Here is a 56,124-nt window from a genome sequence, read left to right as displayed (position 1 = left end):
TCGGGAGGTGAATCTGGGGGCCGTCTCCTGTACTTTTGGACAAATGCCTGCCTCCCCCACCCCGGAGCTTCCCGACGCCGCCCTCCTGGCGCTGCCGGGCGTCGCCGCGCTGCTGGCCGCCCTGCGGGGGGCAGTGGCGGGCGCCCAGCCCGAGCGCGAGCTGGCGGCGCTGCTCGCCCGGCTGACAGGCGGCTCCGCGGAGATTCGCGCGAGCTGGGGGGACGTGGTTGCCTCGGCGGGGCGGGCGGCGGGACCTCCCGTCACCCTGCGGCTCTCGTACGGGGACGCGAGCGGGGAGCGGCATGTGGGCACGCTGACGCTGGCGGTGCCGGAGGCTTGGGCGGCCCTCGCGCCCGTCGCGGCGGAATACGCCCTGCTCGCCCGGCTCCAGTCGGCGGCGGCGGGGGCGGCGCGGCGGCGGGTGGGGGAGCGGACGCTCGACGCGCTGCTCTCGGGCACGGCGGAGGGGCTGGAGGGCTCCGAGCCCATCGCGCTCGCGCTCGCCGCTTTCGTCCACCCGCCCGCACCCGGGGCGCTTGCCCGCCAGGCCCACGCCCACGCGCTCGACGTGCTCGCCGCGGTGGGGGAGGGCTACTTTCTGGAGCGCGGCCTCGCGGCCCACTCGACCGTGCGCGGGGAGCGGGCAGTGTGGCTGTGGCACCCCGCCGACCTGGAGCGCGAGGCGCGCGATCTGCACGCGGCCCTGACCGCCAGCACCGCCCAGGACGTGCGGCTGGGGGTCAGCGGCACCCATCCCGGCACCCGCCACGCCCGCGCCGCCGAGCGGGAGGCCCGCCACGCCCTCGCCGCAACCCGGCAGAAGCGGGCCTTCACGACCTACCACGCGATGGATCCGCTGTACGCGCTGCTCGCCGGGGGCGGGCTCTCGACCCTGCGCGATCAGGTCCGCGCCCGCCTCACCGGGTTGGGCGACGGGGGCCGGGTGGAGGCGACCCTGCGGGCCTACCTGGGCTTCTCAGGACCCTTGCCCGACCTCGCCCGGCGGCTGAACATCCACGTCAACACGCTGCGCTACCGCCTGCGCCGCGCCGAGGAGGCCCTGGGTGGGAGCCTGCACGACCCGGCGCTGCTGGCCCGGCTGTACCTCGCCTTCGAGGCGGAGGGGGAAGCCCCCGCCCCGGCACCGGAGCGGTGAGCAGGCCCACGGGGGGCTCGTCATCCCCGGATCATCCCCACCCGGGCATCCTCGTCCTATGGTCCCTTCGTCCCAGCGCCCGCGTTTGTCCGGCACGCGCACCTCTGCCTATCCTGTCCCCATGCGCGTGCTTGTCACCGGGGCGACCGGCTTTCTCGGGGGAGTGGTCGCGCGGGAGCTGGCGCAGGCCGGGCACGAGGTCACGGGCGTGGGGCGCGACCCCGCGAGCGGCGCGGCCCTGGAGGAGGCGGGGGTGCGCTTTCTCCCCCTCGACCTGCGCTCGCCCGGGCCGTGGGAGAAGGAGCTGGACGGGGTGGACGGGGTGCTGCACGCCGCCGCCCGCTCCAGCCTGTGGGGCCGCTGGGAGGACTTCGTGGCCGACAACATCACCGTCAGCGCCCGGCTGGCCCGTGCCTGCGCCGAGAGGGGGGTGCGGCTCGTGTTCGTCGGCACGCCCAGCGTGTACAACGCCACCGGACAGCATGTACAGGTGCCCGAGAGCACCCCGGTCGGCCCCCGCTTCGACAGCCTGTACGCCCGCAGCAAGTTCCTCGCAGAGGAGGCCGTGCGCCTCGCCCACCCGGAGGCCACGGTCCTGCGCCCGCGCGGCATCTACGGTCCGGGCGACACCGCCATCCTGCCCCGCCTCACCCGGGCGCTGCGCTCGGGGCGCCTGCCCCGCCTCACCCGCACCGAAGTCCACACCGAACTCACCCACGTCCGCAATGCCGCCCACGCGGCGAAGCTCGCCCTGGAGCGGCCCGCGCCGGGGGTCTTCAACGTGACAGACGGGGAGACGGTCCCGATCTGGGCGCTGCTGGACCGCTTGGCCGACCGGCTGGGGGTGCCGTGCCCCCACCCCTATGTCCCCGCGCCGATGGTGGAGGGGGCCGCCGCCCTGCTCGAAGGCATAGCGCGGCTGCATCCGGCGAAGCTCGAGCCGGTGCTCACCGCGAGCGGGGTGCGGCTGCTCACCCGGGCCATGACGCTCGACCTGACCCGGGCCCGCGAGCGGCTGGGCTATGCCCCTGTCGTTCACCCCGTCGAGGGTCTGGACGAAGTGCTGCGGGCGCTGCCGTGACGGGGGCGGGCGTGGCGGTCCAGGTCGTGCCGCTCATCGCAGGCGAGTGCCTGAACATCGCGGCGTTGACCGAGCGGGGGGCCTCCTGGCGTGTCCGGGCCTACCCGGCGGGGTTCGCCCTGCTGCGGCATCCCGTGCATGGCCCCGTGCTGTTCGACACCGGCTACGGCCCCCGGGTGCTGCGGGCGATGCGGCGCTGGCCCGGCGTGCTGTACGGCCTGGTCACGCCGGTGAGGCTGCTCGCCGAGGAGACGGTGCCCGCCCACCTTGCCCGGTATGGCCTCACGCCGGGGGACATCCGGAACGTGATCGTGTCGCACCTGCACGCCGATCACGTCGGGGCGCTGCGCGACCTGCCCCAGGCCCGCTTCCACCTCGACCCGGGCGCCTATGCGCCGTTGAGGAGCCTGCAAGGAGTCCGGGCCGTGCGGCGGGCCTTCCTGCCGGACCTCCTTCCGCCCGACTTCGGAGCCAGAATTCAGGCGCTGGAGTTTCGACCGGCGCCCCCCGGCCTCGCCCCCTTCGAGCGGGCCGCCGACGTGTTCGGGGACGGCAGCGCATATGCCCTCCCGGTGCCCGGCCACGCCCCCGGCATGGTGGCGCTGGTCGTTCGCACGGGGGTGGGCGCCCCGCTGGAGGGAGACGGCACCGGCCTCACCCTGCTCGCGGGCGACGTGGCCTACAGCGTCCGGGGGCTGCGGGGGGGGCGGGAGGTCCACCCCCTGACGCGCCTCGTCTTCTTCGACCCCGCGCAGGAACGCCTGAGCCGCAGGAGGTTGGGCGAGTGGTTGCGGAACCACCCGCGGGCGCGGGTCATCGTGAGCCACGACGCGCCGGAGCCCCAGCATGGATAGCCTCACCGTCCTGCGGCACGCGCTGGGGGAGGGGCGGCTGATGTTTCGTGACCGCGCGGCGCTGCAAGCCCATGCGGAGCGGCTGGCGGCCCGGCACCTGCGCTGGGTCGTCGCCCACAGCCCCTGCACGGCGGAACGGTTCCGTCAGGCGGGGCTTTCCCTGAACGAGTGGCGGCACCTCCCCGTCACGACCAAGGCCGACATGATGGCCCACTTCGACACGCTGAACACGGCGGGGGTGCGGCTGGAGGACGTGCTGCGCGTGGCCCGCCACGCCGAGGACAGCCGCGACTTCACGCCGACGCTGCCCGGCAGGCGCGGGGAAGTGACGGTCGGCCTCTCCACCGGCACGAGCGGGCACCAGGGAGCCTTCATCGTGAGCCGGGCCGAGCGGGTGCACTGGGCGGGGGTGGTGCTGCGCCACCTCCTGCCGAGCTGGCCGCGCGGGCTGCTCGCCCGGCACCGGGTCGCCTTCCTGCTGCGGGCCGAGGGTCACCTGTACCGCAGCGTGGGCGGGCGGCGGCTGGACTTCCACTTCCTCGACCTGCTGCGTCCCCTCGGCGAACTGGCCGCCGATCTCACCGCCTACCAGCCGACGGTGCTGGTCGGGCCACCCAGCGTCCTCCGGGCACTGCTGGATGCCGGGGCCACCGCCCAGCCCGAGCGCGTCGTGAGCGTGGCCGAGGTGCTGGAGGACGACGACCGCGAGGCGCTGGCCCGCGGCTTCGGGCCGGTCGTCCAGGTGTACCAGGCGACCGAGGGCCTGCTCGGGCTGCCCTGCCCGCACGGCGAGCTGCACCTGAACGAGGCGCACGTCCATTTCGACCTCGAACCGCTGGGGAACGGCCATCTGCGGCCGGTGGTGACCGACCTGCGCCGCCGGGTGCAGCCCATCATCCGCCACCGCCTGGACGACCTGCTCGTGCTGGGGGAGGGTTGCCCGTGCGGCCTGGCCTCGCGCCGGGTGCTGCGGGTGGCGGGGCGGCAGGACGACGCCCTCGACCTGCCCGGGGGAACGGGGCGGGTAACCCTTTGGCCCGACTTCCTGCGGGGCGCCCTGACCCGGGTGCCGGGACTGCGCGAGTACCGGGTGGAACAGGTGGGGCCGGGGGAGCTTCACCTGAGGCTGGACCCGTTGAGCGTGGAGATTCAGGCCGGAGCCGGGCGGGAGGTCCGGCTGGCCCTGGAACGCGGCGGCGTGGACCCGGAGGCCGTGCGGCTGACCTGCCTGCCCCTGGCGCCCCCCCCGGCGGGGGTTAAACGAAGGCGGGTGACCCGGCTGTGGAAGAGCGCATCATAGGGGGAACGCCCATGACTGGCACCCTGAACATCCGCATCCTGGCGACCGCCCAGGCCCTTCCCCGGCGCGTGGTGAGCACGGCCGAGGCTGCCGACTGGTGCGGGGTAAACCCCCACATTGCCGAGCGCCGGACGGGCGTGCGGGAACGGCGCTGGCTGTCCGGCGGGGAAACGGCCCTGACCCTGGGGGCGCAGGCGGCGCGGGAGGCGATTCGGGCCGCCGGACTCGCCCCGAACGATGTGGACGTGCTCCTGAACGCGAGCGGCAGCCAGCTTCAGCCCATCCCCGACGGGGCGGCGCTGCTCGCCTGCGAACTCGGCCTGCGCGGGGCGGCGACCTACAGCCTGCACGGCACCTGCCTGAGTTTCCTGCTCGCCCTGCATCACGCGGCGCTGCTCGTCCACACGGGTCAGGCCCGGCGCGTCCTGATCGTGAGCAGCGAGGCCGGGAGCGTGGGCCTCAACCCGGCCCAGGCGGAGAGTGCCCTCCTGATCGGGGACGGGGCGGCAGCCGTCCTGGTGGGCGAGCCCGAGCGGCCTGACCAGGGCGTGGAGGCCATGCGGCTCGAAACGTACCCCGAGGGAGCGGATTACACCCGGATTCGCGGCGGCGGCAGCCTGCTTCCCCCCGGTCACCCCGACGTGACACCGCTGGACTTCACCTTCGACATGCAGGGCCTGCGCGTCCTGAAACTCGCCTCGCAGGTCGTGCCGGGCTTTCTGGAACGGCTGCGGCCCGGGCTGAGTGGGGGCCTCCCCGGCATCGACCGCGTCATTCCCCACCAGGCGAGCCAGGCGGGCCTCGACCTGATGCGCCGTTACGGCTGGCCGGAGGAGCGGGTGGAGGTGACCCTCCCCACCCTGGGCAACGTGATCGCCGCCAGCCTGCCGCTGACGCTGCACCAGGCGATGACGGAAGGAAGAGCGCGAGCGGGCGACACGTTGCTCCTCATCGGCACGGGGGCGGGGCTGAGCGTGGGCGGGTTGATCCTGAGGTTATGAGGAACAAGCGGGGCCGCAGCTCCTCTCTGTCTGGTCTGTCTGGCGTGTACCTGGGCGCTGCCCTGGGCTTCCTGGCCCTCAAGGGCGCCACGCTGCTGCTCAACGCCGCCGTCTTCCCCCGCCTGCGGCCCCAACCTGTTCCTCCCGGCTCCCCCCGCGTCTCGATCCTGATTCCCGCCCGCGACGAGGCGCACAACCTCCCCCTCACCCTCCCCGGCGTGCTGGCGCAGGGGGCCGATGAGGTCCTGGTCCTGGACGACGGCAGCGGGGACAGGACGGCACAGATTGCGCGGGGACTGGGCGCGCGGGTGATCCCCGGTCAGCCCCTCCCGCCCGGCTGGTTCGGCAAACCCTGGGCCTGCCAGCAACTCGGTGAGGCGGCGAGAGGGGAGGTGCTGATCTTTACCGATGCGGATGTGCGCTGGCATCCCGGTGCGTTGGGGGCGGTCCTCCAAGAGCTGGCGACACGGAAGGCCGACCTGCTCACTGTTCTCCCCAGGCCCGAGGAGTTGACGCCAGGCGCCCGCATTCTGACCCCGCTGGTAGACGCCGTGGTGCTCTGTCTCCTGCCCTACCCGCTCCTCCAGACCCGGTGGCCCCTCGCCACGACCGCGAACGGGCAACTGATGGCGTTCAGGCGTGAAGCCTACGAGGCGCTGGGCGGTCATGCCTGTGTCCGCGCCGAGATGCTGGAGGACACCGTGTTCGCCCGCCGCCTCAAGGCCCGGGGAGGCCGGGTGAGGCAGGCGTTGGGGCAGGAATGCGTTGGGGTGCGGATGTACGGCGGCTACCGCGAGTCGGTCGCGGGCTTCGGCAAGAACGCGGTCGGGGTGCATCTGAATTCCCGCGTGCTGATGGTCACCCTGGGCCTGTGGCACGGGGCGGTGTACGCCCTGCCGTGGCTCGTCCCGGCCCGCTCGTCCGCCTGGTGGACCCTCCGGCTCGCCGGGCTGCTCGAACGCGCCCTCGTCAACGTCGTAACGGGGCGCCGCACTCCGGCCGATCTTGCCGAGGGGCTGCTCGGCCCCCTCACCCCCCTGTTCGCCCTACCCGCCTACCGGCTCGCCCTGCGCCGCCGCGTGACCTGGAAGGGCCGCGAGTACGCGCAGTGAGGGTGAGGCCCGGGCGCCAAACGACCGTTTGCCCCCGGCCTTTCTGCTACCATCCCCGCAAGCACAAGTTAAAGTCCCTGGCCGTCCGGGCCTTCCCGGGGCGGCTCCCCCTGTGGAGGTTCACCCATGATGAGGCCCGCCCGACTGCTCCTGACCGCTCTGCTCGCCTCCTCCTCGCTCGCCCTGGCCGACGTGCGGGTGGGCGTGGTCGTCTCCTCGACTGGCCCGGCGGCCAGTCTGGGCATTCCCGAGAAGAACACCGTGGCGCTGTTGCCCCAGACCATCGGTGGGCAGAAGGTCGTGTACACCATCCTCGACGACGCCTCCGACACGACCGCCGCCGTCACCGCCGCGCGCAAGCTGATTCAGGACAACAAGGTGGACCTGATCATCGGCACGACGACCACGCCCGCCTCGCTGGCGATGATCGACGTGGTATCGGAGGCGAAGGTGCCCATGATCAGCCTTGCGGCGTCGGAGGCGATCATCAAGCCGGTGGACGCCCGCCGCGCCTGGGTGTTCAAGACGCCGCAGACGGACGCGATCATGGCCGCCGCCATCGCGCAGAACATGCAGCAGAACAAGATCAAGACCGTGGGCTACATCGGCTTCAACGACGCCTACGGCGAGGGCTGGCTCAGCGAACTCCAGAAGAACGCGGCGGCGCGCGGCATCAAGGTCGTCGCCACCGAGCGCTACGGGCGCAGCGACACCAGCGTGACCGGGCAGATTCTGAAGATCCTCGCCGCCCGGCCCGACGCCGTGCTGATCGGCGCGTCGGGGGTGCCCGCCGTGCTGCCGCAGAAGACGCTGAAGGACCGGGGCTATACGGGCAAGATTTACCAGACCCATGGGGTCGCCAACGCCGACTTCCTGCGGGTGGGCGGCAAGGACGTGGAGGGCGCCATCCTGCCCGCCGGGCCGGTGCTGGTGGCCGATCAGCTCCCCGCCACCAACCCCATGCGCGCGATGGGGCTGAGGTACACCCAGGCGTACGAGGCCAAGTACGGCCAGAACTCAGTCAGCACCTTCGGCGCCCACATGTGGGACGCGGGCCTGCTGATGCAAAAGGCCATTCCGGTCGCCCTGAAAAAGGCCAAGCCCGGCACCGCCGAGTTCCGCTCCGCTCTGCGCGACGCGCTGGAGGGCACCAAGAACGTGATCGGCGCCCACGGCATCTTCAACCTGAGCGCGCAGGACCACCTGGGACTCGACGCCCGCAGCCGCGTGATGGTGCAGGTCGAGAACGGCACCTGGCAACTGCTGAAGTAGGGCAGGGGAGGGGAGAGGGGCCGGGTGAGGTGACCCGGCCTTCTCCCATGAGAGGAGGGATGGGCGTTGATGGAAGTGGAGAGCGGGTGGCTGGACCGCCTTCGTGAACGGCTGGGCGAGCAGGTCAGCGTGTCCCTGGGCGACCTGAACGCGCACGCGCACGACGAGGGCACGCCGTACACCTTCATGCCCGGGGCAGTCGTCTTCGCCGGGTCGGAGGCGGACGTGCTGGCGACGTTGGCCGTCGCGCGGGAGGAGCAGGTGTCCGTCACGCCCTGGGGCGCGGGGACCAGCCTGGAAGGAGCGGCGCTTCCCATGCCGGGGGGCCTCTCACTCGACCTGAGTGGCCTGGACACGGTCGGCGAGGTGGACGCGGTGGGCCTCACCGTCACGGTCGGGCCGGGGGTGCGGCGCCTGGCCCTCAACCGCCGCCTTCGCCCGCACGGCCTTTTCTTCCCGGTGGACCCCGGGGCGGATGCCAGTCTGGGCGGGATGGCCGCCACGAACGCGAGCGGCACGACCACCGTGCGCTACGGCGGGATGCGGGAGAACGTCGCGGTGTTGCGCGTGGCCCTGATGGACGGCCGCGTCCTCACCCTGGGGAGCGAGGCCCGCAAGAGCAGCAGCGGGTACGCGCTCAAACAACTCTTCATCGGGTCGGAGGGCACCCTGGGCGTGATCACCTCGCTCACCCTGCGGCTGCACCCCCTGCCGCCCGCCACGGCCAGCGTGCAGCTCGCCTTCCCGGACGTGGCCTCTGCCGTTCTGGCGAGCGTGACTGCGCGGGGGCTGGGCGTCACGCCCGAGCGGCTGGAGTTCGTGGACGCGGCAACCGTGCGGGCGGTGAACCGGCACCGGAGCCGCCATGACCCCGAGGCGCCGACCCTCTGGGCCGAGGTCGCGGGGCGCGATGCGGCAGATGTGGGCGCGGGCCTGGCGGGGCTAAGCGAGGCGGCGGAACTCCACGGCGGCGTGGTCGTGGGCGAGGCCCACACGCCCGAGGCGCAGGGGGACCTGTGGGCCGCCCGTCACGGGGTCTTCGACGCCCTTCGCGCGGCCTGGCCCGGTCACGCCACCCGCATTGGGGACGTGTGCGTGCCGCTCTCGGCCCTGGCGGGCACGGCGGCCCTCGTGCTGCGGCTGCTGGACGAACAGGACCTGACCGCCCCGCTCGTCGGCCATATCGGGGACGGGAACCTGCACCTGCTGATGCACGCCCCACCCGGGGATACGGAGGCCTGGTCCCGTATCGACCACGTGTTGCACGAGCTCGCCGCGCACGCCATCGCCGTGGGGGGCACCTGCACGGGCGAACACGGCGTCGGTCTCCGCAAGCGCGCGTACCTGCGAGCCGAACATGGGGACGCGCTGGACGTGATGCGGGACCTCAAGGCCCTCTTCGACCCGCACGGCCTCCTCAACCCCGGCAAGGTGGTCGGCGATCCCGGCTGGCTTCCAGGGGACGGGAGGCTGTCGTGAGGCCCGTTTCCTGGCATAGTTGGAAGGCATGAACCTCCCCTCCGCCGCCCGCCCCCTCGCCCTGACGGCGGGGCTGCTCGGCTCCTGCGCCCTGGCGCACGGGGAAAGCCCGGTGGTCAACCTGAAGGGGGCGGTGCTGTGCCTCGACTCGACCTCCGTGCAGCTGAGTTTCGAGGACACGCCCGCCGCGCGGCTTGGTCCCATCCGGGGCATCGGGCAGACCGTCAACCGGGTGATGGTGAGTACCCTCAAGGCTGCGGGAGTGCCGTATCAGGTCCAGCCCTCGTGCCGCAAGAGCCCGGCCTTCACGCTCATCCTGCTCAACGTGCGCTACCTGAACCCCAGGAATTACGTGGGCTTCGGTGACCCCGCCTACTCGTACACCCTCAGCCTCCAGGTTGGCCCGGCCGAGGGAAGTCCGGCGGCGGCGACGGCGAAAAATACCGCCATCCAGTTCGCGTCCTCGTGGAGCGACATCCACTCCGAGGCGCGTACGGGAAAGCCGGTGGCGAAGATGCTCGCGGCGCTGGGGCAGACCCAGGCGCAGGACCTCGTGCGCGCGTGGAAAAAGGACAACCCCAAAGCCCGCAGCGGCTCGTGAGGGTGGCGCCGGACGGCGCGTCTCCCGCCCTCGTCCTGGTGATCGGCGCCCCCGCCACCGGGAAAACGACCCTGGCGACCCGGCTCTCCGGGGAACTCGGCTGGCCCCTGCTGTCGCGCGACCGCGTGAAGGAACCCCTGCGGGACGCCCGGCTGGAAGGGGAGAGGAACGCTGACCTCGTCCTGAAGGCCCAGTGGCCGCTCTTCTACCACCTCGTCGCCGAGCTGCTGGGGGCTTAGGGCAAGGCTCAACAAGGTCGTCACCCTGAGCAACGCGAAGGGTCTGGCGTGAGGATGCTTCGCCTTCGCCCAGCATGACAAGGTGTCCGCGCCTCGCCTTAAACCCCGATTTTGGAGGCGTCCTGGCCTTCGTGCGCGTCCAGGCTCGAAAGGTCCCGGTCTTTCAGCGCAGGCGGTACGGTTTCTCGTTGGCGCCAAAGGCGTAGCGCGTCCGCATCACGAGGTCCTGGGGGTGGTTGCCGCAGTGGCGCCCGAACAGGTTGAGGCCGCCGACCTGCCAGGCATTCTCCTTCACGCCCAGCCGCACCGCGATGTGATTGTTGTCCTCCAGCCGCAGGTCGGCCAGGGTCACGTCCGACAGGCGCTCGCTGTCGATAAAGGAGCCCTCCGGCGTCACCCGCCAGTGCTTGAGCAGCCCGTACATGCTCTGGTCGTCCGACCACCACGCGGGCGTGAGGCGGCCCCGCTCGCCCCCGAAGTCGCCCGGCGAGGTCCAGGTGCCCACCTCGACGTCGTTGACCCACAGGGTGATGTCCGAAGGCCAGTCGAGGTTGTACTGCGGGGCCTCCGAACACAGCTCCACCGAGAGTTCGAGCTCGGTCGCGTGGGAACCAAAGGGAAGGTTGTTGGGAAAGGCGTAGTCCACGAAGCCGCAGCGAAACCACAGTACCTGCGCGAACACGTGGTCGGGCTCGAAAAAGGAGCGGGGATCGTCCACCCGGCCGATGATGCGGGTGTCGGACATCAGGCCGCAGTTGGGCCGGGCGTCCACCTGCCGGTACGCGCCGACCGGCATGCTGACCTCCACCATGTCCTCGCCCGCCTCGACCTTGACGCCGGGCAGCTTGAAAAGCAGCTCGTCGTAGCGCTTGGACACCAGCTTCTGCGCGCCGCGCGTGCCGGGGGTGTACTCCACATGGAGCAGCCCGGCGCTCTCCAGCTTCTTGAGGTGGAAAAACACCGTCGCGTAGGGCAGGCCCAGGGTGTTCGTGAGTTCGGAGACGTTCATCACGTTGTGCGAGAGCAGGCTCAGGATCAGCAGCCGCGTGTCGTGGGCGAGCGCGAGCAGGACGGGCAGAGCCGCCTCGCTGTCGATGGTCAGGGTGCGTGTGCCGGAAATAGGCATGGAATCTCCTTTCTCTCAACTTCAATACAAATATTGATAGATAGGCAAAACAGCCACTACATCGACCTTTCCTGGGGCAGACTCCCGAACGTTTCGGACCTGGGGGGTGGAACTCCCTCCATTCTATCGACTGAACTTGACAAAAAGAAAGAGTGGAGCGTACCATCCCTCCAACAAAACAACCTGTCAGACGCCGATGCTGGAACCCCGCCCCGCGTGCCGCCCCGATTCCAGCCCTTCCGGGTTCATCTCGCCGTTGTGCTGCCCTCTGCCGGGCGTTGTCCGGGAACCACCGCTTCCTTTCCTGATGCCACCCCTTCGCCTTCAGAGAGGAGCCCCCGCAGCCCGCCTGCTCGCCGTTCGGAGCCTCCCGACCTCTTCCCAAGGAGCCCCATGACCCGGATCACCCGACTTCTGACCCTCGGCGCCCTGCTCGGCGGCGCAGCCCTCGCCCAGCAGCCCACCAAGATCACCTTCTGGAACTTCCTGGGCGGCGGCGACGGCGCACGCATGAAGACGCTGATCGACGGCTACAACGCCAGCCAGAAGAAGTACCAGATTCAGCAGACGGTCCTCCAGTGGGGCGTGCCCTTCTACACCAAGGTCCGTACCTCCACCTCGGTCGGGCAGGCGCCGGACCTGATCTCCTTCCACCTCTCGCGCATCAGCGGCTGGGCGCCCGCGAACCTGCTGCGGCCCATCACCACCCAGGAACTGAGCAGCGCCGGGCTGAAGCAGGCCGACTTCTTCCCGCGCCTCTGGAACGCTGCGACCTACCAGGGCAAGCTGTACGCGGTGCCGCTCGACACCCACCCCCTGGTGCTGTACTACAACAAGGACGTCGCCCGCAAGGCGGGGCTGCTCGACGCCAGCGGCAACCTCAAGCCCATGAACTCCGTCGATCAGTTCACCGCCGCCCTCAAGGCCGTCAAGGACAAGACGGGCCTGGCGGGCCTGGACATGGAGAACCACTCGACCGCCTACATGCCCTGGCGGCTGTGGCTCACGATGGTCGAGCAGCAGGGCGGCAGCATCGTGACGAACAACAAGATCAGCGCGGGTGAGGCGGGCAAGAAGGCGCTGAGCATCATGGCCGATTGGATGAAGAACGGGTACATGCCCAAGAACTCCGACTATCCCAGCTCGGTCGCGCAGTTCACCACGGGCAAGACGGCCTTCATGATCAACGGCGTGTGGGAAGTGCCCACGATGGTCGACGGCCGCAAGACCGGGAAGTTGCCCTTCGACTACGGGGTGGCGCCCCTCCCCAAGTTCTTCGGCAACCAGGACACCTGGGGGGACTCGCACGGCTTCGCCATCCCCAACAACGCCCGCAAGCCCATTCCCGCGGACCGCCTTGCGGGCGTGATGGACTTCATCGCCTACGTGCAGAAGAACTCCCTGACCTGGGCGCAGGGCGGCCACATCCCGGCGTACCTCCCAGTGGTGAACTCGGCCAAGTACACGGCCCTCAAACCCAACTCGGGCTACGCCAAGACCTCGGCCGCCAACGTCACCTATGACCCGCCCGGCTGGTACAGCGGCGCGGCGGGCCCGCTGGAGGCCGTGTCCATCAAGTACTTCCCGGCGGCGATGGCGGGGCAACTCAGTGTGGACAAGGCCATGAGCCTGTTCGAGAGCGAGGCCAACAGGCTGATGGCCGGTCGGCCCAAGCCCTGAGCCCGGGGCGGCCCCGCGCGCCAGACGTGCGCGGGGCCGCTTCCCTTGTTTCCCCGCCAGGAGGGCCCTCCCGTGCGAGACACCATTCCGCCCCAGGCCCGCGTCCAGACCGGCGTTCCGCAGGCCACCCGGAGGCGCACCCCAGGGGGCCCCATCGCCCTCCTGATGCTGGCGCCCTTTCTGATCGCCTACCTGCTGTTCTTCGTCTTTCCCATTGGGCGGGCGGTGCAGCTCAGTCTCACCCAGTCCAGCCTGACCGAGACGGGCCCCTTCGTGGGGCTCACCAACTACGTGCAGCTCGCGGGGGACCCCGACTTCTGGGCGTCGGTGCTGCACACCGGCCAGTTCGCCCTGTACACGGTCATCCCCGTCACGCTGCTCGGGATGCTGATGGCGCTGGCGGTCAACCGCCTGGTGCGGGCGCGGAACTTCGCGCAGGCGCTGTTCTTCCTGCCCTTCGTGCTGCCCGTCAGCGTCGTGACGCTGCTGTGGCAGTGGATTCTCAACTCGTCGTTCGGGCTGGTCCACAACCTGTTCGGCACGGACATCGCGTGGTTCGGGGAACCGACGACCGCCATGCCGATGGTCGCCCTGGTGACGGTGTGGTGGACGGTGGGCTTCAACATGCTGCTGTTCCTCGCCGGTCTGCAGAACATCTCGCGCGAGGTGTACGAGGCGGCCCAGCTCGACGGGGCCCAGGGGTGGACCGCGTTCCGGACGATCACCTGGCCGCTGCTGTGGCCGGTCACGACGCTGGTGCTCACCCTGCAACTGATCTCGTCCCTGAAGATCTTCGCGCAGGTGTACATCCTGACGGGCGGGGGGCCCTTCAACTCGACGCAGGTGGTGCTGCAGTACATGTACAACACGGCCTTCCAGAACCTCGACGCGGGCTACGCCTCGGCCATCGCGGTGGCGTTCTTCCTGATCATCCTGCTGGTGTCGCTGATGCAGGCCGCGCTGCTGCGGGGGCGCTCATGACCGGGCACGGCAACCGCACGTGGGCCGCCGTCGCCACCGGCTCCACCCTGCTGCTCGGCGCGCTGTGGGCGTTCCCGCTGCTGTGGGCCGTCCTCACCGCGCTCAAGACCGAGGAGCAGGCCGTCGCCCAGCCCGTTCAATGGCTCCCCACCACGCCCACCTTCACCGCCTTCCGGGACGTGCTCACCCTCGGGGACCTGCCGCGCTGGTTTCTCAACTCCGCGCTGACCTCGCTGGTGATCACCCTCGCCACGGTGGTGCTCGCCGCGCTCGCGGCGTACGCCTTCTCGCAGCTCCAGTTCCGGGGCAAGAACATCCTCTTCTGGGTGTTCCTGGCGGGCATCATGGTGCCCTTCGAGGCGCTGCTCATCCCCCTGTTCCGCCTGATGAACGACCTGGGCAGCGTGAACACCTACGCGGGCATCATCCTGCCGCAGATCGTCTCGCCGGTCGCGGTGTATGTGTTCAAGGGCTTTTTCGACCAGGTGCCGAAGGAAATCCGCGAGGCCGCCGTGGTGGACGGCGCGAGCGAGTGGCGCATCCTCTGGAACGTGTTCGTGCCCCTGAGCGGCACCGTGCTGTGGGCCATCGGCATCGTGACCTTTATCGCGGCGTGGAACAACTTCCTGTGGCCCTTCATCATCACGACCTCGCCGGAGATGATGACGATTCCCCTGGGCCTCACGCAGGTGCAGGACGCCTACGGCCTGCGCTTCGCCCGGACGATGGCGACCGCCGTGCTGGGCGGGTTGCCGGTCGTGCTCGCCTACCTGATCTTCCAGCGCCGCGTCACCGAGGGCTTCCTGACCGTGACGGGCGTGAAGGGTTGACCGATCCGAAGCCCCTCCGCCCTGTACAGGTCTCCCGGGCTGATCCTCCGAATAGGGGAGGATAGACCTGCCGTGCCGCAACCTTTCAAGGAGTGCGAATGAGTGAACCCACTTCCCAGATGACCCTCTCCGGCACCCCTCTGCACCCCCGCCCGCAACTCACCCGCGAGCGCTGGGACGACCTGTGCGGCGTGTGGGCCTTCGCCCACGACGACGGGGACCGCGGCCTGGAGGAACGCTGGTTCGAGCGCGAGGACGTGTTCGACCAGAGCATCACCGTGCCGTTTCCGCCCGAAAGCCAGGCGAGTGGTCTGCGCGCGACCGGCTATCACCCCGTCGTGTGGTACCGCCGCACGGTGGAGGTTTCCCCCCAGGACCGCACCGGGCGCGTTCTGCTGCATTTTGGCGCCGTGGACTACCGCGCCCAGGTGTGGGTGAATGGCCGCCTCGTCGCCGAGCACGAGGGGGGCCATACGCCCTTCACGGCCGATCTCACCCCTGTCCTGGTGGAGGGCGAGACGCAGGTGATCGTGGTGCGCGCCGAGGACGACCCTCACGACCTCGCCCAGCCGCGCGGCAAGCAGGACTGGGAGGAGGTGCCGCACGCGATCTGGTACCACCGCACGACCGGCATCTGGCAGCCCGTGTGGCTGGAGATCGTGCCGCGCACCTTCATCCAGACCCTGCGCTGGACGCCGGACGTGGACCGGGGACGGCTGGGCCTGGTGCTGCGCCTGAACAAAGCGTCCGGGCAGGCCCTGCGCGTCCGCGTGCGGCTCAGCATTCGCGGCACGCGACTTGCGGACGACACCTACGCCCTGGAGGGTCAGGAGATCCGCCGCGAGGTCGAACTCGACCCGGTGCGCTACCGCGCGGGGCGCAAGGACCTGCTGTGGGGGCCGAGACGCCCCAACCTGATCGACGCCCGCATCACCCTCCTCGACGACGACGACAACGTGCTCGACGAGGTGGGGAGTTATGCGGCCCTGCGAAGCGTCGGGGTGCGCGACGGGCGGTTCCAGCTCAACGGCTCGCCCTACTACCTGCGCCTGGTGCTTGCGCAGAACTACTGGCCCGAGTCGCACCTCGCCGCCCCTTCGGAGGAGGCCCTGCGGCGGGAGGTCGAACTCGTCAAGTCGCTGGGCTTCAACGGGGTGCGGATTCACCAGAAGGTCGAGGACCCGCGCTTCCTGTACTGGTGCGACCGGCTCGGCCTGCTGGTGTGGGGCGAGATGGCGAACGCCTACGTCTTTACCCCCGAGACGCAGCGGCGCCTGACGCGCGAGTGGCTGGAGGTGCTGGAGCGTGACTACAACCACCCCTGCATCGTGACCTGGGTGCCCGTCAACGAGAGCTGGGGCGTGCCCGACCTGGAGGGGGACCCGGCGCAGCGGGCCTTCGTGCGCGGCCTCTACGAGCTGACCAAAGCCCTGGATCCCACCCGCCCGGCCATCGGCAACGACGGGTGGGAGGTCGTCGAGGGGGACATCCTCGGCGTCCACGACTATGCCCTGGACGGCGAGACCCTGCGCGAGCGCTACGGCTCCCCCGAGGCGCTGGAGCACACCCTGAAGACCGTGCAGCCCTCGCGCCGCAACTTTTACCTGGCCGGGCACCACCGCAAGGGCGAACCCGTGATGCTGACCGAATTCGGCGGGCTCAGCCACGCCCCCGGTGAGGCGGAGCGCTGGTGGGGCTACGGCACCCTGCCCGACACCGACGCGCTGCTGGCCCGCTATGAGGACCTGCTCTCCGCCGTGCTCGACAGCCCCGTGATCGCGGGCTTCTGCTACACCCAGCTCACCGACACCGAGCAGGAGACGAACGGCCTGCTGCGCGAGGACCGCACCCCCAAGCTCGACCCGGAGCGGGTGCGCAAGGTCACCTCCCGCGTGTCCCGGGCCGTGCAGCACGACGTCCTTCAGGAAATCCACGCCCTCGCCGACGAGCGCCGCCTCGCCCAGCTCAGGGCCCAGGATCAGGAAGAGGCTGTTGCGGAGGATTGACCCCATCAATGGGCGCCGGAGCTTTCCGTGACGGACAGCAGGCAGGCAGCGGTGAGGAGTCCCCGACGCGGGCGGAGGGCTCATGCACCTGGGACTTGATCTGGGCACCGGGAGCGCCAAGGTCGCCCTGTACGGGGAGGGGGGCGAGCGCGTCCGCGAGGCAAGCGCGTCCTACGCGGTCAGGGCCCCCCACCCCGGCTGGGCCGAGAGCGACCCCGGGGAGTGGTGGGCAGCCCTCGGCCGCGTCACCCGAGAGGTGGTCGGGGAGGACGGCGGGCGGGTCCGCGCCCTGGGCCTTTCCGGCCAGATGCACGGAGTGGTGCTGTCTGACGCGGAGGGAAGGCCCCTGCGCCCGGCGGTGCTGTGGGCGGACGCGCGGGCCGCGTCGGTTCTGGACATCTACCGCGCGCTGCCGCAGGACTTGCGCCTCACGCTGCGCAATCCGATTACGGCGGGCATGGCTGGTCCCACCCTGCTGTGGCTGCGCGAGCACGAGGTGGAGGTGTACGCCGGGGCACGCTGGGCGCTGCAACCCAAGGACTGGCTGCGCCTGCGCCTCACGGGGGAAGCGCGGGCCGAGCCCTCCGACGCCTCGGGGACCCTGTTGTACGACCTGGGACGGGACGGGTGGAACGCTCCTGTCGCGGACGCACTTGGTCTGCGTTCCGATCTTCTCGCCCCGCTCACCGGGTCGCGGTCGGTCGCGGGGACGCTCACACCCGCGGCGGCGGCGCACCTGGGCCTCCCCGCCGGGCTGCCCGTCGCGGCGGGGGCGGCGGATACAGCAGCGGCACTTCTGGGCACGGCACTCCCAGAAAACCAGATACAGCTCACGGTGGGGACGGGGGCGCAGCTCGTGGTGCGAAGTATGGCCCTGCCGCAGGCCCGGGAAGGACTTCACGTCTTCCGCACGGCCCAGGACCAGGGCGGCTACACCCTGGGTGCCGTCCAGAACGCCGGACTCGCCCTGGAGTGGGCCAGGCGGACCCTGCGCTGCGACTGGGAGGAGTTCTACACGCTCGCGCGGGGGGCGGAACCCGGTTCACGCGGCCTGCTCTTCCTGCCCTACCTGACGGGTGACCGCACCCCCCACCTTGACCCGCATGCCCGGGGAGGATGGCTGGGCGCGGGGCTGGAGCACGATCCCTCTCACCTCGCCCGCGCCGCCTTCGAGGGGGTGGCGCTCTCCATCCGGGAGGCGCTGCTGCTGCTGCCAGGGACTGACCGGCCCACCATCCGGCTCGCGGGGGGCGGTTCGGTTCATCCCTGGTGGCGACAACTGCTCGCCGACATCCTGGGGCGCCCGCTGGATGTCCTGGAGGTGCCGGGAGCCTCGGTGTACGGGGCGGCGCTGCTGGCGCAATCGGCGGTGACCGGGCGGCCTCCCGAAGTGGGCCCTCCCCATACCGAGGCGATCATCGAGCCCCACGCGGATGTGGATTGGTCGGACGTGGCGGGGCGCTTCTCGGCGGCCTACGGGGCTCTCCGGGGGTGGTTTGACCGCAAGCAATGATGCGTTTCCGTCTCCACCCCTGGGTGCCCACTTTCGCAGGAGGTCTATGAGACGGGTTTGGGGCGGGCGCGGAAGGGTGGCCGAGGGGGAGGGGGTAACCGCATCGCCTGAACCCGCCCTGAACATCGAGAGGGGAACTGGCCGGGCGCCTCACGTGTGCGTGGTTGATCGCGGCGGACCAGGGCCTTGAGCCTGGCCACTCCACGGATCAGGGAGGAGAGGGGGAACGCGGGTGACGTTCCGGACGGCAGATTTTCAACGGCCCTCCCCGCCAGCTTGAAACCCGTGTGCACCTTCGTTTCCGCGGGAGGTCCGGGAACGAAGCGGAACCCGGAGGCGTCCCCTCCCGTGACGGGGGGCCCCGCTTCCGGTCACCTGACCTCACGCGCGCGTCACGCTCCATTTCGCACCCTGCACTCGGGAGGAGGGGGACTGACCATCGGGAGATTCCGGCCCGGCCCACACTGTCAGGGAGGAGCAGATGCAGACGAACCGGCCGCACCGCCAGCCGTTCTCGGTGGACTCGTGGAGACCGTCCGCCGTCCTCCGCTCCCAGCAGGGAGGACGGGAACATGACTCCCAGTGACCCTGATACGCCTCCCGCCGCGGCCGAACGGGGGAAGAGATGGAGATGACCGCGAGAACGAACTTTCCCACCCCGCCGTGGTCTCTGGCGCTGGTCACACTGGCGTTGGGTGCTGGGTTCCCGGCGATAGCCCAGACGGCCGGACCACCCGCCACCGAGCTGCGGCTGTACACGCCCTTCACGCCGGGAGGTGGCCTGCTCGTCGGCGTGGCGGTCACCGGGCAGGTCGGCGGCTCCTGTTTCGCCGCCTCGGTCGCCTCGCCCACCCGGCCCGACGCCTACCGCTGCTCGGCGGGCAACCGCATCCTCGACCCCTGCTTCGCCCCCCTGAATGACCGCGCCCCCCTGGCCTGCTCCACCGACCCGTGGGGTGCGAACGCCGTTCTGCTCACCCGCAGCGGGGCCCTGCCCGGCAGGACGCGGGCGGCGGAGCCGAACTACCCGGCGGGCACTCCCTGGGCGTTGGAGCTGGCGAACGGGCAACGGTGCGTGGCCCTCACTGGGGCAACGGCGCCGGTCGCCGGGCTGCGGGTGAACTACGGCTGCCCGGACGGCGGGGTGGTGGCGGGGTCCATCGACCGGTCGTCGCCGCTGTGGCGGGTGTTCTACCAGACCGCGAACCGCAGCCTCTCGCTGACGCAAGTGGGCGTGCGGGCCGCCTGGTTCTGAGCCGGGACCCTTCCCGGTTCGTGAGGAGGTCGGAATGAAACAGGTTTTGCTGCTGGTTCCGGTGCTGGCGGCGGTGCTGGTGGGGTTGCCGGGGTGTGCGCCCGCCGCCAGTGGCCCCGTCACCCCCGCCGCGCCGGTCATGCCCGTCCCGCCCCTGCCCCAGACCGTGCGCCTGGACCAGGACGACGACGGCAGCGTGGTCAACCTGAACGTGGGCGACACGCTGGAGATCACCCTGCCGGGCAACCCCAGCACCGGCTACGCCTGGCAGCCGGAGATCGACCCCTGGCCGACGCTGGGGTCGCTGGGCGACCCGGAGTTCCAGGCGCAGGGCACGGGGCTGGGCGCGGGCGGACTGATCACCCTGGTCTACCAGGCCAGCCAGCCCGGCCAGGTGGAGCTGACCCTGCTCTACCAGAGGCCCTCCTCGCCGCCCGACCCGGAGGCGCAGGAGTTCGACGTGACGGTGGTTGTGCAGTGACGCGGGGGGCACGCCCGGCTGCCCCCCTTCCTGAGCGCCCCCCGACTCGTGTCCCTCCACCCGTGCCCGGGAGGCTGAAAGGCCGCCGAGTTCAGGAGGCCCGCCGATGTTGTCGCGTTCGCAACTGACCGCCCTCTTCCTGCTCCTCGTGTCGCCGGGGCCGGTTTCCGCCGGGGGCGCGGCCCCCCCACTCATCCTGGACCGGACCTACACGGGCGCGGGCTTCACGCTCGGCTATCCACGGGCCTACACCGTGCGGTCCTTTGTGGGTGGCCTGGCCCTGACCGCGCCGGGACGCGGCGACGTACTCACCGCGAGCGTGCTGCCGCGCCCCGCGAACGCCCGCACCCTGAGTGCTGAGGCCTACGCCCGGCAGTTCGCGCCGCTCAACGTCCAGGGGGCCGGAGAACTGCTGAGGTTTTCCCGCCTCACGCTTCCTGGCGGGCGTCCGGCCTGGGTGGGCACCTGGCGGGGGGCGAGGGGCACGCCCGTGGGCCCGCTCGCCCTCGTGCCGCTGGACCCGGGCGCCCAAAACTGGCTAATGATGAGCGCGGCTGGTCCGTCGGACCTCCCCCTGCTGGACGCCGTGACCCGCAGCGTGCGGACCGGGCGTTGAGGGAAGGGTGGGGGTGACCGGGAGTGTCGCCGGTTCCCGTGTCGCGGGGATTCCAGAAGACTTAAATTCCAGAAGACTTAAGGGGACGAGCGGGCAGACCGTGCGGCTCCCGGAGGGTATAGATGAACAGACGTCTGGCCGTTCTCCTCACCGCCGTGTCGCTGGGGCTCTCAGGCTGTGTTGTCCTGCTGGATAACCCCGGTTCCTGGGCCTACCGGGTCGCCAATCCCAGCTTCACCCCCCTCCCCGGCGCCCACGCCCTGTACGGGACCCGTCACGGCTACGGCTACCAGATCGAGGTGCCCCAGAACTGGAATGGACAACTCGTGATGTATGCCCACGGCTTCGAGGGCTTCGGCCTCCGGCTCGAAGAGGTCTTGCCCCCCCTGCGCGCCCACCTGATCAATCGGGGCTACGCCTGGGCGGCCTCCAGCTACAGCGTCAACGGCTGGGCCGTCCGCCAGGGGGCGGACGACCTCAACGACCTGCGGCAGTTCTTCGGGCAGACGGTCGGGACACCAAAGCGCACCTTGCTCTATGGCCGCTCGATGGGCGGTAACATCGTCAGCGACTCGCTGGAGACGTACCCGAACGTCTATCAGGGCGCCCTGGCGGAGTGCGGGGCGCTGGTGGGGCTGGAGCTGTTCGACTACTTCCTGTCCTACCGCCTGGTCGGGGAGTACCTGACGGGGCGGAACTTCGGGCCGATGCTGCTTCCGGTCCTCGACCCCCGCTTCCTGCTCACCACCTACCGCGAGGTGGTGCGCCCGAGGCTGGGCGAACCGGGGAACTACACTGTGCTGGGGCGCCAGTTCGACTCGGTGCAGAAGTCCCTGACGGGTGGCCCGCGCCCCTTCCGGCAAGAGGGCCTGGCGCTCGACTTCGACCTGGGCACCCCGTATTACGCGGCAGGCTTCAGCACCAAATACACCGGGGTCGCCAACCTGGTGCCGGAGACCCAGGTGGCGACCAACGTGGGGACGGTGTACCGCATCGACCCCGGGCTGGGCTTGGACGAGGCGACCTTGAACCGGGGCATCCAGAGGATCGCCGCCGCCCCTGGCGCCCGTGACCTGCCCAGACCCGCGATCTACGGCATTCCCACCGGCAACATCAACGTGCCGGTCCTGACCCTGCATACGACCGGGGACCCCTTCGTGCCGATCTTCATGGAGGGAAACTACCGCCGCAAGGTGGAGGCGGCGGGGAAGGGAGACTTGTTGGTGCAGCGGGCGATCCGGCGTCCCGGGCACTGCCAGTTCAGCCCGGCAGAGCAGGAGCGGGCCTTCGATAACTTGACCGCCTGGGTGGAGGGCGGGCCGAAGCCGGAGGGAGAGGACCTGACGGGCGACCTGTCGGACGTAGGGCGCGCCTTCACCCAACCCCTGCTGCCCGGCGACCCGGGCGGCCTGTGAGGCGGTGCCTGTTGCGGTGGCCCCCTCGGTCCCGAGTTCGCGGGGCCTTGCGGAGCGGCCCAGACACCCAGCAGATGGAGTGAACATGTCCGAGAAAACATCGAGGAAGTGGCCCGGCAATCGTGCGGCCCTGGGGAGGGTCCGCGCGCTGGCCCTCGTGCTGGTGCTGCCCGCCGCGGCGCAACCTGACCGCGCGGCCCTCGAACCCGTGCCGCTGGTCCGGCCCCCCACACCCCTGCCCGGCGAGGTTCAGCCCATCGCGCCCGGCGTGCGGCCCGCACCGACCCTCCCCCGGCTCCAGCTCAGCCCGCCCGTCCCCGAACTTCAGCGGCTGGAGTACCGGGGCAACGGCTTTATCGAGGTCGCCCACGGCCTCCTGCTGCTCGACCCGGGGCAGCAAAGCCTCGCCCGCCAGCGCGCGCTGGCCGCCCAGGTGGTGCGGGGCGCCTTTGCCGCGCGCCCCTCGCTTGCGGAGGTGGATGTCAGCCTCTACGACCGGGCCAGCTACGGCGGCTTCGGCGGCCCCCTCCCCCTCTTCACCGCCTCGGTGCCCCGCGACCGCCTGGGCAACTTCACGGCCTACACCGCTGGACGGGGTCCCTACGAGCGGGTGTACGAGGGTGGCGGGACGCAGGAGACCTCGCCCACCAGCGTGTTCGGGGGCCTGGAGGAGGGCATCACCTTCCTGGGCACCGAGGCCGAGCTGCTGGCGCAGCGCGTCGAGCAGAGCCTGTCGCAGTTTCGCGGCGGCGTGCGGGGCGGGCTGCTGTTCCGCGGCAGCCTCGCCCGTCCGCTGGCCGCCCTGACCTTCGACGACGCGCCCCACCCGCTGTACGAGCCGCTGCTGCTCGACCTGCTGCGCCGGGCGGGCGTGAAGGCAACCTTTTTCGTGATCGGCCGCAACGCCGTCGCCTACCCGTACTTCGTGCGCGACATGGTGGAGGGGGGGCACGAGGCGGGCAACCACACCTACCACCATGTCCGGCTGCCGGGGCTGAGTGAGGCGCAGGTGCGGTTCGAGTTGGCGCAGGCCAACCGGGTGATCTCGGCCATCACGGGCCGCCCGGTCCGGTACTTCCGCCCGCCCGGCGGGGACTACTCGCCGCTCACGCTGCGGATCGCCGGGGAGGAGGGCCTGGTGACGACCTTCTGGACGGACGACCCGGGTGACTTCGCCAACCCCGGAGACGCGGTGGTTGAGTCGCGGCTGGTCCGGCACCTGCGCCGGGGCGGGATCGTGCTGCTGCACGACAACGCGCCCGAGGGGATCGATGTCCTCTCGGCCTTCCTGCGGGTGGCCCGCTCACGCGGCGTCGACCTGACGACCGTCAGCGACCTGGCGGGGAAGTGAGCTGGGCAGGGCCCACTCCGGGTCGGAACGTCAAGCCGTCGGGAGGCCGGGCCGCGGAGAGGGCCGGGGGGTGAAGGATGACGGACGTGACGCTCCCCGGGTGGCTGGGCGCGCTGGACCCGGAGTGGCTGAACGCCGCCACGCTGGGGCTGATGTTCCTGGAGGGCATGGGGTTGCCGGGCATTCCGGGCGTGGTGCCTATGCTGGCGCAGGCAGGAATGATCGAATCGGGCCGCACCACCTTCCCGGAGGCGGCCCTGTGGGGCATTCTGGGCAACTGGTCCGGCAGCCTCGCCGGATACGCCTTCGGCCTGCAGGGGGTCAGGCACCTGCCCGCCTCCTGGCAATCGGGGCTGGAGGGCGAGCGGGTGCGGGACCTGCTTGCCCGCTGGGGGGGGGCGCTGGTGATCGTGAGCCGCACGGTGGGCTCGCTGCGCACGCCGGTCACGTGGTCGGCGGGGCCGCTGGGGTACCCCTTCGGGCGTTTCGCGGGCTTCAGCTTCCTGGGCGCGCTACTGCATGTCCTGGTGTGGCAGTACGGCCTCTGGAAGTTCGGGGCGCTGCTGCTGAGCGCCGCCCGGCGGGTCGAGACGGATCTACTGGGCCTCGCGCTGCTGGCGGGCCTCGTCTGGGGTCTGGGCTGGGGCTGGCGCCGCTGGCGCAGGGCTCAGCCCTCAGCGCGTTGAGGGTGTGGTCTGCGGCACGACCTGACGGGTCAGCAGCTCGTTCTCGCGCACAAAGGCGAGCAGGAAGCGGTCCATCACGTTCATCTGCGAGCGGTGCTCGCGCAGGGCGCGCAGCTTGCCGTCCTCCTGCGCCCCGCTGAGGTCCACGCGCTCCCACGCCAGGCCCTCGCCGCGCGGCGGGACCATCAGCGGCAGCCCCCGGTGCAGGCCCTTGGGGAGGGGATACTCCAGGCCGCCGTGGACGATCCAGAAGCGCAAGCGGCCCGTCTCCCCCCGGCGCGCGAGCAGGCGCGTCACGAAGTAGCTCGTCGCCCGGTGGTCCGGGTGGCGGTCCTCCGGGCTGGGCGCCAACACGAGGTCGGGCCGCACCCGGTCGAGGACCCGGCCCAGGTCGCGGTTCACGCTCTCGCCCGTGTAGGGGGCGCCGGGCGAGAGGGCCTGCGGGTAGGGGACGCGGGTGGCGCGGGTGTAGCGCGAGGCGTAGGGCTGCGCGTAGTTCTCCAGAAAGAGGTGCAGCAGCCCACCGTCCGGGTACCCCAGAAAGGTCAGGTGGGCACGCGGCACGCCCAGCGCCCCCGCCGCGCGGGTAGCCTCCCCGATGCGCCGCGTGCCCAGCCCCGCGAGCTGGGGGCCACTGGGCCGTGGCGCGCGGTCGAGCAGCACGGCGTCGAGTTCGAAGCCGTCGCCGCTGGTCAGCCAGACCACCCACACCCGCGCGCCCGCCGCGAGCGCCCGCTGAATGCTCCCCGCGCAGCACAGCGTCTCGTCGTCCGGGTGGGGTGAGACGACCAGGATGCGCTGCCCCGCGCGGTAGGGCGTGGCTTCCGGCAGCGCGGCGACGGCGGCCGCGGCGCGGGGAAAGAAGACGCGCAGGGCGCTGGTGCTGTTGATGACGTAGGCGGTGACGAGCAGCGCGGCCCCGATCAGGACGGCGAGCAGGTGGCGGTTCATGGGGCGTTCACCCGCACCCCCCCCGGGAGAAGGCCGACTCCGTACATCCGTCCGTCCCCCCGCCCGCTGCGGCTCAGGAGCAGTTGTCCACGACGGGAACGGCGTTGCTGGTGAGCACGCGGGTCACGCCGCCGCCGCTGAACGCCTGCATCTCCAGCTCGGAGTACCCGATCACGTTCGGCGACACCACGATGCTCTGCGCGGCCAGCGTCCCCTTTCCCCCCGCCACGCTCAGCGGAGCAGTGCCCGCGGGCAGGTTGAAGGTCACCTTCCCCACGCCCCCCGAGATGTTCCTACCGGTCACGTTGATGCCCTGGCGCTCCCCGGTCGTGACGCCCACCAGCGACACCTGGACGCTTTGCAGGTCGCCGCCGTACAGGAAGCCGAACTCCATCGGCGTGTTCAGGTTGTCGCAGATCAGCGGCCTGCCCAGGTTGTCGGTGTATCCGCTGCGGAGGACCGGGTCGGTGACGTACAGGTCGCCCCCCGGCGTGCCCCCCCCGCACGAGGCGAGGGCGCCGAGGAGGGGAAGGACCAGGAGCGGGCGGGCCGACTTCGGGGAAAAGTGCATGGTGTCTCCTCCTACTGCCCGAGGGCGACGCAGTTGTTCGCCACGGTGATCTGGGGCTGGTTGAGCCCCTTCTGCTGCAAGAAGCCCTGGTTGCCCTGGGTCACCCAGGTGTAAAAGCCGTTGGTGTACCGCACCCCTGAGCCCGACTCGGTCTGGTAGAGGGTGTCGGTGCCCCCCTGCCAGAAGAGCTGGGCCGTGCTGGACCCGAGGTAGGCCACCGCGACCCGCCGCCCGCCGTCACAGGTGTAGTTCACGGTGTTGACGGCCGGGGGCGAGGGCGGGGGCGTGGGGCCAAAGGGACCGAAGCCCGGCACCGACGGGAAGGACGGCGCGAAGCCCGGCCCCGGGATGATGGTCGACGTCCCGTCGCCGGGACCCACGGGGATGATCGTCGAGGACCCGCCGCTGCCGTCGGTGGGCTGGCAGCCCGAGGCGAGGGTCTGGCCGTTCTGGTTGAGAAAGGCCCCGCCGCTGCCGATGTTCCAACTGGTCACGGGGTCGGAGTAGCGGATGACGCCGCCGTACTGAGGGGGTCCGAAGTTGCGCCGGGCGAGGGTGTACGTGACGCCGCCGAAGGTGAGCTGGGCGATGGAGCGGCTGCGGTAGGAGACGTCGAGGGCCACCCCGCCGCCACAGAGGTAGGAGACGTCGGTGCCGGGCACGGGCACGCTGGGGAGGCCCTGGGCGCGGGCGGGGGTTCCCACGGGCAGGAGGGCGAGGACGGTCAGACCGGCGGTCAAGCGGAGAGCCTTCATCTGGACCCCTGTTCTGGAGGCGAGGGGGTGAGGCCGGGCAGGCGAGCCCCGGCCCCAGCCACGCCTACTGGAGGAGGCGGTTGACCTGCCCGCGGATCTCACCGTTCGGGTGGGTCTCGGAGTGGACGTTGACGTAGAGCTGGCGGTTGTTCAGCCACTCGACCTGCTGGTCCGTCAGCGTGAAGATCCCGCTGATCCGCCCACTCCTCGCCCCGTTCGTCACCTGGTCGATGGTGAGTGGCAGCAGCACCGGGGCGTTGGTGTTCTCGTCCGCAGGGCCGTGGATGTGGGCCATCGTGGCGGCGGAACTCAGGTCCTGGAAGGTGCCCACAACGGTGAGGGTGCGGCCCTGGAGGGTGAGGCTGGTCTGCCCGGTCGCGGGGGTGGTGACGGCGGGCCGCTCGTTCGCGCCGGACAGGTTTGCGGAATAGGCGGTGGTGTTCTCGAACTGGCCGCAGGCGGTGAGGGTGAGGGCGAGGCCAGCGAGCGCGCTGAGGGGCAGTCGGTTCATAGTCGGTCTCCTGGGGGGCGAGAGGCGAAGGGGCGGGGGCCGGGGCATCCGGGGCGGGCGCTCCTCGCGGGGTGGGGGAGGGGGGGCGCGGGCCGCCCCGCTCAGCGCACGAACAGGAAGACCTGGAAGGTCGGCGGATTGGGCGGCAGCGGCTCGAAGGACCGGCCATAGGTCAGCGACAGCAGGAACTGCCCGGCCTGGACGGCGCGGTATCTCAGAATCACCTCCCCGGCGGCCCCCAGCCCCGTCCCGGATGGCCGGAACCCCGGACCGCCGAGCGGCTGCACCACCGTCCCGAGCGTCAGGTTGGGCGACCAGGCGTACCCGGTGCTGGGGTTGCCGGGCAGGCTCAGCTCCAGCGTGTCCCCCACCCGCAGGTCCACAATGCTGCCATTGGCCGCCTGATCCAGCCGGATGGTCTTGGGCACGGGGCGGGTGGGAACCGCCGGGGCCGGGGGCGCCGTGCCCCCCGGGCCCGCCACGGGCGCGCAGGCGCCGAGCAGGAGGGCCAGGCCCAGAACGCCGGGGGCCGCCCACCGGGCCGGGAGGCGCGCCCCGGGTGGGGGCTCGGCACCTGGGCCGAAGGAACCCGCGAACCGGCCTGGGATGTCCGTCATCGTGTCCTCCCGGGGGGAAAGGGCTCAGGCGTGCATGACCTCGGTGGGCTCCGGCGCGGGGGAGGCCGGTCCCCCGGCCGGGGCGGGGCCCGCGCGGCAGCTCAGCAGGAGTTTGCGCCTCCGAACGTGACACGAGCGTGATGTGAGGGGCGAGACCACCCCGCGCCGCATCACGTCCGGGCGTCACCCGGCCCCGGGGTCCGGCGCCCCCGCCCCGCCCCCGGCCTCCAACTCCATCCGGCCGGTGATGTCGCGCAGGCGGGCGAGTTGCTGCACCAGGAAGGGGATGCCCGCCAGGCTGTCCATGAAGTTCCACAGGTAGGCGATCACCGCGTAGATGGTCCCCGGCTGGGCGTTGGGCAGCCCCGCCGCCCGCACGAACACGAACCCCGCCAGGACGATCAGGAACAGTTCCAGCACCCCCCAGTGGGCCGCCTCCGTGTCCGACAGGCGCACGCGCCAGCGGGCCAGCCGCCGGTAGTGGTCCCGCACCGCCGCGCCGCGCGGCCGGGACAGGACGTCCACCTCGCGCTCCAGCTCGTCGTTGAGCTTGCGGTTGAGCGTCAGGGCCCGCCGGGCGGCGGGACGGCTGAACAGGGCGACCGGCACCAGCAGGGCCAGACAGGCCAGCCCGGTGAGCCGGTCATAGACAAAGAGCATCCCCAGCGCCCCGGCGAAGCCCACCAGCGAGCCCAGCACGCCGGGGACGTCGCGCTCGAAGAAGTCCACCACCTCGCGGGCCAGCGCGCTGCGCGCCACGACCTGCGAGGTGGGCAGGCCCCGGCGCACCTGCTCCGCCACCATCCGCGCGGCGAGCTCCCCGTAGATGTGCGTGAAGGTGCGGGTGTCGAAGCGCTGCCGGACCACCCCCGTGACAGTGTGCGCCAGCCACACGCCTGCGAAGAGCGCGAGCCCCGCGAACCGCCCCGCCAGCAGCCCGTCGATGGCGAGCCCGGTGGCAAGGGGGTAGAGCAGGTCGAAGACGTTCTCCAGCAGGCTCAGGGCGTAGGTCAGGAGCATCCGGGGGCGGTGGGCGCGGTACAGCGCCCCCAGGGTCCGGGTCACGGTGGCCGTCATGGGGCCTCCTCGGCGCTTGCGGGCAGGGCCGCGGGTTCAGGCAGCGGGTCCAGGAGGAGTCTGCGCCAGCCAACGTGACGCGGGCGTGATGCTGTCCAGGTCCGACGCACGTCAGGCTTTTTACTCCTCTCCTCAACGCCTGATCTGAGAGATGGAAAGCGCCGTATCGTACGAAGTTTTTTTCTCCCTCTCCCCTTGCGGGAGACTCGCGGAGCTGCTCGCAGAGGGGTGGCGAGTGCTCCTCTCCCGCGTGTCAGACGACGAAAACACGCCTTCCCCCACCTTCTCATTTCGCCTCAGGCGTCCTCAGGGGGGAGGGAGCAAAACTCGACCAGGAGCACGTTTTCCTCTTGTTCACCGCGACAACGGTATCGACCTGAGTCGGCCCTGTGAGGCGGCCCCGCCCGGTGGCCCGCGGGCAAGCTCATCGGGTACGCTGAACGTGCAGACCGCGCCGGGCACCGTCGCCCGGCCGAGGGTGGTGACGGTTTCGGAGTCGTCGGCGAACTCGCCGGGTCACCCTGAGGGGGCCGGGACATCCAGGACGTGGGGAGGGGACGTGGCACATCCCGGGGCGCGCCGTTCGGGAAGGCGGCCGGATCAGACGACCTCAGCGCGGCGCCGCGTGGGGACGTTCTTCCCGCCCGGGGGCGCGGCATGACGACCTCGGTTCGGCTGCTGGGCAGGGTGCAGGCCGAGCACGAGGCCCACGTCACGTCTTTTTTGCCCGACAAACGCTACCAGCTCCTGGCCTACCTCGCCTATCAGGGCGGCTGGGTGGACCGCGGGGAGCTGGCCGCCCTGTTCTGGCCGGAGAGCGCCCCAGACCTGGCCCGCATCAACCTCCGCCAGCTCCTGGTCCGGGTGCGGGCGCTGGACGTGGCCCCCGAGCTGGAGGTCGAGCGCCACCGGCTGCGCTGGGCGGTGCGGACGGACGTGACGGGCTTTACCGGGGCGGCGGGCGGGCAGGGCTGGCGGGAGGCTGTGGCCCGCTACGGCGGGACCCTGATGGACCGGCTGGAGGGCGACGAGCCGGGCGAGTTCGCGGACTGGCTCACGCATGAGCGCGGGCGGCTGCGCGAGCTGTGGCGCGTCGCCCTGCTGCGGCGGGCCGAGGAGCTGTCGGGGCAGGGCGCCCACCTGGAGGCGGCCGAGCTGCTGGGCCGCCTGCTGGAGGAGGGCGAACCCGACGAGGTGGCGCTCCAGGCCCAGGTCGGCGCCCTGCGGCGGGCCGGGGACCAAGGGCGGGCGCAGCGGGTCTACCACGTGTTCGTCGAGCGGCTGCGCGCCGAGTTCGGCCTCGCCCCCACCGCCGAACTCGAGAGGCTGGGCCGGGAGCTGCGGGACCGGCCCGGCACCCCGCCCGCGCCGCCGGATCAGGCCCCCCCCGCCGGGGTCCCCGCGCTTCTTCCCCGCGTGCCGACCTCCTTCGTCGGGCGCGACCTCGAACTCGCTGCCATCACGCGGCTGCTGTCCGCGCCGGACCGCCGTCTGCTCACCCTAACCGGCCCTGGGGGCATCGGCAAGACCCGGCTGGCGCTGGAGGCCGCGCGGCGCCTGGCGGGCCGCTACCCGGGCGGCGTGGTCTTCGTGCCGCTCGCCGCGCTGCCCCCCGGCGCCCCGGTCGTCCCGCGCGTCGCCGAGAGCCTGGGCCTGGCACCCCGGGGCCAGCCCGACCCCCTGCCGGAAGTCCTGCGCGCCATCGGCGACCGGCGGCTGCTGCTGGTGCTCGACAACTTCGAGCACGTTCTGGATGGTGTGGCCGCTCTCCTCGACCTGCTGGGGCAGTGTCCCGGCCTCGACCTGCTCGTGACCTCGCGCGAGCGGCTGGGCGCCGAGGCCGAGTGGCTGCTGCCGGTCGGCGGGCTGGGGTATCCCTGGGACGGGGACGTGGGCCTGGTCGAGGGCCAGCAGTTCGACGCCGTGCAGCTCTTTCTGGAGCGCGCCCGGCGGGTGCGGCCCGACCTCCCGCTGGAGCCGCGGACCCTGCCGCACCTGCTGCGGATCTGCCAGCTCGTCGAGGGCTCGCCCCTGGGCCTGGAACTGGCGGCGGTGTGGGCCCGGGTGCTGCCCCTGGAGGACATCGCCCGGGAGCTGGGGCAGAGCGTGGACTTCCTGCGCGACGACCGTGGCCGCGTGGACCGGCACCGCAGCCTGCGCGCGACCTTCGAGCACTCCTGGGGCCTGCTCGCCCCCGCCGAGCAGGAACTGCTCGCGGGGCTCACGGTCTTCCGGGGCGGGTTTCGCCTGGAGGCGGCGCGGCAGGTCGCGGGCGCGCCGCTCCCCCTGCTGGCGGCCCTGGTGGACAAGTCGCTGCTGCGCCTGAGCCCGGACGGGCGGTACGACCGCCACCTGCTGCTCCACGGCTACACCCGCGAGAAGCTCGCCGCGCACCCCGCGCGGGAGGCCGAGTTGCGGGCCCGGCACGGCGCGTTCTTCCACTGCTTTCTCCAGGGTCTGGAGGGCGCCCTACGGGGCCCGGGGCAGAAGGCGGCCCTCGCGGCGGTGGACGCGGAGTGGGAGAACGTCCGCCTCGCCTGGGACTGGGCCGTGGAGGAGGGGCGGGCGGGTGACCTGGGGCGCTCCGCCGCCGCCCTGGCGGAGTACACCACCGCCCGTGCCCGCCACCGCGAGGGGGTGGAGTGGCTCACCCGGGCGGTGGCGGCCCTGGGGGAGGCCGGGCCCGCGGAGAGGGCCGCCCTGTGCCGCGTCCTCGTCGCGGGCGCCCCGCTGCTGCACCGCCTGGGCCGCCCCGGCGAGGCGGAGGACTGGGCTGGGCGAGGCCGCGCCCTGGCCCGCACCCTGGGGGAGGAGGCGTCGGCCCGGACCGGCCTCGCCCTGCTGGGTAACCTGGCCTGGCGCCGGGGCGACTACGGGCTGGCCCGGACCCGGCTGGAGGAGGCCGTGGCCCTGGCCCGGGCGCGGGGTGACCGGGCGGGGCTGGCGGACAGCCTCAACCTGCTGGGCAACGTCACCCTGGACGGCGGCGACCTGGCCGGGGCCCGGCGGCACTACGAGGCGGCCCTCGCGCTGCACCGCGAGCTGGGGCACCCCAGCGAGATCGTGCGGCTGCTGAACAACCTGGGGTGCCTGGCCGCCTACGGGGGAGACCTGGCGGAGTCGGTGGCGCGGCTGGAGGACGGGGCGAGGCTGGCGCGCGACATCGGCCTGCCGCGGCTGCTGGCCCAGCTCCTGTCGAGCCTCGCCGAGACGTTCCACGAGCAGGGGGAGTTCGCCCGGGCGGTCGCCACGGCCCGCGAGGCGCTGGGGCGGGCGCGCACCAGCGGGGACCGGCGGCTGGAGGGCATCCTGCTGGTGGACCTGGGCCGGTCGGCGACGGCCCTGGGCGCGCTGGACCAGGGCGCGCGGCAGTTGCGCGAGGGGCTGGGCGTGCTGTGGGACCTGGGGGAGCTGCCGCAGGTCCTGCGGGCCGTGGCGCGCTGGGCCGAGTGGCACCTGGCCTGCGGCGAGCCGGAGCGGGCCGCCGCCCTCCTCGACCTCGTGGCGCGGCACCCCGCCACCAAGAGCGTGGACCGGCAGCCCGTCCGGCAGCGGCCCGAACGGGGCGCCGGAGACCCGCAGGTCCCGGACGATCCCCAGGCCGTTCTCGCCGCGGCGGTGGCGCGGCTCGTGCGGCCGGACTGATACGGGCCCCGATGCGAGCAGGAGACGAAAAGGGCTCCGCGCCCTGAACGGCCCCCGCCCTTTTGGCGGGATGTTCGGGAACCCGGCGCAAGGCGGTCTGACGGGGCAGGAGCCGCCTATCCGGGGGAGGTGCCCGGCCGGGACCGGGGTCGCGCGCCCCCGTGATGTGGGGTGTGGTGGCGCGCGGCGCATCACGGGCGCGTCACGCTGGGCCTGGCATCCTCGGGGCAGAGGAACGGGGAGGCCAGGACGGCGAAACACCGACCCTCCCGGAAGGCGGCGCTGAAGGATGCACGCACGGATCGTCACCGTACAGATTCGGCCCGGAAAGATGAGCGGGGCCGTTCTCATCTACCGCGACGTGGTGGCGCCCCTCCTCGCCCGGCAGCCAGGGTTCGCGGGGGCGCGTCTGCTCACCGACGCCCGGTCGGGCCGGGGCGTGCTGCTGACCCTCTGGGAGAGCGAGGCCGCGTTGCAGGCGGCCGAGGCCAGCGGGCTGTTTCAGGAGGAGATCGCGCGGTTCCAGCCGGTGCTGGGGGCGCCGCCCAGCGGCGAGGACTACGAGGTCAGCGTCACGGTGTGAGGCTGGCTGGCTCTGAGTTCCAGAACCTGCGGGACAGCGCCGCCTTCGCTGGCCCCAGACTCGGGGGCGGCCCCTCACCTTTCTTGCCCGGCAGGGCGAAGGCTGACCCGCCCATCGTCCACCGCCGCCCGCCGGTCTTCTTTGTTGCTCACGCTCCTGGGGAGCTGTGCCCGTCCGCTCGCCCCCGTCTTCGACTCACCGCCGTTTCGCATGAGCAGTGGCAACGCCGCCAGGACCGGACTCACGACCCGGCGGCCAGCGTGAGCGCCATCTGCCCTACGGCCCGCCGGAGCCGCACCCAGTACCCACGCGGCCGGATAAAGCGGCCCCGCTCATGGCCGGAGGTGCAGGCCCCCCGCTGGAGGTGTTCCGTGTTCAAGGCGCAAGGCCCAGTGAAGCGGCCCCGTTCCGCCGTCCCGGTTCCCCGGGGCGCAGCCCTTCTCTCCGGGTTCGCCGGGCGGGCGCTCACGCCGTGGCGGCGCTGATGGGGTGGCTGGCCGCCCTGCTGTTCATGCTGGCCGCCATGCTGGTCTCGCTGGGCGGGATGGGGCTGGTGCGCCGCTCGGTGCGGCTCTCCACCCTGGAGGAACACCGCGAGGTCGCGGGCTTCGTCTACGCCGTGATCGGGGTGGTCTACGCCGTCCTGCTCGCCTTCGTGGTGATCGTCGCCTGGGAGGAGCAGGGCGAGGCCCGCACCCGGGTAGAGCGGGAGGCCAACGCCCTGGCCGACCTCTACCGCGGCGCCCGCGCCTTTCCCGCCGAGGCCCGTATGGCCCGGCGCGAAGACCTGCGCAGCTATGCCGAGACGGTGGTGGGCCGCGAGTGGCCCGCCCTGGCCCGCGGTGGGGCCAGCCCCGAGACCCAGCAGGCCTACGACGGACTGTGGGCGGGGTATCTGGGGCTGTCTCCCCGCACCACGTACGAGAACGCCTGGTATACCCAGGCGCTGGAGCGGCTGAACGACCTGGGGGACGAGCGGCGGCTGCGGCTCCTGAGCAGCCAGTCGCGGCTGCCCGGGCTGATGTGGGGGGTGCTGTGGGTGGGGGCGCTGGTGACGGTGACCTTCTCGTATTTCTTCGGGGTGCGGAGCGCGTGGTCGCAGGGACTGATCGTGCTGTCGTTGTCGGGGACCATCGCGCTGATCCTGTTTCTGGTGCTCGCGCTCGACCGGCCCTTTTCCGGGGTCATCCGGGTGGGTCCCGAGGCCTTCGAGCAGGTCATCGCCATATTCGACCGGGTGGAGCAGGACGAGGCGGGGCGCTGAAGAACGCCCCGTGCCGCAGGATCAGCAGGACACGTTCATGGGGAACCCAGGCCACGGCCTGTCCACCCCCGTCCCGGGGTGCGGGGAACTCGAACTCCGGGCAAGCGCCGCCCTTGGTGCTGGAGGACGGCGCGGGTGCAGGACGTGATCGTCCCGGACCCGCGGTGGGCATGCGGTGTTTCGGCAGGCTTCTCCCGCGGCGGCCGTCAGCCCCCCAGCGGGAACGGGACAGCCGCGTGTTCGCGGCCCGCCCGGTAGATCGCCTCGATCAGCTCGACCGTCTTGCGCCCCTCCTCGCCGGGGACGAGCGACTCGCGCTCCTCGCGGATGGCGGCGACAAAATCCCCGATCTGGAGGCGGTGGTAGTGCGTCATCACGCCCTGGTGGGCGGCGCGCCCGCGGTCCCCCGCCTGCCACGCGGGGAGCAGGTGCGCCTCGCCGGGCACCGTCCAGAGGTCGTTGATGGGGGGTTCGACCGCCTGGGTCACGCCCGCCACGAAGGAGGAGCCCCCGTCCGTCTGCACGCCCACGCTGGCGCCGTTCTCCCCGTGGACGTGGATGCGGCCCCACAGCCCGGGATTCTGGCTGTTGCTCACCACGACGCTGCCCACCGCCCCACCCGCGAAGCGCAGGGTGGCGACCGCCGTATCCTCCACCTCGATCCCGGGGTGGTTGAGGTTCGCCCAGGCGCCCGAGACCTCCGCGACCGGCCCCATGAACCATTGCAGGAGGTCCAGGCCATGCACCGCCTGGTTCACCAGCACGCCGCCCCCCTCGCCTGCCCAGGTGCCGCGCCAGGCGTCCATCGCGTAGTATTCCGGCCCGCGCCACCCCAGCAGGCTGAGGGTCCCGAGGACGGGCCGCCCAATCTTTCCGGCGAGGATCGCCGCTTTCACCCGCTGGACCGGTTCGTACAGGCGACGCTGGCTGACCACCCCGAGCTTGACCCCCGCCTCCCGCGCCGCCGCGATCATGCGGTCGGCGTCCTCTAGGCTCACCGCGAGCGGCTTCTCGACGAGGAGATGTTTTCCGGCCCGCGCGGCCTGCACGGCGTCCTGGGCGTGGAGGGGATGCGGAGTGCAGAGGATGACCGCCCGCACTTCCGGGTCATTCAGGGCGCCAGCGAGGTCCGTGAAGGGGCGCGCCCCATACTCGGCGGCGAAGGCGGCGGTGCGCTCCTCGTTCCGGCCACACACGGCCGTGAGGTGGGCGCCCGGCAGGTCCACGAGGGCCTGCGCATGGGTATGGGCGACCTTCCCCGGCCCGACGATCAGGAAGCCCAGCCCGCTCAGGGTTCAAGCACCACCTTCACCGCGTCCAGGGTGCCCCGCGCGAGGTCACGCACGAGGTCCGGGCCTTCCTCCAGCCCGGCGACCCGTTCGATCAGGGGGGTCACGTCTACCCGCCCGGAGCGCAGCAACTCCACCGCCCGCCCGAACTCCTCCACGAAGGCGTAGGCCCCCCGCACCGTGATCTCGCGCGTGACGACCTCCTGCATGGGCATGTCCACGGTGGGCGCCGAGTTGCCCACCCACGTCACGTTCCCTCCATTGCGGACCATTTGAACGGACTGCCGCGCGGTGGCGGTGAGGCCGACGACTTCCAGCACGGCGTCCGCGCCCAGCCCGCCCGTCCGCGCCCGCACCGTCTCCACCGGGTCCACCTCGCCCGCGTGGAGTACCTCGTCGGCACCCATCCGCTGCGCGAGCTCCAGGCGGTGTGGGCTGAGATCGCTCACAATCACCCGGCCCGCCCCGCGCAGCCGCAGCGCCAGCACGGTCAGCAATCCGACCGGTCCCGCCCCCAGCACGACCGCCGTGTCCCCCACGCCCAGCGGCGTGAGGTTCGCCGCGTGCAGCGCCACGGCGAGCGGCTCGACCAGGGCACCCTCCTGCCAACTCACCTCGTCCGGGAGGGGGAGGGCGTTGCGTTCCGGCACGCTCACGAACTCGGCGTACCCGCCGTTCACCGACCAGCCGATGCCACGGCGGTTCAGGCAGAGGTTGGGGCGCCCGGCCCGGCACTGGGGGCAGGTCCCGTCGGAGATGATGGGCTGCACGACCACCCGGTCCCCCACCGCGCGCCCGGCCACCCCCTCCCCGAGCGCCTCGACGGTGCCGCAGAACTCGTGGCCCATGATGACGCCCGGACTGCGCCGTCCGGTCGAGCCAGTGAAGCCGTGGACATCCGAGCCGCACACGCCCGCCGCCCGGACCCGCACGAGCACTTCACCCGGCCCGGGCTGCGGGGCTTCCACCTCGCGCAGCGGCATCTGCCACGGCGCCTCGAACATCAGGGCGCGCATGGGGCTCCGGTTCGGCGGGAAGGACTGATTTCGGGCATGGCGTCTCCTGAACTCGGCGGGGGAGAGGGCGGGTTTTGAACTGTGTGTCCCACCTTAGGTCCGCCTGGCGGGGAAGGTCAACGCCACCTCCCCCGCGGCCGGGGTTGACAGTTTCCGCACCGAGGCGCACTCTTGGGGAAGTCTTCACAAATCTAAGGTTTCCGCCGCTGAGCACAAGGGAGGACATGCGCTGAGTTCCCGATTCGTCGTCCAGGCTGCCAATGCCCACCACCGGCTCGCAATGTCCCGTATGGGACTTCAGGAGGAAGCACCATGAAGCGAATCCTTGTCACCTCGGCCACGCTCGCCGCCGCCGCCCTCGCCGCCTTCGCCCTCGCCCAGGGGCTGCCCAAGCTGGCGGTGAAGAAGACCTACAAGGTCGGCTTCGCCCAGACGGAGAGCAACAACCCCTGGCGCCTCGCCCAGACGAAGAGCATGCAGGACGAGGCCAAGAAGATGGGCTGGCAGCTCGTGTACACCGACGCCGCCGGATCGGCCGCCAAGCAGGTCAGCGACGTGGACTCCATGATCGCGCAGCGGGTGGACGCGATCTTCCTCGCGCCGCGGGAGGAAAAGCCCCTCGCCGCCGCCGTGAAAAAGGCGCGGGCCGCAGGCATTCCCGTGATCCTCCTCGACCGCAACGTCGACCCGTCGCTCGCCAAGGCGGGCCAGGACTACGTGACCTTCATCGGCTCGGATTTCGTGCAGGAGGGCCAGCGCGCCGCCGAGTGGCTGACGAAGAAGATGAACGGCAAGGCCACCATCATCGAGCTCCAGGGCACGACCGGCTCCAGCCCAGCCAACGACCGCAAGGCGGGCTTTGCCAATTACATCAAGAAGTACCCCGGCATGAAGATCGTCGCCTCGCAGACCGGCGACTTCGCCCGCGACAAGGGCCGCCAGGTCATGGAGACGCTGCTCCAGGCCCACCCCGACGTGACCGCCGTGTACGCCCACAACGACGAGATGGCCCTGGGCGCCATCGCCGCGCTGGAGGCGGCGGGCAAGAAGCCCGGCAAGGACGTCATGATCGTCTCCATCGACGGCGAGAAGGACGCCCTGCAGGCGATCATCGACGGCAAGCTGGGCGCCACCGTGGAGTGCAACCCGCGCTTCGGCCCCAAGGCCTTCGAGACGCTGATGCGCTACGCCAAGGGCGAGAAGATCCCCGCCAAGATCATCAACCCCGACCGCTTCTTCGACTCGACCAACGCCAAGGCCAGCATCAGCACCTCGTACTGAGGACCAGACGGGTGGAGGTTCACGGAGCGCAGGCTTTCCGTGGGCCTCCCTCGCCTCTTCAGCGCTGCATACCTAAGGGAGCGACGTGAACCCAGCGCAACCCCTCCTCCTGATGGAGGGCATCACCAAGACCTTCCCCGGCGTCCTTGCCCTTCAGGACGCCTCGCTGCGCGTCGGGCCCGGCGAGGTTCACGCCCTGATCGGGCAGAATGGGGCGGGGAAAAGCACCCTGATCAAGATCCTGACGGGCGCGTACCGCCGCGACCGGGGCACCATCCACCTCGCCGGGCAGGAGGTGGACTTCCACTCGCCGCAGGCGGCTCAGCGTGGCGGCATCAGCACGATCTACCAGGAGGTGAACCTCGTCGGCTTCCGCTCGGTGGCGGAGAACGTCTTTTTGGGGCGTGAACCCAGGCGGGGGCTGTTGATCGACTGGCGCACGATGAACGCGGAGGCGAAGCGGCTTCTGGAACGCTTCGACGTGCGGGTGGACGTGACCCGGCCTCTCTCGTCCTACAGCGTCGCCGTGCAGCAGATGGTCGCCATCGCCCGCGCCGTGTCGTATCAGAGCCGCCTCGTCATCATGGACGAGCCGACCTCCTCCCTGGATGACCGCGAGGTGGAGACGCTGTTCGGCGTGATCCGGCAACTCAAGGCGGAGGGCGTGAGCGTCGTGTTCGTCTCGCACCGCCTGGACGAGCTGTACGCCGTGTGCGACCGGGTGACCATCATGCGCGATGGGCGCACCGTGGACGAACGCGCGATGGGGGAGATCAGCAAGCTCGAACTCGTGGCGAAAATGCTCGGCAAGGAGATCGGCGAGGTGCGCCGCGAGGGCGAGACGGCCTTCGAGCGCACCGGGCCACCCGGCGAGACGGTCCTCGACGCGCGGGACCTGCGCTCCGGCCCGGCCCTGAGGGGGGCGAGCGTGAATGTCCGCGCGGGCGAGATCGTGGGCCTGGCGGGCCTGCTGGGCTCCGGGCGCAGCGAGACGGCGCGGGCCATCTTCGGGGCCGACGAGCTGACGGGCGGCGAGTTGCGGGTGAACGGGAAGTCCGCCGCGTTCCACTCCCCCGCCGACGCGATCTCGCGCGGCATCGGCTTCTGCTCGGAGGACCGCAAGACGGAGGGCATCATCCCCCACATGACGGTGCGCGAGAATCTCACGCTCGCGCTGCTCCCCGCCCTGTCCCACGCGGGCATCGTGAATCCGGCGCGGCAGGCCGAGGTGGTGGACCGCTTCATCGCCCGGCTGGGGATCAAGACCGCGGGGCCGGACCAGAAGATCCGCGAACTCTCCGGCGGCAACCAGCAGAAGGTGCTCCTGGCCCGCTGGCTGTGCCTCAATCCCAAACTCCTGCTCCTCGACGAGCCCACCCGCGGCATCGACGTGGGGGCCAAGGCCGAAATCCAGAGCTTGCTCAGCGAACTCGCCCGCGAGGGGATGGGCGTGCTGATGATCAGCAGCGAGCTGGAGGAACTGGCGGAGGGCTCCAACCGGGTCGTCGTGCTGCGTGACGGGCACTCGGTGGCGGAACTCCCCCGCGAGGGGCTGACCCAGGACGCGATCATGACGGTGATGGCCCACGGCTCGGCCCCGGTCGAGGCGGAAGGAGGCGCCCATGCCTGACTCCAACCCCAATACCGTGACCGTTCCCCAGGCGGCGGTTCCCTCCCGGCCCCGCGTTTCCTGGTTACGGGGCAACGCGCAGATTCTCGCGGCGCTTGGAGCGCTCGTGCTGCTCTTCCTGTTCAACGCCCTCTTCACGCCGCACTTCCTGAGCGTGCAGACCCTGAACGTGAATCTGACGCAGGTCGCCACCATCGTGATCGTCGCGGTGGGCATGACGCTGGTGATCGCCTCGGGCGGGATCGACCTCAGCGTGGGGGCCCTCATGGCGATCAGCGGGGCGCTCGCGCCCATGCTGTTTCTCCACCCGCCCTTCGGGAGCCCGGCCCTGGGCATCCTGCTCGCCTTCACCGTGCCGGTCCTGGTCGCGGGTGTGTTCGGCCTCTTCAACGGCACGCTCGTCACGCGCTTCGGCATTCAGCCCTTCATCGCCACGCTGATCCTGTTTATCGCCGGGCGCGGGATCGCGCAGGTCATGACGAACGGCCAGCTCCAGACGTTCTCCAACACCACCTTCCAGTACATCGGGCTGGGGCGCCCCTTCGGCATTCCCTTCCAGGTGATCCTGATGCTGGTGATCGTCGCGCTGTTCGCCTGGATCATGGCGCGCACGGTGTTCGGTCGCTACGTCCTCGCGGTGGGCGGGAACGAGCGGGCGGCGGGGCTGGCGGGGGTGCCCGTGCGGCGGGTGAAGCTCCTGGTGTACGGCATCAGCGGCCTGCTCGCGGGGATCGCGGGCCTGATCGTCATCGCGATCAACTCCTCCTCGGACGCGAATCAGGTCGGGCTGAACATGGAGCTCGACGCCATCGCGGCCGTCGCGGTGGGGGGCACGGCGCTCACGGGCGGGCGGGCGACGATCATCGGGACGCTGCTCGGGGCGCTCATCATCCAGCTGATCCGCTTCACGCTGCTCGCCAAGGGGGTGCCCGACGCGGCGGCGCTCGTGGTGAAGGCCGCGATCATCCTCCTCGCCGTCTACGTGCAGCGGCAGCAGCACTAAAAGGAAGTTATGTCCCTGCTCAATTCCCCCGCTGACCTCGCCCAGGACCGCCGCGCCCGCGTGGCGAGCGTGCTGCAACGCTACGGCGTGCTCGTGGCGCTCGCGCTGCTGCTGCTGTTCGGCGCCCTGCGCTACCCCGGCTTCCTGAGTGCGTACAACGTGTTCACAGTGCTCGGGTACAACTCCATGTTCGGCCTGATCGCGCTGGGCATGACCTTCGTGATCATCACGGGCGGCATCGACCTCTCAGTGGGGAGCGTCGCGGCGTTCGCCAGCGTGGTCGGCGCGCTGCTCAGCCCGCACGGCCTCTGGCCCGCCCTGCTGGGGGCGGTGGCGGCGGCTACGCTGCTGGGGCTGATCAACGGCCTGCTCATCGCCTACGCGCGCATCCTGCCCTTCATCACCACGCTCGCCATGCTCCTCGCCGCGCGGGGCCTGGCCCTGCTCTTCGCAGGCAACCAGTCCGTCAGCGTGGACTACGATCACGGCTTCACGGCGCTCGGGCAGGGGAATCTGGGCGGGGTGCCGTACACAGCGATCCTGCTGGGGGTGGCCTATATTGTGGGCGCCCTCGTGCTGCGCTCCACCCCCTTCGGTCGCCATGTCCTCGCGGTCGGCGGCAATGAGGAGGCGGCCCGGCTGATGGGGCTGAACGTGGAGCGGGTGAAGGTCCTCGTTTACACCCTCTCCGGCGCGATGGCGGGCCTGGCGGGCGTGATCCTCGCCTCGCAGTTCGGGGCGGGGCAGCCGACGGAAGGGCTGGGGTGGGAACTCACCGCCATCGCGGCCGTTGTCGTCGGTGGCACGCTCCTCACCGGGGGTCTCGGCTCCGTCGGCAGCACCCTGGTCGGCGTCCTCTTGCTCGGCATCATCTTCAACATCCTCAACTTTGAGAACGGGCGCGGCACGATCAGCCTCAGCGCCTACTGGCAGAGCGTGATTCGCGGCGCCTTCCTGCTGCTGGTGGTCGTGCTGCAAAATCAACTGACGCAGCGCGGGGGCCGCCGGACCTGAGCCCCGTGTGCCCGGAATTTCACTCGCTTCCCAGCAGGGAGGCGCAGAATAGGCCCTGATCCGCCCGCGCCCCCCGCCCTCTCGCCCCCTCCCAGGAGGACCCCATGACCACCGCGGATAACACCAAGCTCGCCCCCTCCATGAGCATGAGCGCCGAGGCCCCGACCTCCACCGACACCCAGACCCCGATCAACGCCACGCCCTACGCCGACCCGCAGTACAGCGTGCCCGCCATCATGGCCGCGATCTATGGCGACGGCATCACCGGCCTCAAGGGAGCTTTTTCCCGCGAGTGGGTCGCCAAGCTCGGTGAGGAACTCGCCGTGCTGTACAAAGACGCCCTCGCCCGCCCCGGCGGCGCCGTCGGCCGCGGCACCAACCGTCACTACGTCGAGATTCACCCCGAGGACATCAGCGGCTTTTACGACCTGATTACCCATCCTTGGGTGCAGACGGTCTGCGCCTCGGTGCTGGGGCCGAACTACAAGATCGTGGAGATCGGCTTCGACGTGCCCAATCCCGGCGCCAAGGATCAGCCCTGGCACCGCGACTTCCGCGCGGGGAGCGAAACGCTGGTCGACCGCCGCCTGAACTCGCTCGCCTTTAACCTCACCACGGTCGATGTCGAGGAGGACATGGGGCCCTTCGAGATCGCCCCCGGCACCCAGTGGGATGACCCCAGCGAGTACGACCACGGCATGTTCCCGCCCGTCTCGCTCTACCCCCGCTACCACGCGTTGGCGCAGCGCAAGTACCCCAAGATGGGCGACATCTCGGTGCGCAGCGCCCTCACCATCCACCGCGGCACCGCGAACACCAGCAACAAGCCGCGCCCGGTGCTTGTGCTCGGCGTGGACGCCCCCGGCGCGGGCCACGACGAGTGGCACGACCTCCAGTTCACCAAGGAGTACTACGAGAAGCTTCCCCAGAGCGTCAAGGACCACCTGATCTGCCGGGTGGTGGACCAGCTTGAACCCATCATGCAGGGCCACACCATCGAGGGCCTGATGATGGGAGACGCCTGAGGTGACGCGCGAGTACAACACGGTCGTGGCGCACTTCGGTGCCGCGGCCGTCCCCGGGCGGATCGAGGCGCTGGAGGGGGGGCGCGGCTTCATGCGCGTCTCCCTGACAGAGCCCCTGCCGGAGGCGGGCGAGGGCAGTGAGGGCGTGCTGGAGATGCACGACGGCGCCCGCTTCCGCGTCACGGTCACCGAACGTATCTCGGGGGAAGGCAACGAACTGCGGATGAAGCTGGTGGGGCGCGGGTAGAGCCGCGGCCTGAGCCAGAGGAGCAGTAGATCGCTCAGCATGTCAAACCCCCCTCGGCGGGGGTTTTCTTTTGCCTTCCCATCCACTCACGTCTGTATCCTGTCGGTATGAACGCCCGTCCCCTGATCGGTCTCAGCACCTCGCACTCCGGTGAGGGCGGCTCGCGGCAGCTCAGCAGCGCGCCGCGGCACTATGCCCGGGCGGTTGAACTGGTGGGGGGCACGCCCATCCTGCTCCCGAGCCTGCCCGAGGTGGCCGCCGACTACGCGGCGCGGGTGGACGCGGTGCTGCTGACCGGGGGCGTGGACGTGCATCCCCGCCACTACGGTCAGACTCCGAAACGAGGGCTAGGTGAGGTGGACGAGGAACGGGACGCCTTCGAGTTCGCCCTGTACCGGGCGGCCCGTGAACTCGGCAAACCGGTGCTGGGCATCTGCCGCGGCATGCAGATGATGAACGTGCTCGAAGGCGGCACCCTGCATCAGCACCTGCCCGACGTGCCCGGCGTCTGGGCCGACCATGCCCAGCTCGGCCGGGGCGCCACGCTGGGGCATGAGATCGCGTTCGGCCACGGGAGCGTGCTGGGCCGTGCCCATGGGCCGTCCGCCCTGCTGAACTCCTACCACCATCAGGCGGTGGACGAAGTGGCGCCCACCTTGACCGTGGCCGCGACGGCCCCCGACGGGGTGGTCGAGGGGGTGGAGGGTGACGGCCTGATCGGCGTGCAGTGGCACCCCGAGATGCTGGTCGAGCGCCATCCTCATGCCCTGGGGACCTTCACGGCGTTCATGGCCCTGCTCGGGGTGCCGGTGTAGGGCGGGGTGATCCGCCGAAGCGTCGCCTGAACTCAGACCCGGCCATGCTCGCTCCCCGTGTCTTGGGGAGGGGAGAGCGGCCACCATTCTGTTCCGCTGTCCCAGACATCCCCGAAAGGTTGCAGAAAGGATGGCAGGCGTAGCGTGGCCTCATGCCCCAGACCACCCGCGACCTTGCCTCCTTCCCCCGGACGCGCCGCGCCCCTCTGGAAGTGCTGCTGGTGGAGGATAACCCGGCGGACGTGCTGTACGCCCAGGTGATGTTCGAGGAGGCGGGCCCTGACCTGCGCCTGCATGTCGTGAGGGACGGGGAGGAGGCGCTGGCGTTCCTGCGCCGTGAGGACGGGTACGGCTGCGCTCCCCGGCCCGACCTGGTGCTGCTCGACCTCAACCTCCCGCGCATGGACGGGCTGGAGGTGCTGGCCCACGTGCGCGCGGACGAGGCGCTCCGCGAGCTGTGCGTCGTGGTGCTGACCAGTTCGCCCGCCGAGGTGCACATGTGGGTCTCCCGGCAGACGGGCGCCTCGGGCTTCCTGCCCAAACCCGTGGACCCGGCGGCGGTTCGGCGCCTCCTCCCGGTGGACAAGCCCTCCTGGCCCCCGAGGCGGCCCGGCGAACGCCCGGACATGCTGGGCTGAGCGGGGGAAGAGCCCGCCCCGTGCCAGTCACTCAGTGCTCAGCGCGGGGGTCGGTCCTCCCACGACGCCGTCTCGCTCCAGGCCTCCGCCAGGGCGCCCGCCCGGTCCAGAATCTCCCGCACCTGCTCCAGCGCCGGGCCTGGCTCCGCGTTGACGCCCGGCCCCAGCGCCCGGGTGTGCAGGGGCAGCAGCACCGCCGCGCCCGCGTCCAGTTGCTCCAGGGCGTCCCGCGCCTCGGCCGCCCGCGGGTCGCGGTGCCAGCGGGGTTCGAGCGAGGCCGCCCGCAGAACCTGCCCGGCCTGGACCCGCCGGGAGCGGGCCTGCCGCTGCGCCTCCACCAGTGAATCGGGCGGTCCGCCCCGCAGCACCGCCTCCAGCTGCCGGGCGTACGCCTGTTGCGCGGCGGCCGCCGCGCGCAGGGCCTCCCGCACCTCACGCGAGCGCCACCGGGGCCACAGCAGGGCGGTGCCCAGCGCGATCAGCCCACCCAGCCCGGTGGCCGCGATGCGCTCGGCGCCGACGGCCTGCTCCGCCATCCCTGAGGCGGTGAGCGAGAACACCACGTACAGGGTGACGGCAAAGGAGAACGGCGCGTAGCCCGCGGGCAGCAGGGAGAACCCCAGCCAGGCCGACAGCACCACCAGCAGCATGAGCGCGGCGAGTGGCGGGTGGAGCAGGGTGAGCAGCGTCGCCACCAGGACCCCGCCCAGCGTGCCCACCAGCCGGGCGACCCCCCGCGTCAGGGTCAGCGCGTACTCGGGCTTCAGGACCACCGCCACGGTCAGCGGCAACCAGTACCCGTGCGGGAGGTGCCCCAGGCGGTAGGCCGCAGTCGTCACGCCCAGGGCGACCGCGTACCGCAGGGCATACCCCGCCACCAGGGAGTCCGGGCGCAGGGTGGCCAGGGTCTGCCGGACCCGGTCCGGGAGGGGGCGGGCGGGTGGGGCCGCTTCCGGCAGGGCGGGGATGGGGCCAGGCGAGGCAGTGGGCAGGGCCGCCAGCTCCCGCAGCAGGCCCACGATCCGTGCCCAGCGGGCCTGTTCCGCCCCGTCCGGCGCTGAATGGGCCACCCAACGCTCCAGGGTGCGAAGGGCCTGCGGGTCTTGCCGCACGGGATGCCCCCGCCGGAGGTCGTGGGCCACATCGAGAAAAATGCGGTGCAGGGTCTCGGCCGCCCCCGCGGGGAGTGGGCCGACCAGGGCGTTTCGCAGGTCCTCGGCGTGCTGGAGCGCCGCTTGCAGGCGGGCGTGATCGGGATGCCCCCCCAGCCGCCGCGCGTCCTCCAGCGCGGTCCACGCCTCCTGAAAGGGGACGGCGCCGGGAAGGCGGACCCGGTCCGCGCGGGGGGAGGTGACGAAATCCGCCAGGCTGCGGTAGGCCCGCGCGACCGCCCAGCGCTCCGGGAAGACGGGATCGAGCCGGGCGGCGCCACCCAGCAGCAGGGTTTGCAGCACGCCGCCCGCCAGGACCAGCAGCGCCCCGCCCGGGGCCTGCGCCGCGCCCAGGGGCAGCCCGCTGAGGATGATCAGCACGTTCGTCGCCTGGAGCGCCACTGTGCCCGCCGCCGCACCCGACGCGCCGATCACGGTCAGCACGCCCGCCACGGCGGTCACCGCCAGGGCACTCGCCACGGCGCTGGAACCGACCAGGCCCGCCAGCAGCGTGACCGCCGCCATCCCCACGCTGCTCGTCAGCATCAGGCGCCAGCGGGCGCGGTAGGGGCCACTGAGCGAGGCGAACCCGGCGTTCAGCGCGCCGACCCCGGCCAGCACCCCCCACTCGGCGTGGCCGCTCACTAGGGCGAGCAGTAGGGGCAGGGCCACCCCCACCGTGCAGCGCAGGGCGGTGACGGGCTTCCAGCGGGTGGGGTCAAAGTCGAGGGCAGTGTTCAGCATGTGGTCGGCCCGGGCCGGTCCCCTGGCCCTCAGCATGCCACGGCCTCTCCCTGGCCCCGGGTCAGGCGGTCGCCAGTCCGCCCCCCGTCTCCTGAGCACGCCACCCTGCAACGTGGAAATCTAAACAGACGCTAAAGGAAAAATGAGTTATCTTTCCGGATAAGGATGCTTACGGTCAACCTTCACCTCATCAACGGCGACGTCATCACCACCTCCATGACCCGCGCGCAGCGGGACCGCGTCAGCAAGACGCTCAACCAGAGCCTGCTTCCCAACGCCCCCTTCGAGGTCACGGCGGGAGAGGCCGATCTGCTGATCCCCTGGCGCTCCATCGGGTACATCTCCACCGCCGCCCGGACCGGGCTGGACGCGGGCTTCCAGGCCACGGAAGCGGCGGACTGAACTCCTGACCCCCCGGCCCCGTCCCAGGACGGGGTTTTTTGTTGCGCCTGGGTGAGGGGTGCGCCGGGTCCCCGGCCCTACTCCAGGTCGGCGGGCTGTTTGGGCAGGGCCACGTAGAAGGTCGCGCCCTCGCCGACCTTGCCCTCGGCCCAGACCTGGCCGCTGCAGCGAGAGAGCACCCGGCGCACAATCGCCAGGTCCACCCCGGCGCCCTCGTAGTCGCGCTCGCTGTGCAGGCGCCGGAAGACCCCGAACAGGCGGTCGCGGCAGCGTATTTTGAAGCCCACCCCGTTGTCGCGCACGCCGATCACGTATTCGCGCCCGGTGTCCTAGTGAAGATCCAGATGCGGGCCTCCTCACGGGTGCGGGTGTACTTCAGCGCTTTACTCAGCAGGCGCCGGAACACGACTCGCATAGCGCTCGGGTCGGCGGTCACGACCGGCAGGGCATCGTGGGTGAGCCGCATCCGGCGGGCCTGCAAATCGGGTTCGAGCCGTTTGCGGACCTCCCTCGTTCTGGCGCTCCAGTTCGATCTGCTGAACCTGCAACTCGTGCAGCAGCGCGGCGGGGTCCTGCAGGAGGGGGTCCGGCCGCCGCGGGGAGGCCGCCCGCCGTTCGCGCTCGGCCTGCTCGCGCAGCCCCCATCGCCGGTCTGTTCGCTGTGCTGACTCATCCGATGACTCCGGGGAGGGTGAGGTGGTCAAAGAGCCCGGGCCCGGTGTGGAGGGCAGATGGCCGCGCGGTCACGGCTGGGGAGTCGGGCGGATGAGGGGAGGTTTCGCGTCCACTATACCGCTGCCCCACGCGGTTTGCCCGGGAGGTCAGTAAAGTTCGTGTGGGCGGGTGCCGGGCAGGCCACAGCAGGGAAGCGTCACGGAGAGCGGCTGTGGCTGGGGAGCCGGGGGCCTTCCTCCGTGGGGGTCGCCGCCCCAGTGACCCGCTTTAATAGAGCCATGATGTTTCAACCTGGCTTTGAGGCGCTGCCCCGGCCCGAGCTGCGCGCCCTGCAACTTGCGCGGCTCCAGGAGATGGTCGCCCGGCAATACGAGTGCGTCCCCGCCTACCGGGCGAAGTTCGGGGCGGCGGGCGTCACGCCGGATAATCTGCGAACACTCGACGATCTGGCCCGCTTTCCCCTGACGCGCAAGGCGGACCTGCGGGACCACTACCCGCTCGGCCTCTCGTGCGTGCCCCGCGAGGAGCTGCGCCGCCTGCACGCGAGCAGCGGCACGACCGGCAAGCCCACCGTCGTCGCCTACGACGCGAACGACCTGGACGTCTTCGCGGAGGTCGTGGCCCGTTCCCTGTACGCGGCGGGGGCGCGGCCCGGCATGACCTTCCACAACGCCTACGGCTATGGCCTCTTCACCGGGGGGCTGGGCACCCACGCGGGGGCGGAGCGCCTGGGGCTGTGTACCGTCCCCGTCTCGGGTGGTGCCACCGAACGGCAGGTCGGGCTGATCCTCGACCTGGAGCCCGAGGTGATCGCCTGCACCCCGAGCTATGCGCTCGTGCTGGCGGGGGAGTTCACCCGCCGTGGTATCCGCCCGGAGGACCTCTCGCTGCGCTACGCCGTGCTGGGCGCCGAGCCCTGGACCGAGAAGACCCGCCGGGAGGTCGAGGCCCGGCTGGGCGTCACCGCCACCAACATCTACGGCCTGTCGGAGATCATCGGCCCCGGCGTCTCCAACGAGGACGCCGCCGAGCAGCGGGGCAGCTACCTGTGGGAGGACCACTTCTATCCCGAGATCGTGGACGCGGGCACGGGCGAGGTCCTACCCGACGGCGAGTGGGGCGTGCTCGTGCTGTCCTCCATGACGCGCACCGCGATGCCGGTGCTGCGCTACTGGACGGGCGACATCACCCGCCTGATTCCCGAGGCCAGTGAGCCCAACACCACCGGGCGGACGGTGCGCCGCATGGACCAGATTCGCGGCCGGGCCGACGACCTGATCATCCTGCGCGGGGTGAACGTGTACCCCACCCAACTGGAGGCCGTTCTGGTCGGCATGGGCCAGGTCAGCCCGCACTACCACATCGTCCTGACGCGCACCGGCACCCGCGACGACCTCACCCTGCGAGTCGAGACCGAGACGGAGAGCGCCGCCCTGAGGACCGAGATCGAGCGGCTGGTCAAGGCGCAGGTCGGCGTGACGGTGCGCTGCGAGCTGTGCGAGCCCGGCTCCCTGCCCCGCAGCGAGGGCGGCAAGCTCAGGAGGGTGACCGACCTGCGGGGGGAGGGGTAGGTCCGGACGGCTTCCCGGTTTCCCCCGCCCTGGCTCGTTTCCGGGGAACAAGTTCCGGCTGGCTCCGGGCCTCCCCGCCGGTCAGGCGCCGGGCTCCAGATCCAGCACGGCGAGTTCGGCCGGGCAGGCCCAGCGCATGGGCACGCCGGTCACGCCCAGGCCGCGCGACACGAACCCGAGGGCGTGCCCGTCGGGCGCGTCGGCGGGCGTACCCTCGGCGGGCGACTGCACGATACGGGCGCCGCGCACCCACCCCTGCCGCACGTTCAGCAGGGTCGAGCGGCGTTTGAGGGGCCCGAACAGCGGCAGGCGCACCTGTCCGCCGTGGGTGTGCCCGCTCAGCGTGAGGTTCACCCGGGACGGCACCTGCGTCAGGTAGTCCGGGTTGTGGGCGAGCAGCACGACCGTCCCACCCGTATAGCCGCGCAGCGCCGCGTCCAGATCCTGCATCCCGAACCACCAGTCGTCGACGCCCGCCACATACAGGTCATCCCGGACCTGAACGCCCGCGTTGTTGATGAGTGTGACGCCGTGCAGGCGGAGCTGCTCGGCGAATGCCACCCGGGTCGCGTTCGTATTCAGGCTCGTCCAGTCGTGGTTGCCCCACACGGCGTACACGCCCAGGGGCGCGCGGAGCCGGGACAGCTCTTCCAGCAGCTTGCGGTGCCGTTGGCCGCCGACGCCGCTGTCCAGAAAATCGCCCGTGATGGCGATCAGGTCAGGCCGCTCGCGCCGGACCGAGTCCACCCAGCGCCGCACGGTGCCGCGCCCCACGAACAGGCCGTAGTGCAGGTCGCTGAGATGCACGATCCGCACGGGCCGGGTCAGGCCGGGCAGGGCGAGGCCGTGGCGGGTGGTGGTAAACCGATAGGTGTTGGCGACCCCCAGCGTGCCGAAGGTGAAGACGCCCCAGCCAAGGGCGGACAGGACGCGCTTGAGGATCATGGAGTGAAGCTTAGAGCAGTTCCCCGAATGCCGCGGTCCGGACGCCAGGCTTCGGGCGGCTCCCTTCCCCGTCCTGCCCGGCAGCGAGGGCGGCAAGTTGAGGAGGCTGACCGACCGGCGGGCACAGGAAGGGTAGGTCCGGGATAAGAAAAAGCCCCGACCATCTGGAGTCGGGGCTGCCTGCTCACTGCGCCTTCTGCTGGTGGTACTCGCGGATATTGTCGTACACGTGGTCCGGGAAGTTCAGGTCGCGGTAGACGTTACCCTCGTCGGGGTCTTCGGCATTCGGCAGGATCGGGAAGTCCTGCTTTTCCATGTACTCCAGGATCTTCTCGCGGCGGGGCGGGTTGTAGTCCGCCTCCTGCACCTGCCCCACCAGGCCCCGGGCGTCCTCCTCGCTGAAGTCGCGGTCCTTCGCCAGCTGCGCGACCAGCTCGTCTTCCGTCAGGAAGTGCCGGGCGATGATGGCGTACACCAGCCGCCCGTAGTGCCCGATGTCCTGGCCCTGGTCCAGGGCGTCGGTGAGGTGGGCCATCATATGGTTCTGCTTCAGATCATCGATTGTCATAATTACCTCGCGGAAGTAAGGTTAAAACGTAACAGCCGGGAGAACATGACGGGCGCCCTAAAGCCTCTTCATGCTGGGAGCCTGTGATGTCGGTATGCGCTCGCGGGCATCTGCCCGCAGGGTGGAGGTGGGCCTTAAGGTTGACGACCCCCATCCCGGTACAGGGCCGATATGCTGGCGGAACGGGACGTGTCGGTGTCGCGGGGAAGGACGTCAAACCCCACCCTGTGTTCACCGACGGCCCGCCACACGCCGTGCCTGACTCCACCGACCCGGCCTCATGCCGACCTGCCCTGCTCACCGCCTTGCCCGTTCGGAGGAACTGTTCCCTCATTTCTGCGAAGAGGAAACGGAAGCACCGGGACACTTCACGCCAGAGGCAAAAGCAGAGATGTCGCTACCGTCCTGCCGCCCCCGCCAGGTGATGAACGATGTCGCGCGTCTGGTCATACAGCGCCCGGTACTCCCCAAAGCGGGCGTCGTAGATCGGTCTGACGCCTGGATTCGGGGCGATGGTCTCGCGGGGCGGGTTCCACCGCTGGATATCGTCACGTCTCACGGCACCGCCAACCAGGCCCGCCAGAAAGGCGTCCCCATAACTCGCCCCGATGGTCACGGTGGGCAGAAGTTGCGGGACGCCGGTGATATCCGAGACGATCTGCAACCACTCGCGGCTGCGTGTGCCCCCGCCCACAGCGACGATCCGCTGTATGGGGGCGCCCAGTTCCCGAAAGGCCTCCAGATTGTGCCGGATACCGAGGCCGATGCCCTCCAGCGCGGCGCGGAAGAGGTGACCCCGGGTGTGGGTGAGGTTGAGCCCCGCCAGAACTCCCCGGGCCTGGGGGTCCTGGATGGGCGTGCGCTCCCCGCTGAAGTACGGCAGCAGCAGCAGTCCGTCTGACCCGGCGGGCACGGCAGCCGCCTCCTCGAACAGCCGGGCAAAGGCCTCTTCCTCGCTCACTTCGGGCAGCAGAGTCGTGCGCAACCACTGCGTGAGGGCCCCGGTCGTCGCCATCCCGGCGGCGATGTTGCGTTGCCCGTCGTAGGCACCCGAGACGTTCCACAGGGACGGGTGCGGGGTCAGTTCCTGCCCCACCAGGATGAAAAAGGCGGTCGTGCCGTACATCAGCATCAGGTCGCCGCTCTCCACCGCCCCCACGCTGATCGCCTCGCTCAGGGCATCGACTGCGCCGACCGCGACGGGGGTGCCCGCCCGCAGGCCTGTCTGCATCGCCGCCTCCGGGGTGACTGTTCCGGCCAGTTCGTCACTCCACCCCAGCCGGGGCAGCATCCCGAGGTCCAGGAACCCGAAGGCGTCCGTCCACTCTTGCGTCCGCGCATCGAACAGCGGGATGAAATAGCTGGCCGTGTGCCGGTCCATGACATGTTCGCCCGTGAGCCGGAAGGTGACGTAGCTGCTCGCCGTCGTGACCCGCGCCGTCCGCGCCCAGAGATCAGGCTCATGCCGTTGCATCCACAGGATTTTGGGTCCCACCGCCTGGCTGCTGAGGTTCATGCCCGCGTCGCGGAAGATACGCTCGGCGCCGTACCGGTCTTCCAGCAGCTGAATCTCCTCTGTGGCGCGCGTGTCGATGCCGTAGAGAATGCCGGGGCGCAGCGGCCTCCCCCCGGCGTCGAGCGGGACCAGGCAGGGGCCGATGGCACTGACCGCCAGGGCCGCCACGTCCGCGCCCGTGTAGGGCTCTCCGTCCAGCAGGGCCCGGCAGATGGCGATGACGTCATGCCACCACACCCCGTCGGGGTCCTGCTCGGCCCAACCCGGGTGGGGAAGGTCCAGACCGTGCGGGACGACGTGCGTTCTCAGAAGCTCGCCGTCCGGGGTGGCGAGGACGCCCTTGCTGCTGTACGTGCCGATGTCGATGCCGAGGAGCAGGGTGCTCACGAATGGACCTCTGGGATGCGGATGTTGTTCTCCCTTCTCGCCTGCCGCCACTGTGTCCCTCAGGGTGGGGTGAGGCTCACGTCGCCCACCTGAATCCACAAGTCCGCGCCGGGAGCGTGGTAGCCCGCGAAGACGGTAACGGAGGTGTTCGTCCCGGAGTCGAGGTCCACCGTGAGCAGCGAGGAGGTTGGCAGGCCGCCGAAGCAGGTTTCGGCAGACATGGAGCGCTCTTCCTGGTCGCCGGGACAGATCCCTCCTCAGACCATCCCGGCCTTCCCGCACAGGTGGACCCGCACGCCCATCGCCGCCAGCATCGCCGCCTTGGCGGCGAGGGCACGGTCGGCCACCTGGGCGGACGGAGCGTAGGCCACCTGCACGTGGTTCGCCTTGTGCCGCGCCATCATCTGGTCGCGGGTCACGCCGCTTAACACCGCGTGCATCATCGGCCACTGCGGGTTGGTGAGCTGCCAGCGGCGCTCGGTCTCCTCCCGCGGCAGCTGCACGGCCTGAGCCCGCCCGAGGTCGGCGTGCAATTCCCCGTCCATCACGAAGACGCGCGACCACACCAGTTCGCCGGGTTTGCTCACCCCCTTGAGGGTGCCGCCGCCCGCCGGGAAGAACATGGGGGGCTGCCGTTCGCTGGAGGCTCCCGCGTACCCCCCCTCGAAGTGTGAGGGTGGCGCCGCGCCGGAAATCTCGAACACCCAGACGAACTGTCCGCCGTAGTCCTCGCCCCAGCGCACGTCGTGCAGAGTGGTGGCCGGGTCCAGACCCATCGCGCTCCACACCCGGTGGGTCACGAGGGCGTCGAGCGCCGCCCCCTCGTCCACCTCGTTGAAATGGGGGAGGGGGCGCCCCGCGTACAGCTCGCGTTCCCCATCCCGCGAACGAACGGGCGGACGCTCGGCGTTGTTCAGCAGCCCCTCGGCGAGGTCGGAGGCGGGCGCCATGTCCTTGAGCCCCTGCTGGTACTGGATGCCCACCGCGTCGCAGCCGAAGTCGTCCGCGATGCGGGTGGCGGCGACGTACATCTTGAGCTGTTCGAGGACCTGCCGCTCGGTGAGCTCGGTCGCCTCGTCCTCGCCGAGGTCGAAGTGCATCCCCCGCTCTTTCAGCCACTCGTACGCCTCCCGCGCCTCCCCGTCCGTGACGCGGCGCATCTCCGCGACGAGGGCGGACTGCGAGAGGCGCTCCTTGTACACCCCGCAGGGGTTGAGGAGTTCGTCGTCGATGATCGCGTTGTACATCCCCATGCAGCCCTCGTCGAACACGCCGAGGATCGCCTTGTCGCGCCGCAGTTGCCCCGCCAACGCCTCGCCGAGTTCGCGCTCGGGAAGGGGGAGGTGTTCTGGGTCCAGGTCCCGCACGTGTGAGAGATCCTGGGTGACCCGCCCCGTCTCCAGCCACTCCCCCAGCCCCCGCCGGAAGAAGTCGTCGGTGAAGTCCTCGCTCCACAGGCTGGAATACGGGACGCCCATCTTGGTCAGCCCGCCGCCCAGGTTGAGGAGCCCGACCAGACCCGGCCACTGCCCGCTCCAGTTCGCCACGGTGAGAACGGGCCCCCGGTGGTCCCGCAACCCGGCGAGAACGTGGTGGCTGTACTGCCACACCGCCTCGGCCACGACGAGAGGTGCCCCCGGCGGAATGGTCCGGAACACGTCCATCCCCATGCGCTGGCTCCGGATGAAGCCGTGCCCCAGCCGCTCGTCGCACGGGTGGGCGCGCTTGACACGCCAGCCGTGGTCCCGGAAGGCCGTCTCCAGCCGGGCCTCCATGTCGCGCTGGGCGGGCCAGCACATCCGGTTGGCGCTCTCGCGCAGGTCGCCGCTCGCCACGAGGTAGACGGTGCGCGGCTCGGGTGCCGGGGGAGGGGAGAACTCGGGAAGGGGATACGTCATCGGGAGCCTCCGTCGCGCTGCTCGAAGATGGTGCGGTAGGCGGGCAGGCGGTCCCCGGCGGCGGGAAGCGCGGGAAAGGGGGCGTGCGGCTCGCTCTGGTACCAGAAGGCGACGCTCGTCATCTCGTCGCCGCGGCGGTTGGCGTGCCCGTGCTCGATGGTCACCCGCAGGTCACGCCGGAACACGATGGGGTCCTCGATGTGAAAGCGGTACAGGGTCACGGGATCGGTCCAGTTCGGCCCGCCGCCCGCGATGATGCCGTGGTACGGCGCGGCGTACTCCTGGTTGGGGCACCACGCGGTGTTGAAGTAGTCCTCGGTGCCGGTGCCGTGCAGGGTGGGCGGCCAGGCGTCGTTGGCGCCCTCGCCCGACTCGGGCCGGGGCTCGATCACCGGGTAGTCCTGCTCATGGGCAAGCGTTTTGCCCCGCCCCACGTCGGGCACGCTGATCCCCGGCTCGCCGTCCACGAAGATCAGGTCGTCGCCCTCGCCGTACCAGTCCCAGTCCCGTGAGCGCCGCAACGAGTACACCGAGAGGATGGACCCGACGTAGTGCCCGTGACCGCGCGCCTCCACCAGCGTGTAGTTGTTCGCCCCGTCGGTGTTGACCCCGCCGAACTGGTACTCCTCGTTCGTCAGGCCCTCCTCGGGGATACCCTCGGGGATCGCGCGGCGCCAATGGGCGTGGAAGCGGCCCAGACCTTCCTCCAGCGCCTCGTGCAGTTCGAGGTCCACGTAGTAGTAGAAGTGCACGACATGCTCGCACTCGTTGGTGACGGTGAAGCGCATCCCGTCCGAGAAGGGCATCGGGAAGTAGCAGTTGAAGGCCTTGCCGTCCTGCGGGCTCATCTGGAGGGGCAGGCTGGCGTAGTTGCGGCTCTGCGCGTGGCCCATCCCGAAGAAGTCGCCGACCGGGCACTCGACGCTGGGCGTCTCCTCGCCGTCCCAGTAGGCGCGCAGGACGATCTTGCGCAGGTAATGCGGGGAGTCGCAGGCGATGGTCATCCACAGGTGAGTGACGATCCCCGCGCCGGGTGTTTCGGCGATCAAGACGGTCTCGCCGGGCTGGATGTGCAACCGGTCGTCGTTGCCGCCGGTGCGGTCGTAGCTCGAAAAGCGGCGGGTGCGAACGTCGCGTAATTTGGCGAGGCCGCGCAGGGGGGAGAGTCCGGCGTTTTGCATTTATCGCTCGATGCTCGCTTTCATGACGAAGGTGTTGTACGGGCCGAACTGCGACATGACGAAGTAGAGGGTCCGGCCGCCGTCCTTGAGGTAGGCGGGGGTCATAAAGGCCCCGTAGAGCTGCGGGTAGTCCGCGGCGGTGGCGAGGGTGTGGGGCGCGCTCCACGGGCCCCAGGGCACCCGGGCCTCGCGCAGTTCCAGCGCCGCCGTCCCCTCGTTGAGATAGGTGTACATCCAGCGCCCCAGGTACGGGTTCCACAGCACTGACGCCTCCCCGACCGGGCCGCGAATCACGGCGGCAGCCCGGGAAGGGTCGTTCACGAACTGCGGCTGACCGCTCCCGTCCAGCCCCGTGAAGTATTCCCACCGTTCGGGCTGCGCGACCGCGTCGGGCCGCACCCGGGCGAGCCGCACGTCACCGAAGCGGCCGCAGGGGGTGCCGAGGGCGTAGACGTACCCGCCCCGCTCGTTGCCGCCGCCGCGCTGCGCCGTCAGGGCGAGCATGTTGAAGGGGCTGTCCGCCCCGCCCAGATTCCTCCCGGCGTCCTTCCAGGTGCGGCCCTCGTCGTCGGAAAACACGAACCCGGAGGAGTTGCACTGCCACACGCCCCCCTGCGGGGCGAACCCGTGGACCGACATGAGGTGCAGGTACACCCGCTGCCTGACCGTGACCATCGCGGTGGGAATCCGGGTCTGCTCGCCCGTGAAGGCGGGCTGGTGCGCGCCCTCGCGTACGGCGGTGGCGTGGCCCCCCGCGCCCATCAGCCAGCGCTCCCAGGTCACGCCGTCCGAGGGGTCGAGGTCGCTCGACACGCCGAGCAGGTTCGAGCGCCAGTTCGGCCCGAACCGGGGGCACGCCTCCCCCTGAAAGCCGAAGGAGTCGCCGAAGGCGAAGAGCACCCGGCCGTTCACCTCCGTCATGGTGCCGAGGTCAGTGCCGCAGATGTCTGCCGCCCGCGTGCTGGAGCTGGCCCCCGGGCCGGTGAGCTGGGCGACCCGGCTCACCGTCAGACGCTTGATGGTGGCGACCTGCGCTCCCGGAGGGGTGCCCGCGCCACCGGCCAGTGCCCCCGCGGCCAGGGTGAGGGCCGCGGCCAGGAGAAGGTGGCCCGGGGAGCG

54 protein-coding genes (1 of these 54 only partly in view) are annotated in these 56,124 nt (G+C 71.1%); 34 read left to right on the top strand and 20 right to left on the bottom strand.

Translation table 11 applies throughout. The features are described from left to right. The first annotated feature begins 43 nt into the window (after positions 1 to 43). From F784_RS27045 to F784_RS26595, 10 genes are all read left to right on the top strand, one after another. Entirely contained in the window at positions 44 to 1,156 is a 1,113-nt protein-coding gene (locus tag F784_RS27045) for a PucR family transcriptional regulator (protein WP_019586241.1), read from the top strand. Between the two features lie 121 nt (positions 1,157 to 1,277). Next, on the top strand, positions 1,278 to 2,237 hold the full coding sequence (locus F784_RS0108185; protein WP_019586240.1) for an NAD-dependent epimerase/dehydratase family protein: 960 nt from the start codon (positions 1,278 to 1,280) through the stop codon (positions 2,235 to 2,237). Further along, positions 2,234 to 3,091, top strand: coding sequence for an MBL fold metallo-hydrolase (locus F784_RS22640; protein WP_019586239.1), 858 nt, complete (start codon positions 2,234 to 2,236; stop codon positions 3,089 to 3,091). Before F784_RS0108185 ends, F784_RS22640 begins: the two co-directional genes overlap by 4 nt. Continuing rightward, entirely contained in the window at positions 3,084 to 4,391 is a 1,308-nt protein-coding gene (locus F784_RS0108175) for a F390 synthetase-related protein (protein ID WP_019586238.1), read from the top strand. Before F784_RS22640 ends, F784_RS0108175 begins: the two co-directional genes overlap by 8 nt. 11 nt (positions 4,392 to 4,402) lie before the next feature. Next, positions 4,403 to 5,392 (top strand): 3-oxoacyl-ACP synthase III family protein, encoded by a 990-nt coding sequence (locus F784_RS0108170; RefSeq protein WP_019586237.1) that lies wholly within the window; start codon positions 4,403 to 4,405, stop codon positions 5,390 to 5,392. Continuing rightward, on the top strand, positions 5,389 to 6,504 hold the full coding sequence (locus F784_RS0108165; protein ID WP_019586236.1) for a glycosyltransferase family 2 protein: 1,116 nt from the start codon (positions 5,389 to 5,391) through the stop codon (positions 6,502 to 6,504). Before F784_RS0108170 ends, F784_RS0108165 begins: the two co-directional genes overlap by 4 nt. Positions 6,505 to 6,630: 126 nt before the next feature. After that, positions 6,631 to 7,776, top strand: coding sequence for an ABC transporter substrate-binding protein (locus tag F784_RS0108160; protein ID WP_019586235.1), 1,146 nt, complete (start codon positions 6,631 to 6,633; stop codon positions 7,774 to 7,776). A 69-nt stretch (positions 7,777 to 7,845) separates the two neighbouring features. Beyond that, the gene (locus tag F784_RS0108155) at positions 7,846 to 9,255 is read left to right on the top strand and encodes an FAD-binding oxidoreductase (protein WP_019586234.1); all 1,410 of its coding nucleotides are present in this window, start codon (positions 7,846 to 7,848) and stop codon (positions 9,253 to 9,255) included. 28 nt (positions 9,256 to 9,283) lie between these two features. Beyond that, complete coding sequence (locus tag F784_RS0108150; RefSeq protein WP_019586233.1) at positions 9,284 to 9,856, top strand: hypothetical protein; 573 nt, start codon at positions 9,284 to 9,286, stop codon at positions 9,854 to 9,856. Continuing rightward, on the top strand, positions 9,853 to 10,095 hold the full coding sequence (locus F784_RS26595; RefSeq protein ID WP_019586232.1) for an AAA family ATPase: 243 nt from the start codon (positions 9,853 to 9,855) through the stop codon (positions 10,093 to 10,095). The genes F784_RS0108150 and F784_RS26595 overlap by 4 nt, the downstream gene beginning before the upstream one ends. A 163-nt stretch (positions 10,096 to 10,258) precedes the next feature. Here F784_RS26595 and F784_RS0108140 read toward each other — a convergent pair whose 3' ends face one another. Continuing rightward, positions 10,259 to 11,221, bottom strand: coding sequence for an ArsR/SmtB family transcription factor (locus F784_RS0108140; protein WP_019586231.1), 963 nt, complete (start codon positions 11,219 to 11,221; stop codon positions 10,259 to 10,261). Positions 11,222 to 11,614: 393 nt separating this feature from the next. Between F784_RS0108140 and F784_RS0108135 the strand changes: the two genes are divergently transcribed. From F784_RS0108135 to F784_RS0108085, 11 genes are all read left to right on the top strand, one after another. After that, entirely contained in the window at positions 11,615 to 12,901 is a 1,287-nt protein-coding gene (locus F784_RS0108135) for an ABC transporter substrate-binding protein (protein WP_019586230.1), read from the top strand. Between the two features lie 72 nt (positions 12,902 to 12,973). Beyond that, positions 12,974 to 13,882, top strand: coding sequence for a carbohydrate ABC transporter permease (locus tag F784_RS0108130; protein WP_019586229.1), 909 nt, complete (start codon positions 12,974 to 12,976; stop codon positions 13,880 to 13,882). Beyond that, a complete protein-coding gene (locus F784_RS0108125) occupies positions 13,879 to 14,712 on the top strand; it encodes a carbohydrate ABC transporter permease (RefSeq protein ID WP_019586228.1) in 834 nt (277 codons plus the stop codon). The genes F784_RS0108130 and F784_RS0108125 overlap by 4 nt, the downstream gene beginning before the upstream one ends. Before the next feature lie 98 nt (positions 14,713 to 14,810). Next, positions 14,811 to 16,718 carry a glycoside hydrolase family 2 protein gene (locus tag F784_RS0108120; RefSeq protein ID WP_019586227.1) on the top strand — a complete coding sequence of 636 codons (1,908 nt, stop codon included), beginning with the start codon at positions 14,811 to 14,813 and terminating at the stop codon, positions 16,716 to 16,718. An 82-nt stretch (positions 16,719 to 16,800) separates the two neighbouring features. Next, complete coding sequence (locus tag F784_RS0108115) at positions 16,801 to 18,231, top strand: xylulokinase (protein WP_019586226.1); 1,431 nt, start codon at positions 16,801 to 16,803, stop codon at positions 18,229 to 18,231. A 631-nt stretch (positions 18,232 to 18,862) separates the two neighbouring features. Then, on the top strand, positions 18,863 to 19,486 hold the full coding sequence (locus F784_RS0108110; protein WP_211211885.1) for a hypothetical protein: 624 nt from the start codon (positions 18,863 to 18,865) through the stop codon (positions 19,484 to 19,486). Positions 19,487 to 19,520: 34 nt separating this feature from the next. After that, positions 19,521 to 19,967 (top strand): protease inhibitor I42 family protein, encoded by a 447-nt coding sequence (locus F784_RS24480; protein ID WP_019586224.1) that lies wholly within the window; start codon positions 19,521 to 19,523, stop codon positions 19,965 to 19,967. Between the two features lie 106 nt (positions 19,968 to 20,073). Then, positions 20,074 to 20,583 carry a hypothetical protein gene (locus tag F784_RS0108100; protein ID WP_019586223.1) on the top strand — a complete coding sequence of 170 codons (510 nt, stop codon included), beginning with the start codon at positions 20,074 to 20,076 and terminating at the stop codon, positions 20,581 to 20,583. Between the two features lie 122 nt (positions 20,584 to 20,705). Beyond that, the gene (locus F784_RS22630) at positions 20,706 to 21,998 is read left to right on the top strand and encodes an alpha/beta fold hydrolase (RefSeq protein ID WP_019586222.1); all 1,293 of its coding nucleotides are present in this window, start codon (positions 20,706 to 20,708) and stop codon (positions 21,996 to 21,998) included. Positions 21,999 to 22,083: 85 nt separating this feature from the next. Further along, positions 22,084 to 23,349: a polysaccharide deacetylase family protein gene (locus F784_RS0108090; protein ID WP_019586221.1), complete on the top strand. Its 1,266-nt coding sequence runs from the start codon at positions 22,084 to 22,086 to the stop codon at positions 23,347 to 23,349. Positions 23,350 to 23,426: 77 nt separating this feature from the next. After that, a complete protein-coding gene (locus F784_RS0108085; RefSeq protein ID WP_019586220.1) occupies positions 23,427 to 24,035 on the top strand; it encodes a DedA family protein in 609 nt (202 codons plus the stop codon). Here F784_RS0108085 and F784_RS0108080 read toward each other — a convergent pair. The 6 genes from F784_RS0108080 to F784_RS22610 form a co-directional block, all read right to left on the bottom strand. After that, positions 24,024 to 24,986 carry a PIG-L deacetylase family protein gene (locus tag F784_RS0108080; protein ID WP_019586219.1) on the bottom strand — a complete coding sequence of 321 codons (963 nt, stop codon included), beginning with the start codon at positions 24,984 to 24,986 and terminating at the stop codon, positions 24,024 to 24,026. The genes F784_RS0108085 and F784_RS0108080 overlap by 12 nt on opposite strands. Before the next feature lie 73 nt (positions 24,987 to 25,059). Continuing rightward, entirely contained in the window at positions 25,060 to 25,557 is a 498-nt protein-coding gene (locus tag F784_RS0108075; RefSeq protein WP_019586218.1) for a hypothetical protein, read from the bottom strand. A gap of 11 nt (positions 25,558 to 25,568) precedes the next feature. Then, complete coding sequence (locus tag F784_RS27545) at positions 25,569 to 26,312, bottom strand: MliC family protein (protein ID WP_019586217.1); 744 nt, start codon at positions 26,310 to 26,312, stop codon at positions 25,569 to 25,571. A gap of 64 nt (positions 26,313 to 26,376) precedes the next feature. Then, on the bottom strand, positions 26,377 to 26,823 hold the full coding sequence (locus tag F784_RS22620; protein ID WP_019586216.1) for a CHRD domain-containing protein: 447 nt from the start codon (positions 26,821 to 26,823) through the stop codon (positions 26,377 to 26,379). Positions 26,824 to 26,924: 101 nt separating this feature from the next. Then, positions 26,925 to 27,440, bottom strand: a complete 516-nt coding sequence (locus F784_RS24470; protein WP_019586215.1) for a protease inhibitor I42 family protein — start codon at positions 27,438 to 27,440, stop codon at positions 26,925 to 26,927. Positions 27,441 to 27,623: 183 nt separating this feature from the next. Continuing rightward, complete coding sequence (locus F784_RS22610; RefSeq protein ID WP_019586214.1) at positions 27,624 to 28,517, bottom strand: ABC transporter six-transmembrane domain-containing protein; 894 nt, start codon at positions 28,515 to 28,517, stop codon at positions 27,624 to 27,626. A 657-nt stretch (positions 28,518 to 29,174) separates the two neighbouring features. On the opposite strand from F784_RS22610, the gene F784_RS0108050 reads away from it, so the two are divergent. Both F784_RS0108050 and F784_RS22605 read left to right on the top strand, forming a co-directional pair. Next, entirely contained in the window at positions 29,175 to 32,162 is a 2,988-nt protein-coding gene (locus tag F784_RS0108050; protein ID WP_026332357.1) for an ATP-binding protein, read from the top strand. Between the two features lie 289 nt (positions 32,163 to 32,451). After that, on the top strand, positions 32,452 to 32,745 hold the full coding sequence (locus tag F784_RS22605; RefSeq protein WP_019586213.1) for an antibiotic biosynthesis monooxygenase family protein: 294 nt from the start codon (positions 32,452 to 32,454) through the stop codon (positions 32,743 to 32,745). Positions 32,746 to 32,986: 241 nt separating this feature from the next. On the opposite strand, the gene F784_RS26585 is transcribed toward F784_RS22605, so the two are convergent. Next, positions 32,987 to 33,124 (bottom strand): hypothetical protein, encoded by a 138-nt coding sequence (locus F784_RS26585; protein ID WP_169405663.1) that lies wholly within the window; start codon positions 33,122 to 33,124, stop codon positions 32,987 to 32,989. A 93-nt stretch (positions 33,125 to 33,217) separates the two neighbouring features. Here F784_RS26585 and F784_RS0108040 point away from each other — a divergent pair, with 93 nt between their 5' ends. Further along, positions 33,218 to 34,009, top strand: a complete 792-nt coding sequence (locus tag F784_RS0108040) for a bestrophin-like domain (RefSeq protein ID WP_169405662.1) — start codon at positions 33,218 to 33,220, stop codon at positions 34,007 to 34,009. Between the two features lie 206 nt (positions 34,010 to 34,215). Here F784_RS0108040 and F784_RS0108035 read toward each other — a convergent pair whose 3' ends face one another. Both F784_RS0108035 and F784_RS0108030 read right to left on the bottom strand, forming a co-directional pair. Further along, positions 34,216 to 35,280: a Gfo/Idh/MocA family protein gene (locus tag F784_RS0108035; protein ID WP_281166697.1), complete on the bottom strand. Its 1,065-nt coding sequence runs from the start codon at positions 35,278 to 35,280 to the stop codon at positions 34,216 to 34,218. A 17-nt stretch (positions 35,281 to 35,297) separates the two neighbouring features. After that, positions 35,298 to 36,314, bottom strand: a complete 1,017-nt coding sequence (locus F784_RS0108030; RefSeq protein WP_019586210.1) for a zinc-dependent alcohol dehydrogenase — start codon at positions 36,312 to 36,314, stop codon at positions 35,298 to 35,300. Positions 36,315 to 36,626: 312 nt separating this feature from the next. On the opposite strand from F784_RS0108030, the gene F784_RS0108025 reads away from it, so the two are divergent. The 8 genes from F784_RS0108025 to F784_RS22600 all read left to right on the top strand — a co-directional run bounded on the left by F784_RS0108025 (position 36,627) and on the right by F784_RS22600 (position 43,967). Beyond that, positions 36,627 to 37,595: an ABC transporter substrate-binding protein gene (locus F784_RS0108025; protein ID WP_019586209.1), complete on the top strand. Its 969-nt coding sequence runs from the start codon at positions 36,627 to 36,629 to the stop codon at positions 37,593 to 37,595. 85 nt (positions 37,596 to 37,680) lie between these two features. Beyond that, on the top strand, positions 37,681 to 39,225 hold the full coding sequence (locus F784_RS0108020) for a sugar ABC transporter ATP-binding protein (protein ID WP_019586208.1): 1,545 nt from the start codon (positions 37,681 to 37,683) through the stop codon (positions 39,223 to 39,225). Then, a complete protein-coding gene (locus F784_RS0108015; RefSeq protein ID WP_019586207.1) occupies positions 39,218 to 40,228 on the top strand; it encodes an ABC transporter permease in 1,011 nt (336 codons plus the stop codon). The genes F784_RS0108020 and F784_RS0108015 overlap by 8 nt, the downstream gene beginning before the upstream one ends. Positions 40,229 to 40,237: 9 nt before the next feature. Beyond that, positions 40,238 to 41,242, top strand: coding sequence for an ABC transporter permease (locus F784_RS0108010; RefSeq protein ID WP_019586206.1), 1,005 nt, complete (start codon positions 40,238 to 40,240; stop codon positions 41,240 to 41,242). Positions 41,243 to 41,346: 104 nt separating this feature from the next. Continuing rightward, positions 41,347 to 42,267, top strand: coding sequence for a phytanoyl-CoA dioxygenase family protein (locus F784_RS0108005; protein WP_019586205.1), 921 nt, complete (start codon positions 41,347 to 41,349; stop codon positions 42,265 to 42,267). A 1-nt stretch (position 42,268) separates the two neighbouring features. Then, on the top strand, positions 42,269 to 42,514 hold the full coding sequence (locus tag F784_RS0108000; RefSeq protein ID WP_019586204.1) for a hypothetical protein: 246 nt from the start codon (positions 42,269 to 42,271) through the stop codon (positions 42,512 to 42,514). 107 nt (positions 42,515 to 42,621) lie between these two features. Then, positions 42,622 to 43,329, top strand: a complete 708-nt coding sequence (locus tag F784_RS0107995) for a gamma-glutamyl-gamma-aminobutyrate hydrolase family protein (RefSeq protein WP_019586203.1) — start codon at positions 42,622 to 42,624, stop codon at positions 43,327 to 43,329. Between the two features lie 152 nt (positions 43,330 to 43,481). Next, positions 43,482 to 43,967 carry a response regulator gene (locus F784_RS22600; RefSeq protein WP_019586202.1) on the top strand — a complete coding sequence of 162 codons (486 nt, stop codon included), beginning with the start codon at positions 43,482 to 43,484 and terminating at the stop codon, positions 43,965 to 43,967. Positions 43,968 to 44,005: 38 nt separating this feature from the next. Here F784_RS22600 and F784_RS27540 read toward each other — a convergent pair whose 3' ends face one another. Beyond that, the gene (locus F784_RS27540; protein WP_157465115.1) at positions 44,006 to 45,898 is read right to left on the bottom strand and encodes an FUSC family protein; all 1,893 of its coding nucleotides are present in this window, start codon (positions 45,896 to 45,898) and stop codon (positions 44,006 to 44,008) included. A 129-nt stretch (positions 45,899 to 46,027) separates the two neighbouring features. Between F784_RS27540 and F784_RS0107980 the strand changes: the two genes are divergently transcribed. Next, a complete protein-coding gene (locus tag F784_RS0107980) occupies positions 46,028 to 46,264 on the top strand; it encodes a hypothetical protein (RefSeq protein WP_019586200.1) in 237 nt (78 codons plus the stop codon). Positions 46,265 to 46,341: 77 nt separating this feature from the next. Here the strand turns inward: F784_RS0107980 and F784_RS0107975 are convergent, their stop codons facing one another. Next, positions 46,342 to 46,575 (bottom strand): ATP-binding protein, encoded by a 234-nt coding sequence (locus tag F784_RS0107975; RefSeq protein ID WP_019586199.1) that lies wholly within the window; start codon positions 46,573 to 46,575, stop codon positions 46,342 to 46,344. Beyond that, entirely contained in the window at positions 46,572 to 46,730 is a 159-nt protein-coding gene (locus tag F784_RS26580; protein ID WP_169405661.1) for a hypothetical protein, read from the bottom strand. Before F784_RS26580 ends, F784_RS0107975 begins: the two co-directional genes overlap by 4 nt. Before the next feature lie 490 nt (positions 46,731 to 47,220). Between F784_RS26580 and paaK the strand changes: the two genes are divergently transcribed. Next, complete coding sequence (gene paaK / locus F784_RS0107960; RefSeq protein WP_026332354.1) at positions 47,221 to 48,510, top strand: phenylacetate--CoA ligase PaaK; 1,290 nt, start codon at positions 47,221 to 47,223, stop codon at positions 48,508 to 48,510. A gap of 81 nt (positions 48,511 to 48,591) precedes the next feature. Here paaK and F784_RS0107955 read toward each other — a convergent pair whose 3' ends face one another. From F784_RS0107955 to F784_RS22595, 7 genes are all read right to left on the bottom strand, one after another. Then, positions 48,592 to 49,455 carry a metallophosphoesterase gene (locus F784_RS0107955; protein ID WP_019586195.1) on the bottom strand — a complete coding sequence of 288 codons (864 nt, stop codon included), beginning with the start codon at positions 49,453 to 49,455 and terminating at the stop codon, positions 48,592 to 48,594. Positions 49,456 to 49,639: 184 nt separating this feature from the next. Next, entirely contained in the window at positions 49,640 to 50,023 is a 384-nt protein-coding gene (locus F784_RS0107950; RefSeq protein WP_026332353.1) for a hypothetical protein, read from the bottom strand. 397 nt (positions 50,024 to 50,420) lie between these two features. Continuing rightward, entirely contained in the window at positions 50,421 to 51,926 is a 1,506-nt protein-coding gene (locus tag F784_RS0107945; protein ID WP_019586193.1) for an FGGY-family carbohydrate kinase, read from the bottom strand. 59 nt (positions 51,927 to 51,985) lie between these two features. Beyond that, positions 51,986 to 52,147, bottom strand: coding sequence for a hypothetical protein (locus F784_RS26060; RefSeq protein WP_019586192.1), 162 nt, complete (start codon positions 52,145 to 52,147; stop codon positions 51,986 to 51,988). A gap of 36 nt (positions 52,148 to 52,183) precedes the next feature. Beyond that, the gene (locus F784_RS0107935) at positions 52,184 to 53,824 is read right to left on the bottom strand and encodes a hypothetical protein (protein WP_019586191.1); all 1,641 of its coding nucleotides are present in this window, start codon (positions 53,822 to 53,824) and stop codon (positions 52,184 to 52,186) included. Then, positions 53,821 to 55,005: a glycoside hydrolase family 172 protein gene (locus F784_RS0107930; RefSeq protein ID WP_019586190.1), complete on the bottom strand. Its 1,185-nt coding sequence runs from the start codon at positions 55,003 to 55,005 to the stop codon at positions 53,821 to 53,823. Before F784_RS0107930 ends, F784_RS0107935 begins: the two co-directional genes overlap by 4 nt. Then, positions 55,006 to 56,124 carry the 3' portion of a glycoside hydrolase family 183 protein gene (locus F784_RS22595; RefSeq protein ID WP_019586189.1) on the bottom strand. The gene runs 21 nt beyond the window's last position, so only the last 1,119 of its 1,140 coding nucleotides appear in the window; its start codon lies off the right edge, out of view — the gene reads right to left on this strand; its stop codon occupies positions 55,006 to 55,008.

It is taken from the genome of Deinococcus apachensis DSM 19763, from assembly GCF_000381345.1.
Lineage (GTDB): Bacteria > Deinococcota > Deinococci > Deinococcales > Deinococcaceae > Deinococcus > Deinococcus apachensis.
This window is presented reverse-complemented; position numbering and strand designations above follow the sequence as displayed.

Coding starts and splice junctions, on each gene's coding strand:
- F784_RS0108025 (WP_019586209.1), top strand. CDS start 36,627: ATGAAGCGAATCCTTGTCACCTCGGCCACGCTCGCCGCCGCCGCCCTC.
- F784_RS0108125 (WP_019586228.1), top strand. CDS start 13,879: ATGACCGGGCACGGCAACCGCACGTGGGCCGCCGTCGCCACCGGCTCC.
- paaK (WP_026332354.1), top strand. CDS start 47,221: ATGTTTCAACCTGGCTTTGAGGCGCTGCCCCGGCCCGAGCTGCGCGCC.
- F784_RS0108155 (WP_019586234.1), top strand. CDS start 7,846: ATGGAAGTGGAGAGCGGGTGGCTGGACCGCCTTCGTGAACGGCTGGGC.
- F784_RS0107955 (WP_019586195.1), bottom strand. CDS start 49,455: ATGATCCTCAAGCGCGTCCTGTCCGCCCTTGGCTGGGGCGTCTTCACC.
- F784_RS0108140 (WP_019586231.1), bottom strand. CDS start 11,221: ATGCCTATTTCCGGCACACGCACCCTGACCATCGACAGCGAGGCGGCT.
- F784_RS0108090 (WP_019586221.1), top strand. CDS start 22,084: ATGTCCGAGAAAACATCGAGGAAGTGGCCCGGCAATCGTGCGGCCCTG.
- F784_RS26060 (WP_019586192.1), bottom strand. CDS start 52,147: ATGTCTGCCGAAACCTGCTTCGGCGGCCTGCCAACCTCCTCGCTGCTC.
- F784_RS0108115 (WP_019586226.1), top strand. CDS start 16,801: ATGCACCTGGGACTTGATCTGGGCACCGGGAGCGCCAAGGTCGCCCTG.
- F784_RS0108075 (WP_019586218.1), bottom strand. CDS start 25,557: ATGCACTTTTCCCCGAAGTCGGCCCGCCCGCTCCTGGTCCTTCCCCTC.
- F784_RS22600 (WP_019586202.1), top strand. CDS start 43,482: ATGCCCCAGACCACCCGCGACCTTGCCTCCTTCCCCCGGACGCGCCGC.
- F784_RS0108160 (WP_019586235.1), top strand. CDS start 6,631: ATGATGAGGCCCGCCCGACTGCTCCTGACCGCTCTGCTCGCCTCCTCC.
- F784_RS0108015 (WP_019586207.1), top strand. CDS start 39,218: ATGCCTGACTCCAACCCCAATACCGTGACCGTTCCCCAGGCGGCGGTT.
- F784_RS0108135 (WP_019586230.1), top strand. CDS start 11,615: ATGACCCGGATCACCCGACTTCTGACCCTCGGCGCCCTGCTCGGCGGC.
- F784_RS0107980 (WP_019586200.1), top strand. CDS start 46,028: ATGCTTACGGTCAACCTTCACCTCATCAACGGCGACGTCATCACCACC.
- F784_RS0108030 (WP_019586210.1), bottom strand. CDS start 36,314: ATGCGCGCCCTGATGTTCGAGGCGCCGTGGCAGATGCCGCTGCGCGAG.
- F784_RS0108085 (WP_019586220.1), top strand. CDS start 23,427: ATGACGGACGTGACGCTCCCCGGGTGGCTGGGCGCGCTGGACCCGGAG.
- F784_RS24470 (WP_019586215.1), bottom strand. CDS start 27,440: ATGACGGACATCCCAGGCCGGTTCGCGGGTTCCTTCGGCCCAGGTGCC.
- F784_RS0108100 (WP_019586223.1), top strand. CDS start 20,074: ATGTTGTCGCGTTCGCAACTGACCGCCCTCTTCCTGCTCCTCGTGTCG.
- F784_RS26580 (WP_169405661.1), bottom strand. CDS start 46,730: ATGCGGCTCACCCACGATGCCCTGCCGGTCGTGACCGCCGACCCGAGC.
- F784_RS0108120 (WP_019586227.1), top strand. CDS start 14,811: ATGAGTGAACCCACTTCCCAGATGACCCTCTCCGGCACCCCTCTGCAC.
- F784_RS22620 (WP_019586216.1), bottom strand. CDS start 26,823: ATGAACCGACTGCCCCTCAGCGCGCTCGCTGGCCTCGCCCTCACCCTC.
- F784_RS22605 (WP_019586213.1), top strand. CDS start 32,452: ATGCACGCACGGATCGTCACCGTACAGATTCGGCCCGGAAAGATGAGC.
- F784_RS0108050 (WP_026332357.1), top strand. CDS start 29,175: ATGACGACCTCGGTTCGGCTGCTGGGCAGGGTGCAGGCCGAGCACGAG.
- F784_RS27540 (WP_157465115.1), bottom strand. CDS start 45,898: ATGCTGAGGGCCAGGGGACCGGCCCGGGCCGACCACATGCTGAACACT.
- F784_RS0108010 (WP_019586206.1), top strand. CDS start 40,238: ATGTCCCTGCTCAATTCCCCCGCTGACCTCGCCCAGGACCGCCGCGCC.
- F784_RS0107995 (WP_019586203.1), top strand. CDS start 42,622: ATGAACGCCCGTCCCCTGATCGGTCTCAGCACCTCGCACTCCGGTGAG.
- F784_RS0108185 (WP_019586240.1), top strand. CDS start 1,278: ATGCGCGTGCTTGTCACCGGGGCGACCGGCTTTCTCGGGGGAGTGGTC.
- F784_RS0108005 (WP_019586205.1), top strand. CDS start 41,347: ATGACCACCGCGGATAACACCAAGCTCGCCCCCTCCATGAGCATGAGC.
- F784_RS0107950 (WP_026332353.1), bottom strand. CDS start 50,023: ATGACAATCGATGATCTGAAGCAGAACCATATGATGGCCCACCTCACC.
- F784_RS0108165 (WP_019586236.1), top strand. CDS start 5,389: ATGAGGAACAAGCGGGGCCGCAGCTCCTCTCTGTCTGGTCTGTCTGGC.
- F784_RS27045 (WP_019586241.1), top strand. CDS start 44: ATGCCTGCCTCCCCCACCCCGGAGCTTCCCGACGCCGCCCTCCTGGCG.
- F784_RS22630 (WP_019586222.1), top strand. CDS start 20,706: ATGAACAGACGTCTGGCCGTTCTCCTCACCGCCGTGTCGCTGGGGCTC.
- F784_RS0107930 (WP_019586190.1), bottom strand. CDS start 55,005: ATGCAAAACGCCGGACTCTCCCCCCTGCGCGGCCTCGCCAAATTACGC.
- F784_RS0107935 (WP_019586191.1), bottom strand. CDS start 53,824: ATGACGTATCCCCTTCCCGAGTTCTCCCCTCCCCCGGCACCCGAGCCG.
- F784_RS0108080 (WP_019586219.1), bottom strand. CDS start 24,986: ATGAACCGCCACCTGCTCGCCGTCCTGATCGGGGCCGCGCTGCTCGTC.
- F784_RS0108175 (WP_019586238.1), top strand. CDS start 3,084: ATGGATAGCCTCACCGTCCTGCGGCACGCGCTGGGGGAGGGGCGGCTG.
- F784_RS27545 (WP_019586217.1), bottom strand. CDS start 26,312: ATGAAGGCTCTCCGCTTGACCGCCGGTCTGACCGTCCTCGCCCTCCTG.
- F784_RS22610 (WP_019586214.1), bottom strand. CDS start 28,517: ATGACGGCCACCGTGACCCGGACCCTGGGGGCGCTGTACCGCGCCCAC.
- F784_RS0108110 (WP_211211885.1), top strand. CDS start 18,863: ATGACCGCGAGAACGAACTTTCCCACCCCGCCGTGGTCTCTGGCGCTG.
- F784_RS0108150 (WP_019586233.1), top strand. CDS start 9,284: ATGAACCTCCCCTCCGCCGCCCGCCCCCTCGCCCTGACGGCGGGGCTG.
- F784_RS24480 (WP_019586224.1), top strand. CDS start 19,521: ATGAAACAGGTTTTGCTGCTGGTTCCGGTGCTGGCGGCGGTGCTGGTG.
- F784_RS0108170 (WP_019586237.1), top strand. CDS start 4,403: ATGACTGGCACCCTGAACATCCGCATCCTGGCGACCGCCCAGGCCCTT.